General features: G+C 71.8%; 48 protein-coding genes and 1 pseudogene (2 of these 49 cut by a window edge). 28 read left to right on the top strand and 21 right to left on the bottom strand.

All coding sequences use genetic code 11. From position 1 onward, the window contains the following. Positions 1–548, bottom strand: the 5' portion of a protein-coding gene (locus tag ACA514_RS07015; protein ID WP_375040185.1) for a TetR/AcrR family transcriptional regulator. It extends 214 nt beyond the left edge of the window; 548 of the gene's 762 nt are visible here — the first part of the coding sequence; its start codon is at positions 546–548; its stop codon lies off the left edge, out of view. A gap of 173 nt (positions 549–721) precedes the next feature. On the opposite strand from ACA514_RS07015, the gene ACA514_RS07010 reads away from it, so the two are divergent. The 3 genes from ACA514_RS07010 to ACA514_RS07000 all read left to right on the top strand — a co-directional run bounded on the left by ACA514_RS07010 (position 722) and on the right by ACA514_RS07000 (position 6246). Further along, positions 722–3307 (top strand): SpoIIE family protein phosphatase, encoded by a 2586-nt coding sequence (locus ACA514_RS07010; protein WP_375040184.1) that lies wholly within the window; start codon positions 722–724, stop codon positions 3305–3307. A 130-nt stretch (positions 3308–3437) separates the two neighbouring features. Further along, on the top strand, positions 3438–4322 hold the full coding sequence (locus tag ACA514_RS07005) for a hypothetical protein (protein WP_375040183.1): 885 nt from the start codon (positions 3438–3440) through the stop codon (positions 4320–4322). Between the two features lie 892 nt (positions 4323–5214). After that, positions 5215–6246: a hypothetical protein gene (locus ACA514_RS07000; RefSeq protein ID WP_375040182.1), complete on the top strand. Its 1032-nt coding sequence runs from the start codon at positions 5215–5217 to the stop codon at positions 6244–6246. On the opposite strand, the gene ACA514_RS06995 is transcribed toward ACA514_RS07000, so the two are convergent. The 6 genes from ACA514_RS06995 to ACA514_RS06970 all read right to left on the bottom strand — a co-directional run bounded on the left by ACA514_RS06995 (position 6247) and on the right by ACA514_RS06970 (position 13896). Then, on the bottom strand, positions 6247–7125 hold the full coding sequence (locus tag ACA514_RS06995; RefSeq protein WP_375040181.1) for a hypothetical protein: 879 nt from the start codon (positions 7123–7125) through the stop codon (positions 6247–6249). It lies immediately after the preceding gene. A gap of 730 nt (positions 7126–7855) precedes the next feature. After that, positions 7856–9775 (bottom strand): sporulation protein, encoded by a 1920-nt coding sequence (locus ACA514_RS06990; protein ID WP_375040180.1) that lies wholly within the window; start codon positions 9773–9775, stop codon positions 7856–7858. A 140-nt stretch (positions 9776–9915) separates the two neighbouring features. Beyond that, positions 9916–11310 carry a M16 family metallopeptidase gene (locus tag ACA514_RS06985; protein WP_375040179.1) on the bottom strand — a complete coding sequence of 465 codons (1395 nt, stop codon included), beginning with the start codon at positions 11308–11310 and terminating at the stop codon, positions 9916–9918. Beyond that, positions 11307–12566, bottom strand: a complete 1260-nt coding sequence (locus ACA514_RS06980) for a M16 family metallopeptidase (RefSeq protein WP_375040178.1) — start codon at positions 12564–12566, stop codon at positions 11307–11309. The genes ACA514_RS06985 and ACA514_RS06980 overlap by 4 nt, the downstream gene beginning before the upstream one ends. Before the next feature lie 231 nt (positions 12567–12797). Next, a complete protein-coding gene (locus tag ACA514_RS06975; RefSeq protein WP_375040177.1) occupies positions 12798–13175 on the bottom strand; it encodes an STAS domain-containing protein in 378 nt (125 codons plus the stop codon). A 103-nt stretch (positions 13176–13278) separates the two neighbouring features. Continuing rightward, positions 13279–13896 (bottom strand): ATP-binding protein, encoded by a 618-nt coding sequence (locus ACA514_RS06970; protein ID WP_375040176.1) that lies wholly within the window; start codon positions 13894–13896, stop codon positions 13279–13281. 269 nt (positions 13897–14165) lie between these two features. Here ACA514_RS06970 and ACA514_RS06965 point away from each other — a divergent pair, with 269 nt between their 5' ends. Beyond that, positions 14166–14987, top strand: coding sequence for a helix-turn-helix domain-containing protein (locus ACA514_RS06965; protein WP_375040287.1), 822 nt, complete (start codon positions 14166–14168; stop codon positions 14985–14987). Beyond that, complete coding sequence (locus ACA514_RS06960) at positions 14984–15238, top strand: DUF397 domain-containing protein (RefSeq protein ID WP_375040175.1); 255 nt, start codon at positions 14984–14986, stop codon at positions 15236–15238. Before ACA514_RS06965 ends, ACA514_RS06960 begins: the two co-directional genes overlap by 4 nt. A 161-nt stretch (positions 15239–15399) precedes the next feature. Here ACA514_RS06960 and ACA514_RS06955 read toward each other — a convergent pair whose 3' ends face one another. After that, positions 15400–17259, bottom strand: coding sequence for a serine/threonine protein kinase (locus ACA514_RS06955; protein ID WP_375040174.1), 1860 nt, complete (start codon positions 17257–17259; stop codon positions 15400–15402). A gap of 170 nt (positions 17260–17429) precedes the next feature. Continuing rightward, positions 17430–17615 carry a hypothetical protein gene (locus ACA514_RS06950; protein ID WP_375040173.1) on the bottom strand — a complete coding sequence of 62 codons (186 nt, stop codon included), beginning with the start codon at positions 17613–17615 and terminating at the stop codon, positions 17430–17432. Positions 17616–17838: 223 nt separating this feature from the next. Between ACA514_RS06950 and ACA514_RS06945 the strand changes: the two genes are divergently transcribed. The 4 genes from ACA514_RS06945 (at position 17839) to ACA514_RS06930 (ending at position 21172) form a co-directional block, all read left to right on the top strand. Next, positions 17839–18585 carry a CPBP family intramembrane glutamic endopeptidase gene (locus ACA514_RS06945; RefSeq protein WP_375040172.1) on the top strand — a complete coding sequence of 249 codons (747 nt, stop codon included), beginning with the start codon at positions 17839–17841 and terminating at the stop codon, positions 18583–18585. A 38-nt stretch (positions 18586–18623) separates the two neighbouring features. Next, on the top strand, positions 18624–18962 hold the full coding sequence (locus tag ACA514_RS06940) for a PadR family transcriptional regulator (protein WP_375040171.1): 339 nt from the start codon (positions 18624–18626) through the stop codon (positions 18960–18962). Further along, positions 18959–19696 (top strand): hypothetical protein, encoded by a 738-nt coding sequence (locus ACA514_RS06935; protein WP_375040170.1) that lies wholly within the window; start codon positions 18959–18961, stop codon positions 19694–19696. The genes ACA514_RS06940 and ACA514_RS06935 overlap by 4 nt, the downstream gene beginning before the upstream one ends. A gap of 87 nt (positions 19697–19783) precedes the next feature. Beyond that, a complete protein-coding gene (locus ACA514_RS06930) occupies positions 19784–21172 on the top strand; it encodes a S8 family serine peptidase (protein ID WP_375040169.1) in 1389 nt (462 codons plus the stop codon). A gap of 37 nt (positions 21173–21209) precedes the next feature. Here the strand turns inward: ACA514_RS06930 and eccCa are convergent, their stop codons facing one another. Beyond that, complete coding sequence (eccCa, locus tag ACA514_RS06925) at positions 21210–25196, bottom strand: type VII secretion protein EccCa (RefSeq protein WP_375040168.1); 3987 nt, start codon at positions 25194–25196, stop codon at positions 21210–21212. A 158-nt stretch (positions 25197–25354) separates the two neighbouring features. Here eccCa and eccD point away from each other — a divergent pair, with 158 nt between their 5' ends. The 8 genes from eccD (at position 25355) to ACA514_RS06885 (ending at position 32239) form a co-directional block, all read left to right on the top strand. Further along, on the top strand, positions 25355–26746 hold the full coding sequence (eccD, locus tag ACA514_RS06920; protein ID WP_375040167.1) for a type VII secretion integral membrane protein EccD: 1392 nt from the start codon (positions 25355–25357) through the stop codon (positions 26744–26746). Continuing rightward, positions 26746–28107, top strand: coding sequence for a type VII secretion protein EccB (gene eccB, locus ACA514_RS06915; protein WP_375040166.1), 1362 nt, complete (start codon positions 26746–26748; stop codon positions 28105–28107). Before eccD ends, eccB begins: the two co-directional genes overlap by 1 nt. 234 nt (positions 28108–28341) lie before the next feature. Then, complete coding sequence (locus ACA514_RS06910; RefSeq protein WP_375040165.1) at positions 28342–28656, top strand: WXG100 family type VII secretion target; 315 nt, start codon at positions 28342–28344, stop codon at positions 28654–28656. A 43-nt stretch (positions 28657–28699) separates the two neighbouring features. After that, positions 28700–28996 (top strand): WXG100 family type VII secretion target, encoded by a 297-nt coding sequence (locus tag ACA514_RS06905; protein WP_375040164.1) that lies wholly within the window; start codon positions 28700–28702, stop codon positions 28994–28996. A gap of 796 nt (positions 28997–29792) precedes the next feature. Beyond that, the gene (locus ACA514_RS06900; RefSeq protein ID WP_375040163.1) at positions 29793–30770 is read left to right on the top strand and encodes a YbaB/EbfC family nucleoid-associated protein; all 978 of its coding nucleotides are present in this window, start codon (positions 29793–29795) and stop codon (positions 30768–30770) included. A gap of 29 nt (positions 30771–30799) precedes the next feature. Beyond that, entirely contained in the window at positions 30800–31117 is a 318-nt protein-coding gene (locus ACA514_RS06895; RefSeq protein WP_375040162.1) for a hypothetical protein, read from the top strand. Beyond that, entirely contained in the window at positions 31118–31792 is a 675-nt protein-coding gene (locus ACA514_RS06890) for a hypothetical protein (protein WP_375040161.1), read from the top strand. It begins immediately after the preceding gene. A gap of 21 nt (positions 31793–31813) precedes the next feature. Beyond that, the gene (locus ACA514_RS06885; RefSeq protein WP_375040160.1) at positions 31814–32239 is read left to right on the top strand and encodes a PH domain-containing protein; all 426 of its coding nucleotides are present in this window, start codon (positions 31814–31816) and stop codon (positions 32237–32239) included. Between the two features lie 228 nt (positions 32240–32467). Here the strand turns inward: ACA514_RS06885 and ACA514_RS06880 are convergent, their stop codons facing one another. The 4 genes from ACA514_RS06880 to ACA514_RS06865 form a co-directional block, all read right to left on the bottom strand. Then, positions 32468–33415 carry a DUF6177 family protein gene (locus ACA514_RS06880; RefSeq protein WP_375040159.1) on the bottom strand — a complete coding sequence of 316 codons (948 nt, stop codon included), beginning with the start codon at positions 33413–33415 and terminating at the stop codon, positions 32468–32470. After that, positions 33412–33714, bottom strand: a complete 303-nt coding sequence (locus ACA514_RS06875) for a hypothetical protein (protein ID WP_375040158.1) — start codon at positions 33712–33714, stop codon at positions 33412–33414. The genes ACA514_RS06880 and ACA514_RS06875 overlap by 4 nt, the downstream gene beginning before the upstream one ends. After that, positions 33711–34559 carry a MinD/ParA family protein gene (locus tag ACA514_RS06870; RefSeq protein ID WP_375040157.1) on the bottom strand — a complete coding sequence of 283 codons (849 nt, stop codon included), beginning with the start codon at positions 34557–34559 and terminating at the stop codon, positions 33711–33713. The genes ACA514_RS06875 and ACA514_RS06870 overlap by 4 nt, the downstream gene beginning before the upstream one ends. A gap of 1453 nt (positions 34560–36012) precedes the next feature. Then, positions 36013–39486 (bottom strand): AAA family ATPase, encoded by a 3474-nt coding sequence (locus ACA514_RS06865; protein ID WP_375040156.1) that lies wholly within the window; start codon positions 39484–39486, stop codon positions 36013–36015. Positions 39487–39825: 339 nt separating this feature from the next. Between ACA514_RS06865 and ACA514_RS06860 the strand changes: the two genes are divergently transcribed. After that, positions 39826–43197 carry a pyruvate carboxylase gene (locus tag ACA514_RS06860; RefSeq protein ID WP_375040155.1) on the top strand — a complete coding sequence of 1124 codons (3372 nt, stop codon included), beginning with the start codon at positions 39826–39828 and terminating at the stop codon, positions 43195–43197. 22 nt (positions 43198–43219) lie between these two features. Here ACA514_RS06860 and ACA514_RS06855 read toward each other — a convergent pair whose 3' ends face one another. Further along, on the bottom strand, positions 43220–43849 hold the full coding sequence (locus ACA514_RS06855) for a TetR/AcrR family transcriptional regulator (protein ID WP_375040154.1): 630 nt from the start codon (positions 43847–43849) through the stop codon (positions 43220–43222). 286 nt (positions 43850–44135) lie between these two features. Here ACA514_RS06855 and ACA514_RS06850 point away from each other — a divergent pair. Then, positions 44136–45038 (top strand): annotated as a pseudogene (locus tag ACA514_RS06850) (RNA polymerase sigma factor); the annotation flags it as partial. A 3-nt stretch (positions 45039–45041) separates the two neighbouring features. Here ACA514_RS06850 and ACA514_RS06845 read toward each other — a convergent pair. Beyond that, complete coding sequence (locus tag ACA514_RS06845) at positions 45042–45584, bottom strand: MarR family winged helix-turn-helix transcriptional regulator (protein ID WP_375040153.1); 543 nt, start codon at positions 45582–45584, stop codon at positions 45042–45044. Between the two features lie 48 nt (positions 45585–45632). On the opposite strand from ACA514_RS06845, the gene ACA514_RS06840 reads away from it, so the two are divergent. Beyond that, the gene (locus tag ACA514_RS06840) at positions 45633–46358 is read left to right on the top strand and encodes an SDR family NAD(P)-dependent oxidoreductase (RefSeq protein WP_375040152.1); all 726 of its coding nucleotides are present in this window, start codon (positions 45633–45635) and stop codon (positions 46356–46358) included. 38 nt (positions 46359–46396) lie between these two features. After that, positions 46397–48916, top strand: a complete 2520-nt coding sequence (locus ACA514_RS06835; protein ID WP_375040151.1) for a DUF6493 family protein — start codon at positions 46397–46399, stop codon at positions 48914–48916. A gap of 7 nt (positions 48917–48923) precedes the next feature. Here ACA514_RS06835 and ACA514_RS06830 read toward each other — a convergent pair whose 3' ends face one another. After that, positions 48924–49865 (bottom strand): threonine/serine dehydratase, encoded by a 942-nt coding sequence (locus ACA514_RS06830; protein ID WP_375040150.1) that lies wholly within the window; start codon positions 49863–49865, stop codon positions 48924–48926. Positions 49866–50052: 187 nt separating this feature from the next. Here ACA514_RS06830 and ACA514_RS06825 point away from each other — a divergent pair, with 187 nt between their 5' ends. Both ACA514_RS06825 and ACA514_RS06820 read left to right on the top strand, forming a co-directional pair. Next, positions 50053–50634, top strand: coding sequence for a TetR/AcrR family transcriptional regulator (locus tag ACA514_RS06825; RefSeq protein ID WP_375040149.1), 582 nt, complete (start codon positions 50053–50055; stop codon positions 50632–50634). Positions 50635–50774: 140 nt separating this feature from the next. After that, positions 50775–51944, top strand: coding sequence for an FAD-dependent monooxygenase (locus ACA514_RS06820; protein ID WP_375040148.1), 1170 nt, complete (start codon positions 50775–50777; stop codon positions 51942–51944). Here the strand turns inward: ACA514_RS06820 and ACA514_RS06815 are convergent. Together ACA514_RS06815 and ACA514_RS06810 are read right to left on the bottom strand one after the other, a co-directional pair. Beyond that, complete coding sequence (locus ACA514_RS06815) at positions 51938–53194, bottom strand: RNA polymerase sigma factor (protein ID WP_375040286.1); 1257 nt, start codon at positions 53192–53194, stop codon at positions 51938–51940. The two genes, ACA514_RS06820 and ACA514_RS06815, sit on opposite strands and share 7 nt — an antisense overlap. 177 nt (positions 53195–53371) lie before the next feature. Continuing rightward, positions 53372–53725 (bottom strand): YciI family protein, encoded by a 354-nt coding sequence (locus ACA514_RS06810; RefSeq protein WP_375040147.1) that lies wholly within the window; start codon positions 53723–53725, stop codon positions 53372–53374. A 273-nt stretch (positions 53726–53998) separates the two neighbouring features. Between ACA514_RS06810 and ACA514_RS06805 the strand changes: the two genes are divergently transcribed. Together ACA514_RS06805 and ACA514_RS06800 are read left to right on the top strand one after the other, a co-directional pair. Beyond that, positions 53999–54832 (top strand): SAM-dependent methyltransferase, encoded by an 834-nt coding sequence (locus tag ACA514_RS06805; RefSeq protein ID WP_375040146.1) that lies wholly within the window; start codon positions 53999–54001, stop codon positions 54830–54832. Continuing rightward, the gene (locus ACA514_RS06800) at positions 54829–55740 is read left to right on the top strand and encodes a helix-turn-helix domain-containing protein (RefSeq protein ID WP_375040145.1); all 912 of its coding nucleotides are present in this window, start codon (positions 54829–54831) and stop codon (positions 55738–55740) included. The genes ACA514_RS06805 and ACA514_RS06800 overlap by 4 nt, the downstream gene beginning before the upstream one ends. A 26-nt stretch (positions 55741–55766) precedes the next feature. On the opposite strand, the gene ACA514_RS06795 is transcribed toward ACA514_RS06800, so the two are convergent. Next, on the bottom strand, positions 55767–56015 hold the full coding sequence (locus ACA514_RS06795; protein WP_375040144.1) for a GntR family transcriptional regulator: 249 nt from the start codon (positions 56013–56015) through the stop codon (positions 55767–55769). A gap of 298 nt (positions 56016–56313) precedes the next feature. Between ACA514_RS06795 and ACA514_RS06790 the strand changes: the two genes are divergently transcribed. Together ACA514_RS06790 and ACA514_RS06785 are read left to right on the top strand one after the other, a co-directional pair. Further along, the gene (locus ACA514_RS06790; protein WP_375040143.1) at positions 56314–56511 is read left to right on the top strand and encodes a hypothetical protein; all 198 of its coding nucleotides are present in this window, start codon (positions 56314–56316) and stop codon (positions 56509–56511) included. Next, positions 56508–56645: a hypothetical protein gene (locus ACA514_RS06785; protein WP_375040142.1), complete on the top strand. Its 138-nt coding sequence runs from the start codon at positions 56508–56510 to the stop codon at positions 56643–56645. The genes ACA514_RS06790 and ACA514_RS06785 overlap by 4 nt, the downstream gene beginning before the upstream one ends. Here ACA514_RS06785 and ACA514_RS06780 read toward each other — a convergent pair. Further along, positions 56642–57439 (bottom strand): hypothetical protein, encoded by a 798-nt coding sequence (locus ACA514_RS06780; RefSeq protein WP_375040141.1) that lies wholly within the window; start codon positions 57437–57439, stop codon positions 56642–56644. The two genes, ACA514_RS06785 and ACA514_RS06780, sit on opposite strands and share 4 nt — an antisense overlap. 50 nt (positions 57440–57489) lie before the next feature. On the opposite strand from ACA514_RS06780, the gene ACA514_RS06775 reads away from it, so the two are divergent. Then, positions 57490–57671, top strand: the beginning of a protein-coding gene (locus ACA514_RS06775) for an alpha/beta fold hydrolase (protein ID WP_375040140.1). It continues 1084 nt past the right edge of the window; only the first 182 of its 1266 coding nucleotides appear in the window; it begins with the start codon at positions 57490–57492; its stop codon lies off the right edge, out of view.

Here is a 57671-nt window from a genome sequence, read left to right as displayed (position 1 = left end):
TAGCCGATCAGCGCGGCATGGCCGAGGACCGGTCCGGCCGCGGGGCCGCCGGGAGGCCCGGACGGCGGCCCGCCGGGGGAGCCGGGCGCGAGCGCCGGATCGACGCCGCGGCCGGTTGTGGCCGCGGCCCGCCGCTGCGCGCGGACGGGCCCGTCCGCGCGCAGCCAGGCGATCAGGTCGGGGTCGGCCAGCACCGGGCCGATCATCGGCAGCAGCTCGCCGTAGAAGGCCACCATGGCGGCGCCCAGCCGGGTCAGGTTGCCTTCGACCGTTCCCTCGCCGGCGGACCCCGCGAGGGCCGCCATCGCGGTGCGCGCCGTGGCGGCGACCTCGCCCAGCGCCGCCGCGAACAGGGCTGTCTTGTTGGCGAAATGGTTGTAGAGGCTGCCCTCGGAGACGCCCGCGCCGCGCGCGATCTCCTTGGTCGTCGCGGCGGTGATCCCGCGCTCCCGGATCACCTCGACCGCCGCCGCGAGGATCCGCTCCCGCATCGGCTCGCCGGCCGTCGACCGCCCCGCGGCCCTGCCCGCCGCCCTGCCCGCCGCCACCGCGCCTCCTTCCGCTCCGTCGCTGGACAGTAGCACTTCCAGCGTACTGAGTGAGTACTCACCCGTGCCGACTTCGCGAGAACACCGGTGAATGTCCCTCACCCGAGGTAACGTCCCCTTCACCGCGGGTTGCCGGATGCAACGCAGCATCTTCGTCCAGGGGAGGGATCCGCGTGACCATCGCCGGAGCACAGCACGCCGGAGAACAGCAGCCGCCGCCGGGCGCGGCCCTCGCCGCCCCGGCCGACCACCGCGCCGGGGCCAGACCGCCCCGGTTCCTCGACCAGCCCTTGCTGGGCGTCATCAGCATGGCCGCCTTCACCCTCAACGAGCACGGCCGCATCAACCACTGGAACCACGCCGCCACCGAGCTGTTCGGCGTCGGCCCGCTCCAGGCCGCCGGCCGTTCCCCCGCCTCGCTCCTGCGCATCCCGCAGGAGCACCGCGGCGCCTTCGTACCGGAGGCGTTCGGGCACGTCTGGTGCGGCGCCTGCATGGTGCCGCGCGTCGACGACGGCGAGCCCGCCGAGGTCGGCTGGTGGGTGTACCCCCTCGGGCCGGACGGCACCGGGCCGGACGGCATCGGGCCGGACGGCGCCCAGGGGGCCGTCCGCGTCCTCGCGCTCGCCGCCGACCTGCGCCGGCTGCGCGAGGACGGCCCCGGCCTGGCGATGGACGACGTCCTCGTCGCCGCGCCCGACGGCTCCGCGCGGCGCGCCGCCGGAGCCCGGATGCTGCGCGTCGAACCCGTCCTCGGCCCGCCCGGGGACGGTCTCGCCGCGGCCGGCTCGGCCGCGTCGGGCGCGTCCGGCGCGAACGGCTCCGGGGGCGGCTCCGGGGACGACGGGCACGGCGACGGGCCGCTCGTCCGCCGCCTCGCCGAACTGCTGCCCGCCGCCGGCACGGCCGCCGCCGAGGCGATCGCGTCCCGCGTCCTCGACCTCGGCCGGCCCGCCGTCTCGCTCAGCATGACCCTGCGGCTGCCCGTCGTCCCGCACATCGGCGACATGCCCCGGGCCCTGCGCATCCGCCCCCGCGCCGCCGCCGCGGCCGGCGCCGACGGCGCGCACGCCGACGGGGAGACCCGCGCACCGGGCGCCGACGAGAACGAGACGCTGACCTTCCTCAGCGAGGCCGGCCAGCAGATCGGCGGCTCCCTCGACCACCTCCAGGCCGCCCGCACCCTCGCCGAGGTCCTCGTCCCGCGGGTCGCCGACCTCGCCGCCGTCGAACTGCTCGAAAGCGTCGTCGCCGACTCCGCCCAGCCCGCCGTCGACCTCGACGAGACCGCCCAGATGCGCCGCGTCGCCGTCGCCCACAACGACGAGCCCGGAAGCTGGGAGCGGGTCCTCCCGGAGAACGGGACGCTGCGGCTGGCCGCCGGCACCCCGTTCGTCCAGGCCATGAGCACCGGCCGCCCGGTGCACATCGCGCGGATGGACGCCGCGCACGCGGCCCGGCTGTCCGACGCGCTCGGCGGCCGCGACCTGCGCCCCCTGTTCACCGGCCGCGACCTGCTGGTCGTCCCGCTGATCGCGCGCGGCCGGGTGCTCGGCACCTTCAAGCTGCTGCGCAAGCCCGACCGCCCCGGCTTCGGCGAGCTCGACCTCGCCATGGTCGACGAGCTCGCCCGCCGCGCCGCGCTGTGCGTCGACAACGGGCGGCTCTACCGGCGCGAGGTCCAGGTCGCGCAGGAACTGCAGCGCAGCATGCTGCCCGCCGACCCGCCCGAGGTGCCCGGCGCCCGCGTCCACTACCGGTACCGGCCCGCCGGGCAGGCCGCCCAGGTCGGCGGCGACTGGTTCGACGCGTTCCCGCTGCCCGGCCGCCGGCTCGGCATCGTCGTCGGCGACGTGATGGGGCACGGCCTCACCTCCGCCGCGATCATGGGCCAGATGCGCACCGCCGTGCGCACCCTCGCCGTCGAGGACATGCGCCCCGACCTGCTGCTCCGCCAGCTCGACGCGCTCGCCCGCCGGCTCGGCGAGGGCTACGTCGCCACCTGCCTGTACGCGGTGTACGACCCCGTCGCCCGGCGCTGCCGGTTCGCCAACGCCGGGCACATCCCGCCCGTCCTCGTGTCCGAGAGCGGCGGCAGCCGCGTGCTGCCCGTCCCCGCCGGGCTGCCGATCGGCGTCGGCGGCGAGCCGTTCGAGACGATCGAGATCCCGGTCGAGGACGGCTCCCGGCTCGTGCTGTGCACCGACGGGCTGCTGGAACGCCGCGACCGCGACATCGACGAGGGCCTGGAGGAGCTGCGCGGCCGGCTCGCCGGCCTCGCCCACCCGCTCGAGGACACCTGCGACGACCTGCTGGACGCGCTCGCCACCACCGCCCCCGCCGACGACATCGCCATCGTCGCCGTCGGCCTCGACGGCATCCCCAAGGACGACGTCGCCGTCTGGGAGCTGGACCCCGAGCCGAGCATGGTCCCGCGGATCCGCGCCCAGGTCGCCTTCAAGCTCACCGAATGGCGCCTCGACGCCGTCGGCGACACCGTCCAGCTGCTGGTCAGCGAGCTGGTCACCAACGCCCTGCTGCACGGCGCCGGGTCCATCGTGCTGCGGCTCATCCGGGGCGCCGAGCTGCTCTGCGAGGTCTACGACGACGGCCAGGACATGCCGCACCTCTGCCACGCCGACGCCACCGCCGAATCCGGGCGCGGGCTCCAGCTCGTCAGCCACCTCGCCGCCCGCTGGGGCACCCACCGCACCGACGGCGGGAAGGTGGTGTGGTTCGAGCACCGGCTGCCGCGGTGAACTCCGAGGTCGTCGGCCCGCCTCCCGCGGGTGGGAGGTAACTGTCCCCTCGGCGACAGATAGTTTCCAACGTCCCCGTCCGCTCACCTGGATAGTGTCGAAGCGCATCAACGGCCCATCGGGGGACGATGTGGGCGAGAACCTGACACTGCCGGTCCCGGAGACCCTCTACGCCACCTACGCCGTCGCGCTGGCCGCGCCGATCGCCGACCCCGGCCGGCTCGCGCACGACGAGATCGCGGCGCGGACGCCGCCGCCGCTGCGCGACCTCGCGCTCGGCATGCTCGACAGCCCCATGGTCACCCTCGACCAGCGGCCCGCCGACGAGTTCCCGCCGCTGCCCGCCGACCTCCTCGCCGCCTACGGCGCCTCGCCCGCCGACCTCACCGCCCTCGACACCGCCTCGCACATCCTCGCCGTCCGCGCCGCCTACCGCCCCGGCCACCCGCCCGCGCACGAATGGGCCGCCCGCGCCATCGCCGGCGCCGTCGCCGCCGCCCGCGCCGCCCCCGCCATCGACGTCTTCACCCCGCAGATCCTCGGCCACGACGAGCTCACCCGGTCGCTGCCCGGGCCCGACGGCACCGTCCGGCTCACCGACTGGATGCTGCTGCCGCACACCTCCGGGCCGCACGGCTTCTGGTTCACCACCCGCGGCCTCGCCCGGTTCGGCCTCCCCGAACTGCGGACCGAGAACGTCCCGCCCGCCCTCGTCGTCCCCTGGGGCCGCCTCCTCAACGGCCTCGCCCGCCGCGTCCTCGACCTCTGGCACGAACGGCTGCCCGCCGGCGAGCAGCCCCTCGTCGTCGACCTCCCCGAGACCGTCTCCGTCGGCCTCCAGGACATCGCCGCGGCCCAGGGCACCGACGAGCCGATGCGCCGCGAGGTCACCGTCCGGCTTCGCCTCGACGCGCCCGACGACCCCGTCCTCACCGTCCTGCCCGCCGACGACGGCCCCGACCGCCTCGAATCCCTCTGCACCGCCCTCTTCGGCGCCCAGGACGGCCGCCGTTGACCTCCGTCCCGCTTGCCGACCCCCGCGTCCAGAGCGCAGGATCGACACCGTGAGATTCGGCCCACGCGACCGTCCCGGCTCCGAGGACCCCGACGCCCCCGCGCCCCCGCCCCACCCGGGCGACGTCCATGTCGCCGGCAGGAGCAGATCCCGCCCCGAAGAGCCCGCCGACTGGGTCCCCGTCCCGCCCGCCGCCGCCGACCCCCCGGGCACGCCGCCGCCGGATCCCGGAACCCCCGATCCATCGCCCCCCGAGTGGACCCCCCACCCGGTGCGCCCGGCCGACCCGGCGTCCCCCGCCCAACGACCCCCGGCGAGTCCGCCAGAGACCACCCCCGCGCCCTGGACCCCCCGCGACCAGGCACAACCGCCGGCTCCGCCCTCCGGCGAGGGAACGGACCCGACGGCCTACTGGACACCGCACTCCCCAGAGGCATCCCTCGCACCGCCCACCCCCGAGACGCAATCCCCGGAGACCACCCCCGCCCCGTGGACACCCCACGACCAGGCGTCTCCGCCACCTCCGCCCCCGGAGGCCTCAGACACGCCCTCCCAGCAGTGGGCGTCCGGTGGGGTCGGCCCGCAGCCGCCGGCGCCGTCCTCACCGGAGGGCGAACCCGCACCGTGGACGCCCCGCGACGAAGCGCCCCCGCCAACTCCCTCTCCGGAGGCAGGGGACGCCGGCGAGCCGGCCGATGCGCCGCCTTCGCAGTGGACGCCCTCCTCGCCGGAGGGCGAGCCCGCACCGTGGACGTCGCGTGACCCGGTGGCGGGCCTGGGCGAGTCCAGGGCGGCGGAGGTGCCGTCCTCGGAAGGGACGCCCGGATGGTCGCCGCACGTCCCGGCGTCTCGGCCACCGGAGGAGCCGCAGTGGGCCCCCCACGGGACGGGCATGCCGGTGCCCGAGGAGGCCTCCGGCGCGCCGCCGGAGGACGAGCCGGAGCGATGGGTCGTCCGGAAGCCGGGCGGCCTGCAGCCGGGCGGTCCCGAGACCGGCGAGTCCGCAGAACCGCGCGGCGTGGGGCGGCACGAACGGCCCGGCGGCGAGGCGGACGAGCCCTTCCTGCCGGGGAAGGGACTGACCGCCGAACCACCGCCCTCCCTGACCAAGCCGGACGTGACACGCCCCGAACCCGCGCGGCCGCGGGGCGGGGGACTCGCCGCCCGTCCGGCCCCCGCCGCGCCGGGGCCCATGGACGACCCCGGACGGCGCCGGGCGCTCGCCGACGCGTTCATGATCGAGTTCATGGGCAGCACGACCTGGCGCGCGATGATCGCCGTCCTGGAGGGGGCGTTCCCCGGGCTGGGCATGGCGGCGACGCTCTCGCGGCGCACCGACGAGTTCCGCGGCATGGTGGACGGCCTGGACCGCACCGCCTCGTCCAAGCTCGGCCTGCCCACCTGGCTCGACGACGCCGGCATGGCCTTCGACCTCAGCGCGCACCTGAACGCCCGGAACCCCGTGCGGGCACGGCCCGGGCGGCCACGGGCGTCCAGGCCGTACGCGGGGGCCTTCGTCATCGACACCCTCGACCCGCTGCGCTACCACCGCGCGGTGGGCGGCCCCCGGGAACCCCGCGACCTGCCGGACGACGCCCTGCCCGCGGCGTCCGGCGAGGACGACGACAGTGGCGTCGTCATCGTCGCGAACCTGACCTCGGCGGGCGTCCGCGTCCTCGATTCCCTGGCCCTCTGGCGGTACGCGGCACGCGTGGTCACCGGCACCCTGCACGAGCCGTCGCGCCCGCGGACACGGGCCCGCGCACGGCGGGCGCTGCGCGCGCTGCGGCGCGCCGTGGTCATCGACCCCGATCTGGGCGTCGGCCTGTGCCTGCAGATCGACACCGGGCACGCGCCCCGCTGCCTGCTGGCGTTCGCCGTCGACCGGACGGACGGCGCCGAGCCCCGCTTCGTCCGGCCCTGATCACTCCTCGGGGCGGACCCAGGACAGGTCCGCCCGCCGGTCGTCCGGCAGCTCGCGGAGGCGCGCCGCGAGCTGCCAGGGCTCGGCGGGCGCGTCGTCCTGGAGGACGCCGCACAGCAGCGCGCTCGACGTGCGGACCACGGTGAACGCGCCGAACCGCGCGATCCCGCCGCCCCGCAGGTGCGCCAGCTCGCCGAGCAGCGCGCTCAACGGGCCCGGGGCCTGCGCGTCGATCAGGCTTCCGACCTGCGACAGCAGGTCCTCGGCCAGCGTGTCGGAACGCCGGCCGGACAGGTAGTAGACCGTTCCCAGATAGGAGCCGTCGGCCGCCTGCGGGGACCGCTGGTCCCGGACGCGCACCCGCATCCCGCACTCGGCGGCGCACCTCTCGTAGGCGTCGGCGAGCAGCGCCTCCGCCTCCCCCTCCTCGCTGAGCAGGACGCCGGGGACGATGCCCTCCTCGCGGTCGACGCGCTCGAGCATGTCCCGGTGCAACTCCCGCACGTCCTGCTCCACCGTGTCGAGCGAGCGGGCCAGCGCGTGCTGGGCCTCCCGGTCGAGGCCGAGTCCGGCCAGTTCCCCGGCGAGGTCGGCGGTCTCCTTCTCCAGCCGGTCGACCCGTCCGGAGAACGCCTCCAACCGGTCGATGACCTCGGTGGACGCGCCGTCGGCGGCCGGCCGCGGGATCGGGATCCCGGACCGCTCGGCCGCGGCGTCGACCCTGGACTTGAGCGCGTCGTGCCGCTCGGCGAGCTCGGCCAGCTGGGCGCGCAGGTCGCGCACGTCCGCCTGCGCTTGCGGGAGCCGCTTGTCGGAGGCCAGGTAGAGCTCGCGTCCGGCGATCGCAAGGCAGAGCAGGACCAGGATCACGGTGGTCATGTGACTCCTCGGGAGGCGGGCTGCCCTTTCGACCCTAACCATCCGGGACGCCGTTGGCCGAGACCGCGCCAGATCTCGTCCGAATCACCCGCCATATCCCCGGCCGCCGCACGGACGATTCCACGTCACCGCCGCCAACACCCCCAACACCCCCCACAAGCGCCCGCCCCTCCAAAACACGCCACACCATCTCCCACCCCGACCACACCCAGGCCATCCCCGCACGCGCCCGCCTCTCCGAGGTACGCCGGACCATCTTCCGTCCTCAGGGCGGCCAGCTCACCACCCGCTCGCGGTCGCCCTCTCCGAGGCGCGCCGCACTCATCTGCCGCCCCGACGGCGACCAGGCCACCAACCGACGCGTCGCAGCCCTCTGGGACGCGTGGCCCGTCATCTCGCCTGAGGCGATCAGGACAAGGACACCGGCCACACGCGGCCGGTCCCTTTGGGACGCGCTGCACCACTCCTGCCCGACCACGGCAGGACAGTGCTGGACGCGTGTCGTCCCTCGTGGGTGCCGGTGCGAGGTGCTCGCCACAGCGTCGACGCCGCCGCAGAACGGGCAGCTGTGCGAGGAGGCGATGAGCCTGCGCTGCGTCCACGAGCGTGTTGGTGAGGGACGGTGACATCAGCCCGACCGGCGAGGTCGGCCTTGGGCTGGCGGCCGGAACGGCGCCGGTGGGGCGGTGTTTGGTGGCTGGGGCGTGCCGGGGTTCGGTCCTTGTGGTGGTCAGCCGAAGAGGCCGCCCAAGAGGCCGCCGAGGACCTCGGCGGCGACGTCACCGGCGATGTCTCCAGCGATGTTGCCCGCGACATCTCCGGCCGCGTCGCCGATGGCCTCCAGGGCCATGCCTCCGGCGACGCCCGCCACGACCGCGCCGCCGACCAGCCCGGCTGTGCCGAGGCCGGGGCCGTAGTGGTGGCGATGGTGACCATGGTGGACGTGCATCGGCGGCGGATAGGGCGCGGGGCCGGGGGGAGCAGGCGGGGGCGGCCCAGCGGGTGCGTAGGGCACGGGCCCGGCAGGCGCGGGTGGCGGCGGACCGCCGAAAGCGGGAGGCGGGCCGCCGGGGGCGGGTGGCGGGCCGCCGGGTGCGGGCGGGGGAGTCGAGGGGCCGCCATGTCCGGCGAGAGGGGCGGCGGGTGGCGGATAGGAGGCGTGGCCCCCGTGGGCACTGCCCGGGCCGGGTGAGAAGTGTGCGGCGGGCGCGTGGCCCGCGGCGGGGCCGGAGCCGATAGGTGGTGGGAAGCCGCCGGGTGCATGACCAGGTGCGCCGGGCGGCGGTGGGAAGGCGCCTGGCGCGGATCCGCCGCCCGGTTGGGCGGGCGGGAAACCGGATGGGGTGCCGTGGTTCGCGCCCATCGGCGATACAGGTGGCGGGAATCCGCCCGCCGGTGCGTTGGCGCCACCTGGGCCCGATGGGTAGGACGCGCCGGGGCCTTCGTGGGACGGGAAGCCGGGGGCTGCGGGCGGTGGGTAGCCGCCTGGCGGGTAGGCGGGTGCCGCGCCGGCGGCCGGAGACGCGAAGCCTTGACCGCCGGGCGGGCCGCCGGGGGTACCGGACGGACCGGGTAGTCCGGGCGGGTGGCCGTGCGCGCTGCCGGGTGCGGGTGGGAAGGGCCCTGGGGGGCCGGACGGGTAGGCCGGGCCGGGGCCGCCCGGGAACCCCGCGCCGCCCGGGGGAGGGGACGGAGGCGGGAAAGGGGATCCTGCGGCCGCGTGGCCGGGCTGCTGCATGGGGGCGGGAGCTTCTCCCGGTGCGGGGGCGGGCGGCGGGAACTGGGCGTTGCCCGGCCTGCCGTACTCGCCGCCTGGGGCCGGCTGTCCGGGCGAGGGAGGCGGTGGCGGGAAGGCGCCCTGGTCGCCGTAGGGGGAGCCGCCGGGCGGCGGGCTGGGGTTGGCCGCCCGGGGGAGTGCGGCGGCCTCGTCGAGCCACTTGCCGATCTTGGCGTTCCAGTCCGTCTCGGCGGCTTCGGCGTGCCCGACCGTGAACACGCCGAACGACTCGTCTGACGCGGCGGCGCGGCCCTCGGCGCGCAGGACGAAGGTCACCTCGCGCGGGCTGGCGACGAAGGTCAGGCCGACCTGGTCGAGCCGGCCCTGGAAGGCGGCCGGCGGCGCGAGGTGGATCTCCTGGTGGAACGGCAGGTGCCGGGTGACGCCGCGCAGCTCGGATTCTTCGAACGTGACGTCCCTGATCTGGAAGCCGAGCCGTGCGATGGCCGCGAGCACCCACTGCTGGGATTCCAGCGGCTCCACCGAGATGGGGTCGATGTCGCCGGGGTCGGGCTGCCCGGCCACGTCCACCTCGGTGCACAGCCCGATGGTGAAGCCGGGCAGCTCCCGTCCGAGGACGGTGGTGAACGGCAGTTCGTACGGCAGCGGGATGGAGAACGACAGGTCGCGCTGCCGCGCCGGATCCAGCGTGAAGCGGCGGGTCAGCGCGCCCCGGTAGACCTCGGGGCCGGCCGTCTCGCCGTGGCCGTTGCGCATGCGCGGCATCAGCGCCAGCGTCACGTGCCGCACCTCGAGGGGACGGTCTCCGCCGCGCACATGGACCTTGCCCGCCACGACGCCGCCCGGCTTGCAATGGGGCTCGGCGAGGATCGTGTCGACGGACGGGCCGCCTGCCATCTGCCCGTAGGACACCGGCCGTTCCCTTCTCCCGACGCGCGGGGGAGCGTCCCCCCGCGAATGTCAGACGGAATCCACCATGCCATCGGTTCGCCCGTGCCGCCGTTCCCCGGCGTGAAGCCGCGGTTCGGCGGCACGGCATGGGGCGGGCGAGGTCATTCCTCCTTCGAGGTGACGGTGACCGGGCCGTAGCCGAGCTTCTCCAGCGGTTCGCGGATCTGCGCGGCGTCCCCTACGGCGATGATGGTGAGCGCCTCGGGGTCGATGTGCTTGCTGTAGGCGCGGGCCACACCGTCGGGGGTGGAGGCCCGGACGGCCGCCAGGTAGCTGCTGGGGTAGTCGGCCCCCAGCCCGTTGGCGGACGCGTCCGCGAGTTCGGCGGCGACCGCGCGGGCCGTCTCGTACTCGGCGGGCGCCCGGTCCGCCAGTGCCCGGACGGACGAACCGTGCTCCTCGGCGTCGATCCCCCGGGAGACGACGCCGCGCAGCTCGGTGAGGGCGTCCGCGACCGCGTCGCCGGTGACCTCGGTGTGCACGGCGCCCTGGGCGATGAACACCCCGCAGTGCCGCATGCGCAGCAGTCCGGCGCGGACGCCGTAGGTGTAGCCCTTCTCCTCGCGCAGCACCGCGTTGAGCCGCGAGGTGAGGCCGCCGCCCAGCACATGGGAGGCGACCATCAGGGACGGCCAGTCGTGGTGGGAGCGGTCGGGCACGCCGTGGGCGAGGCTGATGTAGGTCTGCACGGAGCCGGGACGGTCCACCACGACGATCCTGGCGGCCGACTCGGGCAGGATCCGGTCGGCGGTCGGGAGGGGCCCGCCGGTCCCGGCCCAGCCTTCCAGCGCCGCGCTGAGGGCCGCGTCGGCGTCCGTGCCGGTGAGGTCTCCGGCGACGACCGCGGTGGCCTCCGCGGGCACCACCGAGCCGTAGAAGGCGCGGACGTCGGAGCCCTGGAGCGCGCCGACCGAGCCGCGGGTGCCGCCGGTCGGCCGCGCCGCGCGGGCCGCGGCGGGGAACATCACCGCGCGCAGTTCCCGCATGGCGCGCGATCCGGGGTCGGCGTCCTCCTGCGCGATCTCCTCCAGCCGCTCGCGGACGAGCCGCCGGACGTCCGCGTCGTCCAGCGCGGGGCCGCGCAGCACGGCGGAGAACAACTCCAGGGCGGGACCGAGCCGGGTCACCGGCACGTCCAGCGCGATCCGCAGGGCGGTGAGGTCGGCGGAGGCGTAGAGGCTGGCGCCCAGCCGTTCGAACGCGGCGGTCAGCGCGGTGCCGCCGCCGGGCTCGGTGCCCTCCAGCAGCGCGTGCGCGGTGAGCGTGGCGACGCCGTCCAGGCCTTCGGGCTCGCGGCCGGCGCCCGCGTGGAGCACGAGCCTGACCGCGGCGAGGCGCCGCCCGGGCAGGTCGACGCGCAGGGTGCCGGGCCCGGCGGGGACCCGGCCCGCGGTGCCGGCCGGGAACTGCCACGGCGGCACCGGCCCGGGGACCGGACGGGGCTGCAGGGCCAGGCCCGCGGTACCGGGAGGCAGGTCGGGGCTGGGACCGGTCACGACGGCGTACCTCCGTAGGTCAGGGCGGTGCGGCCGCCCGGGGCGAGCCAGCGGCCCGCCATCTCCTTGATCGCGTCCGCGGTGACGGCCGCGGCACGCCCGGGGGCGGTGAAGACCCGGGCGGGGTCGTCGAACTGGGTGGCGTTCTGGGAGAGCGCGTTGGCCAGCCCGGTGACCGTCTCGGTCTGCTCCAGGAAGCCCCGTTCCGCCTGCGCGGTGGCGCGGGCGGCCTCGTCGGCGTCGGGGCCGTCGGCGGCGAACCGGGCCAGTTCCTCGTCCAGCACCGCGGCGATCTTGTCCGGTTCCGGCCCGATGGCGTCGACGATGGCCAGCGACTGGCCGGTGGCCAGCCGGGTCACCCCGGCCCACACCTCCGTGGCGATCTGGTCGCGGCGGACCATCCGGTCGTAGAGCCGCGAGCCGGAGCCGCCGCCGAGGATCTCCACCGCGAGCTCGGCCGCCTCGATGTCGTCGCCGCCGTCGGTGGGCAGCGTGAACATGGCGAAGTACGCGGGGGACGGGACCTCCTCGTCGAGGGTCTCGCCGCGCACCCCGGCGAGCGGCCCGAGGTCGCCGGGCCGCGCGGGCGGCTTGCGCGGGCCGGCCGGGATGCCGCCGAAGTAGCGCTCGACCGCGTCGATCGTCTTCTCCGGGTCGACGTCCCCCACGACGGACAGGACGGCGTTGCCGGGCGCGTACCAGGTCCCGAAGAAGTCGGCGCAGTCCTCGAGGGTGGTCGCGTCCAGGTCCTCCATGGAGCCGATGGGGGTGTGCGCGTACGGATGGCCTTCGGGGAACGTGAGCGCGCACAAGCGCTCGAAGGCCGTGCCGTAAGGCTGGTTGTCGTAGCGCTGGCGGCGCTCGTTCTTCACCACGTCGCGCTGGTTGTCGAGGTTGGCCTGGGTGAGCGCGGCCGGCAGCGTGCCCATCCGGTCGGCCTCCAGCCACAGGGCCAGTTCCAGGTGGCTGACGGGGACCGTCTCGTAGTAGTTGGTGCGCTCGAACGACGTGCTCGCGTTGAACGCGGCGCCGGCGCTCTCCAGCAGCGCGGCGTGCTCGCCTTCGGCGACGTTGGCCGAGCCCTGGAACATCAGGTGCTCGAAGAGGTGGGCGAGCCCGGTGCGGCCGGCCCGCTCGTGCCGCGAGCCGACGCCGTACCAGATGTTCACGGCTGCCAGCGGTACGACATGGTCCTCGCAGACCACCACGCGCAGGCCATTGCCGAGCGTGTGCTCATGCAGCGGCTGTTCTGCCACGGAGCGCTCCCGTCCGTTCGATGATCGGCTGGCGGTCAGCACCGCGCGCGTCGGTGGGCCGGGCCCAGGCGGCGGGCTTGATCTCTGACTCACCGTACCGGTTGCGACCGGGCGCGGCGCCTTCACGGCGAACTGTGGATAACTCCGCGATGGACCGGTCCCAAATCGGGAGGAAATCCGTCATCCCGACCCGGGAGACGCGGGTCTCGAAGCCCGCGGGGCGGCCGGCGGTCAGGACGCGGCGGCCTCGTGGGCGGCGATGGCGTCCTCCAGCGACCGGTGCAACACGAAGATCTTGGTGAGCTGGGTGACGTGGAAGACCCGCCGGACCCGGTCGTTCACCCCCATGAACGACATCGAGCCGTCGCGCGCCCGGAGCCGGTGGTAGATGCCGACCAGCACGCCGAGGCCCGTGGAGTCCAGGAACGTGACCTCGCCCAGGTCGATGACCAGGTGCAGCCCGCCGTTGTCGATGATGCCGAGCAGTTCCTCGCGCAGCCGGGGGCTGGTGAAGACGTCGATCTCGCCACTGATCTTGACGACGGTGAGGCCCTTTTCGACGCGGTGCTCGACGGCGAAGTCCACCGGTGCTCCCTCTCTGCCGCTCATCGTGGGACAGTCCCCTATACCCAGTGGGGCGGGGCGTTATCCCTCGCGGCGGCGTCCCTCTCGGAGTCGTCCTTCGCGGCGTGGTCCCGCACGGTGTGCGTCCTCACGGCGAACGGAACAGCGCCCACACGACCTTTCCCTGGGGCAGCGTGCGCCATCCCCATCGGACGCTGAACGATTCGACCAGATGCAGTCCGCGTCCGGTCTCGGCTATGTAGTCGGGTTCCTTGCGGCGCGGGGCGGACCGGCTGGCGTCCATGATGCCGCAGAGCAGCCAGGGGTTCTTGTGGACGAGCCGCAGCCGTATCGCGGCGGGCGCGGAGCCCAGCGGATCGGCCGGGTCGTCGTACACGCCCTCGCGGTGCACGTCGTCGCCCGGCCGTCCGCAGGCCGCCCTGCCGCTGTGCCGCAGCGCGTTGGTGACGAGTTCGGAGACCACCAACCCGACGTCGTCGGTCAGTTCCGGCAGGTTCCACTCGGTCAGCCGGGACAGCGCGAAGTGCCGGGCCTCGGTGACCGACTCCGGATCGGGCCGGACGGTGAAGGAGACCGTCGGCCCGGAGAGCTCCGTGAGCGCGGTCACGGCCGCGTCCAGACGCGTGGGCAGGTCGGACGACTCCGGTACGGGCGTCGAGCGCACGGCATGGTCCCGCGGGGCCGCCGGCCCCGTGAGGGGGCCGAGCTCCCACCGCGTGTCGTCGTGCGCATGGCGTGACGTCATTCCCCGGACCCCGCAGAGTGATCTCGTTGTGCAGCCGTGGCTCGGAAGTCTCGTGCGTTATCCTGCGCATCGTAGCGTGCGAATGCAAGGCCCAATGCACGTGCATCCGGGTTGTGTGGGTGTGGGGCTACCGCGATGCACTCGGGTGATCGGAGGTAACCGCAGGACACGGAGGCCAGTGGCACACTAGGTTCGCTGTCCGCCGAATAGCCGGGAGGTTGGGCGTGACTCCAGAGACGCCGGGAAGCGGGTCGACGGTTCGTCGGATCCTGCTCGGGTCGCAGCTTCGCCGTCTGCGCGAGCAGAAGGGCGTGACCCGTCAGGACGCCGGCTACGTCATCCGCGCGTCGGAGTCGAAGATCAGCCGCCTGGAGCTCGGGCGCGTCAGCTTCAAAGAACGCGACGTGGACGACCTGCTCACGCTGTACGGCGTCGGCGACAAGGCCGAGCGCGATCTGCTGATACAGCTGGCGCGGGAGGCCAACACCCCCGGGTGGTGGCACCGGTACAACGACGTCCTGCCCGGCTGGTTCCAGACCTATGTGGGCCTGGAGGAGTCGGCGGCGTTGATCCGCACGTACGAGCTGCAGTTCGTTCCGGGACTGCTGCAGTCGGAGGGGTATGCGCGTGCGGTCATACGCCTGGGCAACGCCGGAGCCGCCGAACACGAGATCGACCAGCGCGTGGAACTGCGCCTGCAACGGCAGGAACGGCTCACCGGCCCGGACGCACCGCGTCTGTGGGCGGTCATCGACGAGGGGGCGCTGCGGCGTCCCATCGGTGGGCCGGAGGTGATGCGGGGCCAGTTCGAGCACCTCATCGAGATGTCGAAGCTGCCCAACGTCACCATCCAGATCATGCCGTTCAGGTTCGGCGGCCACGCCGCCGAGGGAGGGGCGTTCACGATCCTGCGCTTTCCCGAGCAGGACCTGCCGGACGTGGTTTACGTCGAGAACCTCACCGGCGCGATGTACCTGGACAAGCGCGACGACGTCGACACCTATCTGCAGGCGATGGAACGCCTGTGCGTCGATAGTGCGACCCCGGAACGCACCGTCGAGCTTCTTGGTGATTTTCTCAGAGAGACATGATGCTCCAGACCGACTACGACAACGGGATGCCCGCCACCAAGCTCCAGGGGGCGCGGTGGCTGAAGTCCCGGCGAAGCAACTCCCAGGGGAACTGTGTAGAGATCGCCGAGCTGCCCGGTGGGCAGGTCGCGATGCGCAACTCCCGCCACCCCGAGGGCCCCGCCCTCATCTACACCCGCCCGGAGATCGAGGCCCTCATCCTCGGTGCCAAGGACGGCGACTTCGACCACCTCATCGCCTCCCGTAACTGACACCCCGGAAACCGCCAACCACGCCGCCCGGGCTACAGGGACCGTGCGGTACGTCGAACCGCGGCGGGTCGGCTACGGTCCACCGAACGTCGACCCGTCCGCCAACGCGAAGAACGACCGATGCAGAGGCCACCCAGGCGCGAGGGTGGCCTTCATTTTTCTCAGCCGCAGTTGCCGTAGGGGGCGGTGGCGCCGTTGCCTCCGAACCGGACGCACACACCGGGCGCCTTCACGTACACCGGACCCGCGTACCACGCGTAGGAGCCGCTGTCGGCCTTCTGGCTGCCACCCTGGGCCTGTAGCCACACCGACACCGAGGAGCTCTTACCGACGTTCCTGGTCTTCATGGTGACGGCGCAGTTCTGCTTTGTGCTGCTGCTGTAGAGGAGGTAGGCGGTGCCACCCGACCCGGCGATCGACCGCTGGACGTTGTAGCCGCTGCCGCACGCCTGCTGTGGCGTGTACTTGTTGGGCGGCTCATTGACGGTCGTGGACCCGCCGCCACCGCCACCGCCGCCGGTGCCCGTGGTGGGCGCCGGGCCGCCCGGCTGCTGCTTGCCGCCCTGCTTCTTGTTCGGATGTGCGGGATCCTGCCCCTGCTGCTTGCCCTTGGCGGGCGGCTGCTTGCTCTTCGTAGGGCTCTTCGGCGATCCCGCGGTACCGCCGGTGCCGGACCCGCCCTCCTGCCCGGTCTGTCCCTGGTCGGACACCGCCAGTGGCCGGTCATGGTGACCGTCGCCCGACCTTGTGGCCGCCCACACCGCGCCGCCGCCCACGACGACGGCCGCCACCGCCGCCGCGGCCGCGATCGGCACGAGACGTCCGCGCTTACCGCTGCCCGGGGCCTCCCCATAGGGCGACACAGGAGGACCAGGTGGGACCGGTGGGAGCGGTGGAACCGACATGGGCGCGTAGCGAGGATCCGTCGGCTGCGGCGTCATCTCGCTGTACAGCGGCGGCTGCGGCGCCGTCGTGCCGCGCCGGCCTGAGGGATCGGTGACGTGCTCGGGCGGCAGGACCGCTCCGGCCATCAGCGAGGGGGAGGCGTTCGGGTCGGTCGACCCCGCGAACGGCGACCCAGCGAACGGTGACCCCGCGAACGGCGACGCCGCGTTGTTCTCCACGGGAAGCCCCGGAAACGCCGGCAGGGGCGGAACGGGTGCGGCGGCCCCGGAGGTGCCGCTGGCCGCTCCCACGAGCCGTTCCTGCGCCTCGCGCGCGGTGGGCCGCTGTGACGGTTCCTTGGCCAGGCAGGCGAGGACCAGATCGCGCATAGGGCCTGACAGGTCGCCGAGGTCCGGTTCACCGGTGATGATCCGGTGCATGACGGTCGCCATCTCGTCGTTGCCGAAGGCGGGCCGTCCCGTGGCGGCGAACACCATGGTCGTGCCCCAGGCGAACATGTCGGACGCCGGTCCGACCTGGCCGCCGGTGAAATGCTCGGGCGCCATATAGGCGGGCGTACCGACGTTCTGGGTCTCACCGGCCGCGCCCAGCGCGCGCGCCACCCCGAAGTCGATGACACGGGGGCCGTCCGGGCCCATCATCACGTTGTGCGGCTTGAAGTCGCGATGCACGATGCCGGCCTGGTGGATCGCGGTGAGCGCCGTCAATGTGCTGATGGCGAGGCGTTCGAGCGCACCGCCGGTACGGGGGCCCTCGTGCCGTACCACGCTGTGCAGGGACAGCCCGGGGACGTACTCGCTGACGATGTACGGCTGGTCGCCCGCGACGTCGGCGTCCAAGACCTGCGCGGTGCAGAACCTGGCCACCCGCTTGGCGACCTCCAGTTCGCGGACGAACCGCGCCCGTGCGGACTCGTCACCGGTGAGCCCGCCGTGCAGGAGCTTGATCGCGACATGGTCGGAAGCGCGTGCGGTGCCGTCCGCGCCGGCCGGCCGGCCCAGGAAGACCGCGCCCTGCCCGCCCTCGCCCAGGCGGCCCAGGATCTGGTATCCACCCAGCTCGGTCGGGTCGCCCGACCGCAGCGGATGGGCGTCCGGCATCGTCCTGTCCGTCACACCACTCGCTCCCCGTCGCTTCCGGCTCGTTCCGCAAGACTATGGCCACAAGATGGTATGCGGTTCGCAGATCGGTTGATCTAGCCCGTCGCCGAGATGCGCCGAAGCCCTCGCGCGGGTGCGCGAGGGCTTCGGTCGCGGCGGCCGGATGTGGCCGGTGCGCGCTGGGGTCAGGCCGGGTCCGGCGTCCGCCGCTCGGGCGGCGGCTGCTCGTCCCGGCCGGGGGAGCCGCCCGGTGGGCCCTCCGGGGCATGGTGTCGTTCCAGGCGCGCGGCGACCGCGAGCGCGCGCAGGGACGTCGTCTTCACGTGTTTGTGGCCGGTACTGGTGCGGGGCCGCAGGATGCTGCTGGGCATGACTTGCCTCCAGGGGGTCGTCGTGGACGTGCCGTACGTGGTACCCCGCCGACCGGGGTTCGCACGTTAGTTGCAACCGCAAGATCCTTCCGGCTATTCCGAGTGATCGTTCCGTTTAGCGACGGATGTCCGCCTGGGGTCGTTCGGAGCTACCTAGGTTGCATTGCTAACTAGCTTGCTCTACCGTCTAGATCGTCATGCTGGACGAGACGGAGGTGGCCCGGTGCAGATCTCGCCCGACTTCTCGCCGCTGGGGCTCGGCCTGGCGGTGCCGCTGATCGGTTACGTGCTGGCTGAAGGGCTGTGGGGAAAGCGGTCCTACGACCGCATGCGGCAACGCCGCGACCGGGACCCGAACGCACTGATCGGCATGTTCCGCCGGTGGATTTCAGGCTCGTGGTGGGCCGCCGCACTGGCGGTGCTGATACTGCTCGTCTCGCCTGGCGTCCATTTCTCGGACATCGGGGTGCGTGCTCCGGAAGAGCCGGCCTTCGCCATCACCGCTCTGGTCGCGATCGGCGTGACCATGCCCCTGCTCGCGTGGCTCTCCTACCGGAGCGCGCGTGCCGGCAGGAATCTGGCGAAGAACAGCCAGATCAAGGAGATGCTCCCCAGGACGTCCACCGAGCGCTGGTACGCGCTGGCCATGGCCGTCACTGCGGGCGTCTCGGAGGAACTCGTGTACCGGGGCTTCCTCATCGCCCTGGGCGTGGACGTCCTCGGGCTGAACGTGACGATGGCGGCCGCACTGGCGTTGGCCCTCTTCACCGTCGGACACGTGTACCAGGGATGGGCCGGAATGATCCTCGTCGCCGGGGTCGGTTACGCGCTGACCAACCTCTACCTGTCGAGCGGCAGCCTTCTCGTGCCCGTGTGCCTGCACATCTTCATCGACGTGCTCAGCATGGTGGTCCTCCCCTGGATCACCACGAAGGCGCGGAATTCCAATGTCGTCCCTGTCGGGAGCTAGTTTGTGCCCCTGTCCGTACGGCTGTGAGGAGGGTCGCCATGGTCGCCGACCGACGCGCTAGCTGGCTCAAGGGCGTCCTCGATCTGCTGGTGCTCGCCAGCCTGACCGGCGGCGAGAGCTACGGATACGAGATCGCCAAGACGCTCGACAAGGCGGGCCTGGGCCAGATCAAGGGCGGCACCCTCTATCCGGTGCTCAACCGCCTGGAGGAGGCCGGCCTCGTCGCCGCCGAGTACCGGGTCGCCGAACGCGGCCCCGGGCGCCGCTACTACCAGCTCACGGACGAGGGCCGTTCGACGCTCGCCGAGCAGGGGGCGCTCTGGCTGACGTTCGACGGATCCGTACGGGACGTGCTCGCGCAAGGAGGAATCCGATGACCACTCCCTATTTCGAAGACCTGGCGGAGCGGTTGCGCGGCAGCGGCGTCCCCGCGGACGAGGTGGCGGGGACGGTCGACGACCTTGCCGCCTACATAGCGGAGTCGGGGTCCGCCCCAGAAGAGGAGTTCGGTCCCGTAGAGGAGTTCGCCGCGCGGCTGGTCCCGTCGGAGGACGGGGCCTGGGACGGCGGTTCCCCACCGGACGCGTCCGCGCAGACGTGGCGTTGGACCGCCGACGCCTTCCAGGACCGCAGGATGCTGAACCGGTTCGGTGACGAGGGCTGGGAGGTCGAACGGGTCGACTCGGTCGGCCGCTTCGTCTGCCGCCGTGACGGCGAGCGGCCGCAGCGCTGGGAGTACCGGCGCGAGACCGTCCTGCCGGGCCGCCGCAAGGCCGTCGAGGGGCGCCTGGCACCGGACGGCTGGGAGCCGTGCGGCACCTGGGTGCAGTTCGAGTACTTCAAGCGCGCCAAGGCGGCGAGCCTGGGACCGGACGCGGAGCTGCAGGCCCCGCCCGACATGCCGGCCAAGCGGTTCTTCTGGAGCAAGCGCTTCTACACGTTCGTGGTCTGCTACGGGCTGTTCATCATCGCGGTCTGCGGCGGCTGGCTGGCCTTCGCGCCCGAGGACTCGCGCACCGGCTTCCTGGTGGGGTTCCTCCTGGGCGCGGTGATCGCGGCAGCTCTGATGATCGTGCGACTGTGGCGCGATCACAGAAGGCCGGCTTCTTGACAGCTCTCCCACACGCGTGATGCCAACCCGGTAAGGATTCCTCTACAGTCGTTCGCCGAGCCACCCATGCCCCCGGGGGAGAAGGCGATGCGCGCGATCGGACTCGTTGCGGCCGGTGTCTTCTTAGCGACCTCTTTTCCCGCCGTACCGGCGTCCGCCGCTGTCGTACCGGCGTCCGCGCGTCACATCGCCGCGCCTACGCCGAAGCCCTCCACCTCGGGGAAACCCTCGTCGAAGCCGACGCAGAAGCCGTCCGCCAAGCCCTCGTCCAAGCCGACCCCTAAGCCGTCCAGTTCCGCGCCGCCACCGGTCACTTCTGCACCGGTCACCTGTGACCTGGCACGCGGCTACCGCGGGACGATCACGGAACCGTGGGCGCAGAAGCGGCTCGCCTTCCAGCGCGTGTGGAGCCTCACCCAAGGGCAGGGCGTGAAGGTCGCCGTCATTGACAGCGGTGTGGACGCCGGCCATCCGATGCTGGACGGTCGCGTCGCCGACTACACCGACCTCACCGGAACGGGCAAAAGGGACTGTGCCGGCCACGGCACAGGCGTCGCCGCCCTGATCGCCGGGCGCGACCTCAACGCCCAGGGAGTTCCACTCACCGGTGTCGCGCCCGCAGCCCGGCTCGTCATCGTCAAGCAGCAGAACGCCGACCGCGACGAGCACGGCGGCGAACGCCTTCCCGGTGCGATCCGCAAGGCCGTCGACGCCGGCGCACAGGTCATCAACGTTTCCATAGCGGCCGCCCCGTCCAGCGGGCTGCAACAGGCCGTCCACTACGCGCAGGCCCACGATGCGGTCATCGTCGCCGCCGCGGGCAACGCCACCAAGGACGACGGGAACGACGGCCCCGCATACCCGGCGAGCTATCCGGGGGTCATATCCGTGGCGTCACTGGGAGAGGACGGCCACCGCGTCGAGTCGTCCGGCCTGCAGTCCCGGGTGGACATCGGCGCGCCCGGCAAGGACCTGACCATCCCGTGGCCCGGCGGCGGCTACAACCCACAGGCGGAGGGGACCAGTTTCGCCGCCGCCTATGTGTCGGGTGTCGCCGCACTGGTACGAGCCGGCCATCCCGCATTGCACCAGGACCAGGTGGTCCGGCGCATCCTGTCCACCGCGGATGGGAACGTCGGCGACGGCACGGGGCGCGGCATGGTGAATCCCACTCAGGCCGTCACCGCGATAGTGCCGGGCGAGGACGCCGCCGGAACCGCCGGTGTACAGCCCTCGCTACACCCGGCGAAGCTGGCGGCGCCATCGCACACGGACGGCCGTACCAAGGACATGGCGATCGGCGTCGCGGCAGGTGCGGTGGGCCTCGCCGCCATGGCCGCCTTGTGCGGGATCGTCGTCCCCATGGGGAGGCGTCGCGGCTGGCGACCCGGCAAGGTCGTCCTGGGCGGCGAGGAAGAGGCCGAGGAGCCGATCGTCACCGGCACGGAGGGCGGCACCATCGGCGCTCACCATTGAATCGGCGCTCACCATTGAGCGGCGCCGCCACATCCCGTCATGCGTTGTCGAGCGCGGCCGTCTGCACCAGGCGCGCACCGTTCCGCCTGTCGGTGAGGGTTCCGCGCCCTACCGGCAGTGGCGTTGGACGTACCTCCCCGAACAGCGGCCCCTCCTCCTTGCTGCCGGACATGATGAGCGCCGGCGCGGCCAGATCCTTCAACTGCTGGATGACCGGGTCGTACAGGGCGCGGCCCATCCCGCCCATGGTCCGGGACAGGACGAGATGCAGACCGATGTCCCGCGCCTGGGGGAGAAGGTCCAGCAGCGGCAACAGCGGGTTGTTCGCCGTGGCGACGAGGTCGTAGTCGTCCACGACGACGAACACGTCGGAGCCCTTCCACCAGGACCGCTTACGCAACTGCTCCGGACTGAGGTCCGCCGGCGGGAGACGCTCGTTGAGGGCGTCCACCAGGTCGGTCACCAGTTCCGCGGCGGCGGACGTCGAGGCGGCGTAGCCGACACGGTGGACGGTGTCGGCCGTGTCCAGGAGCGCCCGCCGGTAGTCGATGAAGATCAGCTTCGCCTCGTCCGGGCCGTGCCCCGCCACGATGCCCTCCGTGATCGTCCGGAGCAGGTTCGACTTGCCGCACTCGGTGTCCCCGACGACCACGAAGTGCGGGTCGGCGGCGAAGTCCAGCAGGACGGGCGCCAGGGCGTCCTCGTCGATCCCGATGGGAACCCGCCATTTTGGCGTCTCAGCGGCCCCGAGAGCCTCTCGCAGGGCCGACGAGGGCAGCAGGTCGGGCAGCAGCCTCACCGGCGGCGCCTGCGGCCCCTGCCAGGCTCCGGCGACCGCCTCGACCATCTTGGCCACCCCGTCCCCGAGGTCGTCGGCGGTGCCCCGCCCGTCCAGCCGCGGCAGCGCGGCCAGGAAGTGCAGGCGGTCACGGGTGAGGCCGCGGCCCGGACGCCCCTCGGGGACGTTCTCCGCCAGCCGCCGGTCGATCTCCGACTCGTAGGAGTCGCCCAGCCGCAGCTCCAGTCGCGTGCCGAACACGTCCCGGATCCCCATCCGGAACTCCGACCACTTGCCCGCCGTCGCCACCACGTGGACGCCGAAGCCGAGCCCTCGCGCGGCCATGTCGGTGATGACCTCTTCGAGGTGCTCGTACTCCTGCCGTAGCGTCATCCACCCGTCCACTACCAGGAACACGTCTCCGAACCCGTCCCCCGGCATCTGACCGGCCGCGCGTAGCCGCCGGTACGTCGCGATGGTGTCGACACCGCGTTCGGCGAATTCGCGCTCGCGCCGTTCGAGGAGCGTGGAGACCTCGGCGACCGTCCTGCGGACGCGGTCGGCGTTCAGCCGGTTGCTCACACCGCCCACATGCGGCAGCCCCGAAAGGCCGCCGAGCGTGCCGCCACCGAAGTCCAGGCAGTAGAACTGCACTTCCTCCGGCGTGTGCAGGAGGGAGAGCGACGTGATGAGCGAGCGCAGGATCGTCGATTTGCCCGTCTGCGGCGCGCCCGCGATGCCCACATGGCCGGCCGCCGCCGACAGGTCGACCCAGAACGGGACGCGTTGCTGGTCGAACGGCTTGTCGACGATCCCCACCACGGCGGCGAGACGGCCGCGGCCATCCCACCCCTCGGTGGTGAGGCCGTGCTCGCGTGTAGGCGCCAACGGAGGGAGCAACTGGTCGACCGTGGGAGGGACGTCCAGTGGCGGCAGCCAGATGCGGTGGGCCGCAGGGCCGCGCCCTTCCATCTGCTTGATGACCGCCTTGAAGAGGGTCTCTCCCGATTCCTGCCAGCCCGCAGGCTCATCGGGCGCGGGCTGCTGAGCTTGTGGCGGGACATAGGCCGTGCTGTACGGAAGGATCTGCCGCGGTGTCCCGATACCGGACGCGGCGGCCTGTGTCTGCGCCTCCTCCTCGACCGGCCCCGACACGTACGCCGCCTTGAACCGGACCATGTCGCTGACGTCGACCTTGAGGTAGCCGTTGCCGGGCTGGGACGGCAGTTCGTACGCGTCCGGAACGCCCAGTACCACCCGCGACTCCATGGCGGAGAAGGTGCGAAGCCCGATCCGGTACGACAGGTGGGAATCGAGCCCGCGCAGCTTGCCCTCCTCCAAGCGCTGCGAAGCGAGAAGCAGGTGCACACCCAGCGAACGCCCCAGACGGCCGATCATCACGAACAGCTCCGCGAACTCCGGCTTCGCCGCCAGCAGCTCGGAGAACTCGTCCAGCACCACGAACAGCGTCGGCAACGGAGCCAGCTGAGCGCCCTGCTCGCGCGCGCGCTCATAGTCCCGTAGCGAGGCGTAGTTCCCCGCCGATCGCAGCAGCTCCTGCCGCCGGATCATCTCTCCCTGCAGCGCGTCGTACATGCGGTCGACGAGCGGCAGCTCCTCTTCCAGGTTCGTGATGACGGCCGACACGTGCTGCAGGCGCTCCAACCCCAGGAACGTCGCGCCCCCCTTGAAGTCGACCAGAACGAAGTTGAGCGTCTCCGACGAGTGGGTGACGGCCAAGGCGAGGACGAGCGTCCGCAGCAGCTCGGACTTGCCCGAACCGGTCGCACCGATCAGCAACCCGTGCGGACCCATGCCGCCCTGTGCGGACTCCTTGATGTCGAGCTCCACCGGACGGCCGTCGGAGTCCACGCCTATCGGAACGCGCAGCCGGTTGCGCGACGCTCTCGGCTGCCAGGTGGATCGCAGGTCGATGTCGTAGGGGCCGCGCAGACCGAGCAGCGACGTCAGCGTGAGATTGCCGGCCAGCGCGTTCTGTTCCGGTTCGTCCGCGGCGCCCGCCCGCAGCGGCGCCAGACGCAGCGCGAGCCCTTCCGCCTGTACCGGCGTGAACCCGTCGGCCTTCCCCAGCGGACTGGACACGTCCTTGCCGGTGTGGTCGCGTTCCAGCATCCGCATGCCGTCGTCGGTGACGTGCAGGCGCAGCATGGTCGCGTCCGACGTCGGCGTTACCGAGCCGCTCAGGTCGATGACGCACACCCCCTTGATGCCGTCCGCACCTATCTGCGAGTCGGCCGGGACGATGCCGTCGTCCACGACCACCACGTGGAACGGAAGATCCTGGGTGTCGATGCCGGGGGAGAAGCGGGGACGGTCCTTGAGGTCGTCCTCGAGCAGGGGCTCCAGGTCCGCCAGCGAGTGTCCCGTAAGGCGCACCGGCCCTGCGGCATCGTGCTCCGTGGGGTGGAGGCAATGCGGTAGCCACTTGGCCCACTGCCACTGCCTCATGCGGTCAGGCGACGCGCAGACGATGAGGCGCACATCGTCCGGCGTATGGAAGGTGACCAGCTGCGCCACCAGCGCGCGTGCCATGGCCCGCACCGCAATCGGGTCCCCGCTCGCCACTATCCGGGCGAACGCCGGCAACGACACCGCCACGGGCAGGTCGGGGACCGTCGCATGGGCGCGCATGAAGCGCCGCAGCGCGCCGGCGCACATCGGCTCCAGATCCTCGATCGGCTTCGTCTCCGGGGCGACGAGGTCCAGCGCGAGCCTCTGCCGTCCCCGCCCTATCCGCACCTGGCCGAAGTCGTCGTCCGAGGGACGCCGCTCCCACAGCCGGTGGCTCAGCGCCAGTGACCACAGTGTGCGGGGGTTAGGGCCGCTCCACTCCAGGGCCTCGCGCTGCTGCGCCGCCGCCTTCCGCACGCGCGCGCGCATCTGGTCCAGGTAGCGGTAGTAGTCGCGGCGCGCGCCGTTCAGCCGCTGCTTGCGCTCGCCCGCGCCCTGTCCCATATGTCCGAAGCCCATGCCGACCATCGACAGGACGAACAGACCGGACGCCACCCACATGATCGGGTTGCCGCCCCCGGCGCCCCCCGCACCGCCCATGAACATCAGCCCCATGGCGCCGCCGCTGGCCGCCATGGGCAGGTACATCAGGGCGTTCGCGAACCCCTGGCTGATGGTCTCGGGGATCTCCGGGGGCGGCTCCAGCATGAGCTCGCCCTCGGGCAGCCGCGGCGGTCGCCGTCTTTCCGGGCGCCGCACCACAACGATTCCCACGGCCGCGTCCCTTCGCATCGCCATGACCCGGAGTCAATTTTGGGTCATCCTAGTGATCCCGGGGCGGTCCGTGCGTTGATCGAAAACCATTTTCCAGGTGGCGGAGAACGGCCCCGGCTGATAGTGAATGTGCGGTCATCGCAACGATCGGAGGGCGCGTGAATACCTCGACGGGCGCCGACCTATGCCGCGTGGTCGTCGTCGCCCCGCACCGCAGGCTGGACCTCTCGCTGCCCGGAGACATTCCCCTTTCTCACATGCTTCCGACGTTGTTGCAGGTCGCGGGCCACAATTTGGCCGACGCGGGGCTCGTGCACTCGGGCTGGGTGCTGCAACGGCTGGACGAGGCGCCGCTCGACGAGTCCCGGTCGCTGTCCGCCCTCGGCGTCCGCGACGGGGAGATCCTCTACTTCCGGCCCGAGCTGGCCCAGTTCCCCGAGGTCGCCTTCGACGACGTGGCCGACGTCGTCGCGACCGGCGTGAACGAGCACGCCGACCGCTGGCGCCCCGAGACCACCCGGCGCTTCGGCCTCCTCGCCGGCGCCGCCGCCCTCGGCCTGGGGGCGGTGGGCATGGCCCTCTCGGGGCCGCCGTGGGGCCTGCTGGCGGCCGCCTCCGCGGGCGTGGCCGCCGTCCTCGTGCTCGCGGGAATCGCCCTGTCCCGCGCGCTAGGCGACTCGGGCGCCGGAGCCGTCCTGGGCTACAGCGCGCTCCCCTACGCGTTCCTGGGCGGCCTCCTGGCACCGGCCAGGCCCGTGCCCCTCCTGCACCTCGGAACGCCCCATCTCGCAGCCGCCTTCGCGGCGGTCACCCTCGCCGCCGTCGTTTCCGCCTTCGCCGTCCATGACGGCCTGCCGACCTTCCTCGGCATCGCCTTCGTGGCCCTGCTCGGCCTGGTCTCCGCCGCGCTCGTCCAAGGCGTCGGGCTGTCGCCATCCGGAATGGCCGCATTCGACGCGTCGCTGTGCCTCGCCGTGACGGCCCTGATCCCGTCCCTGGCGTTCCGCCTTGCACGGCTCCCGCTGCCCCCCGTCCCGGAGAACGCCGAGGAGTTGCGCAGCGCCCAGACCTTCGACGGCCCGACGCTCCTACGCCGCACACGCGAAGCCGACCGCTTCGCCACGGGCCTGGTGGCCGCCGTAGGGCTGGCCGGCCTCGCCGCACAGCTCGCCCTGCTGACCACGCACGGATGGCTGCCCGTGACGATGAGCCTGTGCCTGTCCGCGGTGCTCCTCCTGCGCGCGCGTGTGTTCCACGGCCGCTCCCAACGCCTCTGGATGCTCCTCTCCGGCCTTACCGGTCTGGCCATCCTCGCCCTGCATCAAGCCGTCACGGCCACGCCCGCCATGACACTGCTGACCGTGGTCCTGCCCGCCGTACTGGCGGTCACCGTCATGACGGCGATGGCCCTCAGGCTCCCCGCCCGCAAGCCCTCGCCGTTCTGGGGCCGCGCCGGCGACATCGTCGACATCCTGCTCATCGTCAGCCTGCTGCCGCTCTCGATGGGCCTGCTGAACCTGTACTCCTGGCTGCGCGGGCTGGCCGGCTGATGCAGACCCGCAAGGACCTCTACCAGGCGCACCGCCTGATGACCCAGCGCGTGGCCCTCGCGCTCCTCCAGGGCCGCCCGAGCGCTGCGGAGTCCCCGCTGCGCCGCACCGGCGTCGGGACGCTCTGCGGCGTCATGGTGGCCGTCCTGGTCGCGGTCGGCTTCGGTGTCACCGGCCTCATCTTCAAGGGCGGCGCCCGCAACCTGGAACGTCCCGGCGTCCTCATCATCGAGAAGGAGACCGGCGCCACCTACGTCTACAGCCGGCGGGACCGCAAGCTGGTCCCGTTCCTCAACTACGCCTCCGCCCGCCTGGCCATGCCGACGGCCGAGATCCAGCGGAAGTCGGTTTCCTCCAAGTCCTTGGCGAAGTACCCCCGCGACCCCGTCACGGGCATCCAGGGAGCCCCGGAGTCCCTCCCCGCACCGGGCAAGCCGAGCCACACCTCATGGTCGCTATGCGCCCGCACCACTTCCCCCCTCGGCGGTTCCACGGTCTCCCTGGTGGGGGGACGCGACATAGGAGGCCGTCCGCTCACCGACGCTCAGGGAGTGGTCGTCCGGGGCGGCTCCCAGAACTGGCTCATCTGGCGCAACAGCCGGATGCGCATCACCCCGAAGGCCGCCCTCGGCCTCAGCGCCGAGCAGCCCGTCGCAGTGGACGAACGCTGGCTGAACGGCCTGCCCCAAGGACCCGACTACGCGGCCCCCTCCATCCCTGAGCAAGGCCACGACTTCCCCGGTCCCCGTAACACCCCGGCCCCCGCAGGCCAGGTCTTCCGGGTGGCCGCCATCGCCGGTACGCCGGAGCGGTGGTACGTCCAGCTCCCCGACGGCCTCGCCAGTGTCTCCGCCGCACAGGCCCGTCTCCTGCTCGACTCCCTGGCAGCGGGCCCGCCCCGCGAAATCACACCGGCCGAAGCCGCGTCCAAGCCGTCGCAGACGAACCTCTACAACCGCTCCCTGCCGGACTCGCCGCCCCACATCGTCCCGTACGAGTCCTACCAGCCCCTGTGCACCGTCTACCGGAAGGCGGCCGAACTCTCCACCGACGCCCGCTTCACCATCGGCGGCAGCCTCCCCACCCCGTCAGGCCGGACCTCCTCCGGCCTCGACCAGGTCGTCCTCCCCGGCGGCGGAACGTTCACCGGCACGCTCTCAGGCCCCGGCCAGCCGCTCCAGACGTTCTCCCTCCTCACCGACCAGGGCCTGCGCTACCCGATCCCCACGGCCGACGACATCGCGAAACTCGGCTACGACACAAAGGACGCCATCCCCATTCCGGCGAATCTGTTGCAACTGTTCAAAGAGGGTCCAACCCTTACATCTTCCGCCGCCCAGCGGCCGGTTCCGGCCAAATAACAACGGAACCGAACGGCGACTTGACTGCTTCGCCTGTTCAGCCCCAGATGTCCCGTCGAGCATAGTTATCCACAGGTGACATACCTGATGGACAGGGGGAATCGGCGGTCTCTACGCTTCATCTTGCTCGCTGTCACGGGGTGTGTCGTCGTATCGGTGGTCCGGGGCCATCTGCCGATACGTCCGAGCGCCACGTCGTGATGCCCACGCAAGCCGACGTGAAGGAGAACCACGATGAGCAACCGGTCATCGGTCAACCGGCAGCACATGCAGCAGGCCGCCGGCAACGTCCAGGACGCGCACGGCCAGATCGGCCAGATCAAGACCCAGCTCAACACCCACCACACCGAACTCCAGGGCGCCTGGAAGGGCGAGTCCTCCGCCGCCTTCACCCAGGTCTACAACCTCTTCGAGACCGAGTTCGCCAAGGTCCTCAAGGACCTGAACCTCATCCACGAAAAGCTCGTCGACACCAAGGCCAAGTACGAGACCGCCGAACAGAACAAGACCGCCCGCGTCAACACCCTCAAAGGCCTGGTCAACGGCTGACCCCGCACCACACCCCCCCACCACGGCACCAGGAGGACCGGCGATGAGCACCGACTACACCTACGTCAACTTCGGCGGCATGCAGAACGCCCAGGCCAACTTCACCAGCGCCCTCAAGAGCTACCAGGCCACCCTGGACACCCTGGACAGCCAGGTCCGCGCCCACCTGGCCGAATGGGACGGCGACGCCCGCAGCGCCTACGAGAACAAGTCCCGCGAATGGAAACTCGCCGCCCAGCGCATGGCCACCGCCGTCTCCAGCATGAGCAAGGTCATCGGCGAATCCCACGACATCCACCTCGGCGCCGAACGCCAGAACACCGCCATGTGGGGCAGCTGACCCCACCGAAGGACGACCGCCCCACGTGCCTCGACCGGCCTTGACCTAGGCACCGCCGCGCCCCCATCACATCATCTCCGGGGAACCGCCAAGCCCTCGCCGCGGTGGTCATCGGCATGGATCCGGCCGCGGACAACGTCCACGGCTCAGGGCGACCGCCCCTGTATGTGCCCCGCAGAACCAGTACCAACGCAGAAAGGCAGAGCGCACTTGACCGGGCAGGCGTTCCACCGAGGAATCCAACCCGGAACGCTGAGACACGCGAGCCCGCCGCAATACGACCACGCCACGCGGGGAACCTCAAGCAAATCCGCCCGGACGGCCTTGCCAGGGCAGCGGACGCCTGCGCCACGGTCAGAGGACAGCAGGCAAGGCCGAAGGCCACCTCGGCATGTACATACAACGCCTGAACATGATCCGGAAGGGCGACGCCCGGGAACTCGGCATCGCGGACATGCACCCGCCCAACGAGACCCTCCGAACCCCTCCAAGACCAGCGGAAGGCTCTCTACCAGGATGCACAAGGGTCATGCACTGAGGAAACGAGGGAGCGCCTTGACTGATCCAGGGAATCGGCCAAAAGCCGGCACCTGGGCTTCCGGCCAATTAGTGTAAGCAGAAGTTGTCCCTCGCATGCGTGACAGATCACCATCGGTCTTCAGCGGTGCCTGGGGCTCAGTACATCCGGCACGTCACAGGTATCGAGGTACATCCAGAGCCAAGCTCGGAGACTGATCTGGAGCAAGGTCTGAACGCGAGACTCGGAATGGACGCCTAATAGTTAGGGAAGAGAATCATGGTCGAACGAGAGAATAAGCTAAAAGGCCTAATAAACGTATGGACTGAAGACCCTCGGGTGCTGTCGGGTCGTGCAGACTTCCGTTCACCGACGAAGGAAACGGAACTCTCGACAAAAGGGCAGGCGGAGAATGTCGTCTATTATGAGCGAGAGCCCTCGGTTGAAAGCGAGAGTGAATCCTCGGAGGCAGTTGTAGAGCCCGGCTTCGGCCTTCCGCAGACGGCGGTTGATCGGTCCATTCGCGACATCGGTGACGTGACCACCCATGAAACTGCCGAACCCGACTTCGATGTACCCGTCGAGAAGGAGCTTTTGATAGGCGCCGAGCGTCTTCTAAAGTTGAGTGACATGAGGATTGAGGGGCGGACTGACGATGGTGCTGTCACCGTGATCCTCGACGGGAGAGGAAGATTCGTCGGTATAAAGATCGCCGAGCGGCTCTCCATGTACCCAAGTCGTATAGCGCCGAAACTGATGGTTGCTATATCTCGTGGAAGGGTTGAAGCGGCGAGAAGGTCGGCAGGCGGCGCACCCGAAAAAGTCGGGAGGCACGCTTGGACGGGTTTTGCGTCTCCTGCCTTGACCGAGGGTATGGCGGATATCCTGGCTGCCGGCACCAAGGACATTGACATGCCGGCGAAGTATCGTGCCGTCGTGGACGAGGCACTTGAAGATCTCACTCGAGTGTGCGATAAAGAGCGTTCCCATGCCCGCAAATTGTTCGAGGAAAAAATGGAACGCAAAGCCGGCACGGTTCAGATGTCAGGCGAGGGGGACGTCGTCGCACTTGAACTCAACGAGCACGCTGTGCGCGATTTGGGCGTCGAATACTTGGGCGCGCTGATCGTGGCAGCGCTTAATAGAGTGCAAGATACTGCTAAGGCCGCGCTGGTGCAAGACTACATGAAAGTGAGCGTAGGAGGTGTTGAGCTCGGCGAGAATCTGACCCGGGTGCGAAACGTTCTGGGGTTGTGAAATCGGTCTTGATTTGGAGTGGGAAAAAGATGGCGGATCACTACAAGGTTCAGCGCAATGCCCTGCGGAACCATGCGGTGCATGTAGAGGCGGAGGTTTCGAAGTGGCGAGCTGCGGGGGAGGCAATGAAAGGTGCTGAGGTAGAGTCGATCGCCTTCACCAGGGCCGGTGGGCAGATTGCCGCTGCATACAGCAAGATCGTTCACGATTTCGCCTGGACGGCCTGGAAGGTCGGCGGCACGTTCGAAGGCTGCGCGCTGGTGCTGCAGGGCACGGTCAAGAATTACGGGAAAGCGGACGCGATCATTTCTGATGATATCGCCAACAGAAGGGAGTGGCAGTTCTAGATGACAGAATCTCTACCCGCAGACTTTCCCGCAGTCGGTCGTGAAGCGGTCGGAAAAATCCAGAAGATTCACACACCGACCTACATCAAAGTACTGGAACTGATCGGTTTTACCTGGGGCGATGTAAACGCGATCGATAAGGCGGTCGCCGTCTGGGATGCTCAGCTGCAAGCACTTCAGGGCTCGATGACGAGACTGAGTGAGGACCTGAGTAGGATGACCGGCCCGGAGGCGGGCGAAGTCTGGGATGGTGCGGCAAAGGACGAGTATGCAGCCTGGCGAAAGGATTTGGAGGAGAAGACCCTAGACAAGTTCGCAGAAAATATCCAGGAGTTGAAATCGCAACTGAACTCAATAAGGGGAAATATTTATTCCATCAGAGCTCACGTGGTGGCGACCGTCATCGGTATTGCGGCAGCGTTGGTTAGTGCCATGAGCGGCGGGGAGGTCGGTATCGTCGCGGGCGTGGGCGTACTGCTGGGAGTAGGAGGGGTATTGGCCGACCTCTATTTCCGAGTCAAGGGCGATCTCGGTGATAAAGGGAGGGAGTTGGACCAGTTCTGGAAGAAGAGCAATCTGGACCGCGGTGGCCAACGTGTCTCCAGCCCCTTCAACATCCAGGTCGTCGGCGACTGGGACAACTGGGAGCACAAGCATCCGAGGATGAAGAAATAGACGTTACGGACGGTGGTGCACATGGATGAGGTCACGTTGGTGAGAGCTGGCGGATGGCGCAATTCCATGGCTCTTTGTGTTGTTCTGAACATCGCCGTATGGGGTCTTCTTTTTGGTGTAATTTGGACGAACGGCGTTGACGTGTTGATCGTGGCCGTCGTGCTCGTCAGTTTTCTCATGCTCGGCATGGTCTACAGGTCCGGTGTGAGCATATCCGCAGATCGCATATGTGTGAGATATGCTTTTCGCGATAGAGTGGTCAAATGGGAAGACGTTGTGTCGATAGAGATTCGCACTGACGGCCTGCTCAGTCGGATCGTGCTGGTGTGCGACCCAGAGGTCATTAAATTGCCGTCACTGTTTGCGAGCTATTCGAAGGATAGTGTCGGGCTGAAGGTGGACTTGAGGAGGGTCGTCCAGGCTAGGGCTGATATAGCGCATCGATGATCCGAGTCTCAAATCCCGCCGTAAGGATTCTTGTCTTCGTCGATTCGCGCTGATCCTGGATTTCCTGTGCGCAATTGTTGGCGCCCCGATGATGCGTTGCTTTATCTTGCAGTCTGCAGGCACTCGGTCGCCTGCTGTGAGTGCCGTGGTCAAGCTTCGGCGAAATTCTTCCATGGTGACCACCCTTACCCGCTACAGGAAGCTTGTGCGGAACTCCGGCATGAAGATTTAGGTGCGGCGGAGGTGGGTTAGGAGGTCTTGGTGGCGTTGCCAGTATTCGGGGGAGTAGCCGTCGCCCAGGTGGAACCAGGTGAGGGGGGCGTCCGGGGGGCCCAGGCGTTTGCGGGAGAAGCCCGGTGGGCCGGTGTAGGCGCCGGCAGAGGCCAGGCCGATGGGGGCCGAGGTGCCCGTCCAGCGTGGTTCGGTGGTCAGGTCGGGGCGGCCAGGGGTGAGCTGGGCGAGGAGAGCGGTTATCGGATGGTCCGCCGATAGGAGGTCGATGAAGGACGGGAGTTGGCTGATCGGGGGGTCTTCGTCCTCGGTGTAGCCGATGGTGAGGGTCGTCATCTCGGCTGTGCCGGAGGCCGGGGGGACGAGGGGCGAGAAGTCCGAGGTGGCCATTACCGGGCGACTGCTCGCGCCAATGGTGATGAGCCGGGATGGCGCGCTGGCCGTTGCGTAAGTCGTGAGGTGTTCGAGGTTCCAAGGGTTCTGCACCGGCTCGATCGGGCCCCAGCCTTTCGGGGGCTCGCCGGTGAGGAGGCGCATGAGTTTTTCCGTGTGCACGCCCAGCGGAGCCGTTAGGTCGTGGCGAGCCTGGAAGGTCAGGACGAGTTGGCTGCCGACGGGAGTGGTCGGGGGCGTTCTGTACGTGGGGGCGTAGTCGCGGGCGTCCCGGACGGGGGTGAAGGCGGTGCCGTTCCATTGCATCGGGCGGCCGGTGAGGCCTTCGTAGTAGCCGTTGTCGTCGTGGACGAGCCAATGGGTTCGCGACGCGCGCAGGGGGATGGTCAGCCGACTCGTGGCGGGCGTGACGAGTTGGAGAGTGCGGTTCGTGTGTTCGCACTCGGAGAGGGCCTGGGAGAGGGCCGGAGTGAGGGGGACGACGGGACGATCGTTCAGCACGACCATGGCCTGGGTGGTGAGGACGTCGGCCCCGCCGGTGGTTCGCGTCATGGGGCCGTCCAAATCGTGCCGTTGAGGGTTTCGGCGCAGCGGTGGGCCAGGTGGTCGGCTTCGGGCGAGTCTGTGGCGGCGTGGATCTCCGTCCACCAGACGGGAGTGGCCGATTCGATTCCCAGCAGGCGTTCTGTTTCGCCGGGGACGGACACCAGGACCGGATCCTGGACGCGCAGGAGGAGGCGGTCTTCGGAGTCGAAGACGTAGTTTCCCGCCACCTGGAAGGGCGGGGTTGCCAGCGCTTGGAGGTCGAGATCTGGTTTCCGGGCGGTGAGGACTATCAGTTCGCGGCTCATGGGGCGCTCAGGGAACGGGTGAAGACGTCGGCCGCGATTCTGGTCGCGGCGGCGTGGGTGGGCATGCTGACGCGTTCGGGGGCGATGGCGATGCCGGCCGCCAGGTGGCGATCGAACGGGAGGAGGGTGACGGGGAGCGTGCCGCTGCTGAGGAGGTGAGCGGCGCGGTCGAGGTCGGCGTCCGGGTTCGGGGTATGCGAGACCAGGGCGACGACCGTGCGCTGGAGGAGCGGGGCGAAACCGTTCAGCGCCATCCAGTTGAGGGCGGCGCGGGCGCTGAGGGCGCCGTCGGGGGTGCCGGGGGTGACGAAGACCTGGGCGTGGGCGCCGTGCAGGATCCCGCGTTGCAGGTCGGAGACGAGGCCTCCGCCGCAGTCGATGACGGTGGTGGCGAAATAGCGTCCGAGGCGGCCGGTGCCGTACTGGAAGGCGGTGTGGTCGAGATCGTCTGCGACGGCGCCCTTCGGGGCGGCGGGCAGGACGAAGAGGCCTTCGGGAGTGCGGCCGAGGTGGGCGGCGGTCTCCTCCCAGCTGAGCGGGCGAGCGGCCGCGAGGTTGCGGAGCGAGCTGGGGGCGCTGACCCCGAGGCGCAGCGCGAGGGAGCCGAGCCCGGGATCCGCGTCGATCGCGAGGACGCGATCCGGGCGGTACTGCCGGAGGATCCCCGCGATGAGCGCGGTGATCGTCGACTTGCCTGCGCCGCCGCGGATGCTCGTCACCGCGATCCGGCGGCTGGACGGGACGGGGACGCCGATTTGCGCCGCGAGCTGCTCCAGTTCGCGGACCCGGCCAGCGGCCGACGCCCCCACCGCGCGGCGTACGCCACGTCCCAGGCGGCGGGCCATCGGATCGCCGTGCGGGTTGCGCCGGACGAGGTCTTGAGGAGCCGGGACGCTTCCCTGCGGTGGGGTGGAGCGGCTGGTCAGGCCACTGCTCGCGGGCGGCCGGGCCGGTGCTGGGGCGTTGTGCGCCGGTGTCGCGGACGGCGGCGGGGCGGGGCTGTTACTCGGCGGCGGCTCGGACGGTGGACTGATCGTCCAGCCTGCGGACGCGGGAGGTGCCGAGGGGCTTGGCTGCGCGGGGACGACACCGGCCGGTCTCTCCGGCCGCGCGGTGGGTTCGATGTTCCCGGGTGGTGGCGGGTTGGGGGCAGGCCGACTCGGTTGAGGGGTGGGTCGTGTGTTGGGCGTTGGCGGTCTGGATGGCTTGGTGGGGGCGCCGGGCGGTGGCTCGGGGGATGGTGGGATTGCCCACCCTGGCGTTGGGAGTGATGCGGGGGGTTCGGGGTCGGCGATGTCTCCGCGGTTTTCCGAAGTTGTGGGTGCGGCGTGGGCGATGGGTTCGATGTTTCCGGGTGGTGGCGGGTTGGGGGCGGGCCGCCCCGCTTGGGGGGTGGGTGGTGTGTTGGGTGTTGGCGGTGTGGATGGCTTGGTGGGGGCGCTGGGCGGTGGCTCGCGGGGTGTGGGGATTGCCCACCCTGGAGTCGGGGGTGGTGCCGGAACGTCGGGGGCGAGGGCGTCTTCGCGGTTTTCGGGCGTTGTGGGTGTGGCGGCGGGGCTTGGCTCCTCTGGGGGTTCTGGAGTTGCCGATGTGGCATTGGTGGTCAGTTCTTCAGGAGGTTCGAGAGTGGCGCGGGTGGTCGGTTCTTCGCTGGGTGCTGAGGGGGCCTGGGGGATCGCGTCTTCGGGGGGCTTGGTGCTTGGGGTGGTCGTTGGTTGGGCGGGCCCAGCGGCCTCGGCGTTCGTGGGGGTGGCGGGGGTGGTTGTTCGGCTGGGGAGAGAGACGACGGGATTGGGTGCCGCGTCTGTCTGCTCGGTCTCGGGTGGAGGGGCGGCGTCTGGCAGAGGTGCCTGGTCGGTCGAATCAGGGGCGGGTTCGGGTGGTGCCCCGAGTTTGGTTGCGCGGGGTGTGGGGTTAGGCGCGGGTGAGGGGGTGTCGCGTCCGGACGTGGGGAGTGCGGTGCGGGCGAAGGGGGCCGTCGGAGCGCGGGTGCCGATGGGCGGCGTGGGGTGGCGGCCTGGCCCGGGGCCTACAGGCGAGGCGTCGGCGGTGGGGGTTTCAGGCGCCGAGGCAGAGACAACGGGGGCCGGGGGTGATGGGGGCGGTACCGGGCGCGGGTCCGGGGGGACCAGGCCGGTTTTCAGTGCGCCGAGGTCGCGCAGCACCGCGTGCTGCCAGTCTCGATCGGACACCGAGCCCCTTCCAGCTCCGCATTGATTGGGCGAGACGAGTCTAGACAGGCACAGGCGGAAGATTCCGACCAATTGTGTGTTGGGGCGTCAGACGAGGTGTGGACGGTCAGAGGTACAGTCCCGTGGCGGTGTCCGACGGCGTGCGGGCGGTGGTGCGGAGGTCGTCGGCGCGCAGGGTGGTGATCTCGGTCTCGGACGGGGAGCCCGCCGAGGTGAGGCGCTCGGACTGGGCGGCGACGGCGGCGTCCAGGAGGTTGCGCATGAGGCGGCCGTTGCCGAAGGACGGGCCGCGCGGGGTGGCGCGGAGGACGGCGCGCAGCCGCGAGGCGACGTCCGGGGCGAGGGCGAGGCCCTCGGCGGCGGCGAGGTGCCCGAAGATGGCGACGAGTTCGTCGTCGGTGTAGTCGGGGAACGCGATGCGCTTGGGGAAGCGGGATTGCAGGCCGGAGTTGGCGGCGAGGAAGGCGTCCATTTCGCGCTCGTAGCCGGCGGCGATGACGACGAGGTCGCCGCGGTATTCCTCCATGAGCTGGACGAGGGTGGCGACGGCCTCCTGCCCGTAGGCGTCGCCGGCGAGGGAGTACGCCTCGTCGACGAACAGCACGCCGCCGAGGGCCTGCTCGACGGCGGCGCGGACGCGCGGCGCGGTCTGGCCGAGGTAGGGCCCGATGAGGTCGGCGCGGGACACCTCGACGAGGTGGCCGGACGACAGCAGCCCGAGGTGGCCGTAGACGGACGCGACGAGGCGGGCGACGGTGGTCTTGGCGGTGCCCGGGTTGCCGGTGAAGATCATGTGCCGGGTCGGGACGCTGACCTGCTTGCCGGCGGCGCGGCGCAGTTCGGCGCCGCGGGCCTCGGCGGCGAGGCGGCGCACCTCCTCCTTGACCGCGGAGAGCCCGATGAGCGCGTCGAGTTCGGTGAGCGGGTCGGTGGCGGGCAGGACGCGGCCGGCGCCGCTGAGGCTGTCGGGGATGTCGTCCGGCAGCAGTGCGGCGAGGTCGTCGGGGGTGGCGCGGCGCAGGGCGGTGACGCGGCGGGCATGGAGGGCGGTGGCGCGCTCGCACAGGTTGCGCATGACGCGGGCGTTGCCGAACGAGCGGCCGCGCGGGGCGCGGCGGAGCAGTTCGGCGATCTTGTCGAGGGCGGCCGGGGCGGGCGACAGGCCGGCGGCGGACGTCTGGCCGGTGAAGATCTCGATGAGCTCGGCGTCGGTGAAGGCCGGGAACCGGACGGTGGTGGGGAAGCGGGACGCGAGGCCCGGGTCGGAGGCGATGAAGCGCTGCATCTCGCGCTCGTAGCCGGCGACGACCACGACGAGGTCGTCGCGGTGGTCCTCCATGACCTTGATGAGCTCGGCGATGGCCTCCTGCCCGTAGTCGTCGGACATGGTGGTCTGGGTGAGCGCGTAGGCCTCGTCGATGAACAGGACGCCGCCGACGGCGCTCTGCGCGACGCCGCGCGTCTTCACCGCGGTCTCGCCGACGTAGCGTCCGACGAGGGTGGAGCGGGACGCCTCGACGAGGTGGCCGGACGACAGGACGCCGAGGTCCTTGAAGATGCGGGCGAGCAGCCGGGCGACGACGGTCTTGCCGGTGCCGGGGTCGCCGGTGAAGACCATGTGCCGGGCCGGTGCGGCGGGCGAGGGCAGCCCGGCCTCGCGGCGCATCTTGGCGGCCTTGGTGCCCGCGACGAGCAGTTCGATCTCCGCCTTGACGGTGCGGAGGCCGGTGAGGGCGGCGAGTTCGGCCATGGGGTCGGACGGGGTGCCGGCGGTGTCGAAGGTGGCGGGGACGTCGGCGCGCTTGACGACGGGTTCCTCGCCGGGCGGGGTGTTCGCGCGGACGTTCTCGACGACGATGTCGGCGAGGCGCTGGGCGAGGCGGGCGTTGCGCAGGTTCCGGACGGGCGGCGTCCGGACGAGCAGCTGCCCGGCGGCGGTCAGGGCGCGCTTGTGGGCGCGGGCGCCGCGCTGCTGGAGGGCCCGGTTGAACAGCTCGGCGTACCCGTCGGCGTCGAACGGGTGGGTCCGGACGACCTGGATCCGCAGCGCGAGCCCGGGGTTGAGCTCGCGGATCCGCTCGTCGCCGCCGGGTTCGCAGAGGACGACGATGTGCAGGTCGTCGTGGACGTCGAGGGCGCGGTGCAGGTCCTCCAGGACGGCTTCGCCGCTGCGGCCGTCGCGGGCCATGTCGTCCAGGCCGTCGATGACGACGAGGCGGTTCCCGGCGGCGTCGCGGACCTCGCCGTAGAGCTGCGCGGTGGCGGAGGAGACCTCCTTGCCGGCGAAGTAGTCGTCGGCGAGCCACAGCGGCGGCTCGACGATCTGGTGCTCCTGGAGCAGCCGGGCGATCTCCTGGGCGGCGTCGCGCTTGCCGGTGCCGTCGGGGCCGACGAGCATCAGCCGGACGGGCCCGCCGGTCTCGGCGATCTTCTGCAGCGCGGCGACGACGCCGGGCTGGCCGACGAGGCCGGAGCCGGCGTCGGCGCGGCGGGTGCGGCGGGTCCGGGACGGGGTGCCGCCGACGCTCGCGGCGAGCGGGTTGACCACGCGGCGGCGCGGGGTGAACAGCCGGCGGACGTCGGCGCCGAACTCGCCGACGGGGATCCATTCGGGGTCGGGGATGCGCGGCTCGTTGGGCAGGCCCTGGACGCAGCCGGTGAAGCGCATCGCCATGTCGAGCCAGCCGCGGCAGGCGTCGATGGCGCCGGCGCCGAGGGCGCGTCCGAGCCATCCCCATTCGTTGAGGTACCAGGGGTTCGGTTCGAATTTGTCGCGGGCGCGTTCGAAGCGGTCGAGCAGTTCGCCGTAGCGGTCCTCGGTGAGGACGGCGGACAGTTCGGCGGGGACCTGCTTCAGCCCGCCCTGGAGCAGCAGGTGGACGAGCAGGTCGTCGGCGGTCTCGTCGTGCGGGGCGACCTCGCGCAGGTGCTCGTGGACGGGCAGCAGCCCCGAGCACACCCATTCGAGGTAGCCGATGGGGCCGGCGAGTTCGGGCAGGGCGGCGACGATGTCGTCGCTCGCGTGGGCGAGCCACAGGGCGCGCTGCTCGGGGAGGGGCGTCTGGATCCGCAGGTCGGGCGGCGGGTCGTCGTACAGCTTGACGAGGGCCTGGCGGCGCTGCTCGATGGGCTCCAGCCCGGCGAAGACGTCGAGGGACTCGCGGGCGAGCGTGAGGGCGAGGTCCTGGTCGCCGCAGTCCTCCAGCCATTCGAGGGGCTGGAACGAGCCGCGGCTGACGCCCCAGCCGCCGGCGTCGCGCAGGGGATCGCGGGGTTCGTTGTAGTAGCGGTTGAAGAACTGGTACTGGAGCCGTGAGTGCGTGCCCGCGTTGACGGCCCCGGCGCCGAGCAGGAAGTCGAGGGTGAGCAGCATTTCCGCGACGACCAGCGGGGCGGGCGCGGTGAGCAGCGCGTGGCCGTCGGCGGTGTGGTCCTTGCAGCGGGGGTCGGTGGCGAGCGCGTCGATGCGGGCGCGGATCTCGTCGTAGAGGCCGTCCGGAACGCGCCAGGGCCCGTGCGCGTACACGTCGAGGACGGGCTCGTCGGAGACGAGAAGTTCCAGATGTTCCGGCAGCCGCACCGCGTTCCCCCTACAAGCACACGAACCCGACCGAAAGCCTAGAGTGTCGGACGGGGCGCGCGTAGGCGAGTCCGCAGGACGCCGGGCCGGGGCGGGGGCCTGTGGACGGCCGGACCGGACGGACGGAACGATCGGGCATTTTTCCCGCTAAACGCGATCTATCACTTTGTTCACAAGGGAATGGGGTGTCCCCGGTCAGGTTCCGCCGGTCAACTGGGTAGGTATCCGAAGATTCGGTTCGCCCGCCGGACCGGCCCATGCTTCTGCGACGCTCAGCGCCGAGCCCGGGAGGCCGTCGGGTGCGGGCGGACGCGCCCGAGCCGTCTCCTGGGAGTACACGTGATCACCAAGCTGCTCGTCGCGAACCGCGGCGAGATCGCCGTACGCGCGTTCCGCGCCGCGTACGAACTCGGCATCGCCAGCGTCGCCGTCTACGCCCACGAGGACCGGCTGTCGCTGCACCGGCAGAAGGCCGGCGAGGCGTACGAGATCGGCGAGCACGGCCACCCCGTCCGCGCCTACCTCGACGTGGACGGCATCGTGGAGACGGCGCTGCGGGTCGGCGCCGACGCCGTCTACCCCGGCTACGGGTTCCTGTCGGAGAGCCCGGAGCTGGCGGAGGCGTGCGAGCGCAACGGCATCACCTTCGTCGGGCCGCCGTCGCGGGTGCTGAGCCTGGCCGGCAACAAGATCGAGGCGGTCGCGGCGGCGCGCCGGGCGGGCCTGCCGGTGCTGCGGTCGGTGACGCCGGAGGCCGGGCGCGAGCTGGAGGCGGCCGACGAGGTCGGCTTCCCGCTGTTCGTGAAGGCGGCGGCGGGCGGCGGCGGGCGCGGGCTGCGCCGCGTCGACCACCGCGAGGAGCTGGAGGCCGCCGTGGACACGGCGCGCCGCGAGGCGCAGAGCGCGTTCGGCGACCCGACGGTCTTCCTGGAGCAGGCGGTGGACCGGCCCCGCCACATCGAGGTGCAGATCCTCGCGGACGGCGCGGGCCACACCGTCCACCTGCGCGAACGCGACTGCTCGGTGCAGCGGCGCCACCAGAAGGTGGTGGAGATCGCGCCGGCGCCGCACCTGGACGCGGCCATCGCGGAGCGGCTGTGCGAGGACGCGGTGAAGTTCGCCCGCGAGATCGACTACGTGAACGCCGGCACCGTCGAATTCCTCGTGAACGACCGGGGCGAGCACGTCTTCATCGAGATGAACCCGCGCATCCAGGTCGAGCACACCGTGACCGAGGAGGTCACCGGCGTCGACCTGGTGCAGAGCCAGCTGCGCATCGCGGGCGGCGAGACCCTCTACGACCTCGGCATCTCCCAGCAGGACGTGACGGTCTCGGGGTTCGCGGTGCAGTGCCGGATCACGACCGAGGACCCGGCGAACGGGTTCCGGCCCGACACCGGGAAGATTTCGGCGTACCGGTCGCCGGGCGGCGCCGGGGTGCGGCTCGACACGGGCACGGCGCACGGCGGCGCGATCGTGTCCCCGCACTTCGACTCGCTGCTGGTCAAGCTGACGTGCCGGGGCCGGACGTTCGAGGAGGCGGTGCGGCGGGCGCGGCGGGCCGTCGCGGAGTTCCGCATCCGGGGCGTCGCGACGAACATCCCGTTCCTCCAGGCGCTGCTGGACGAATCGGACTTCCGGAGGGGCGGTGTCAGCACGTCCTACATCGCCGACCATCCGGAGCTGTTGACGGCCCGGTCGTCGGGTGACCGGGCGACGCGGCTCGTCCGCTACCTGGCGGACGTCACCGTCAACAAGCCGCACGGCGACGCGCCCACGACCCTGGATCCGGCGACCAAGCTTCCGCCGTTGCAGCTCGACGGGCCGTTCCCGGAAGGCTCGCGCGACCGCCTGCTGGCTCTCGGCGCGCGCGCGTTCGCTGAGCAGTTGCGCGCGCAGAACGCATTGGCCGTCACCGACACCACCTTCAGGGACGCGCACCAGTCGCTGCTGGCCACGCGAGTACGGACGTACGACCTCGTCGCTGCGGCGCCCTATCTCGGGCGCATGACTCCGCAGCTCCTCTCTATAGAGGCATGGGGCGGCGCCACGTATGACGTCGCGCTCCGCTTCCTGGGGGAGTCCCCTTGGGACAGGCTCGCGGCGATCCGGGAAGCAGCACCGAACCTGTGCATCCAGATGCTGTTGCGTGGCCGCAACACCGTCGGTTACACGCCGTACCCCGATTCGGTGGCGCGGGCGTTCGTCAAGGAGGCCGCCAGTACGGGCGTCGACATCTTCCGCGTTTTCGACGCGCTGAACGACGTCGAGCGCATGCGGCCCGCGATCGACGCGGCGCTCCAGACACACGCGCTGGTGGAAGGCACCCTCTGCTACACGGGCGACCTGTCGTCCCCGGACGAACGCCTCTACACGCTCGACTACTACCTGCGCCTCGCCGAGGAACTGGTGGAGTCGGGCGTCCACATCCTGTGCATCAAGGACATGGCCGGTCTTCTGCGCGCTCCCGCCGCGCGCACACTGGTGAGCGCACTGCGCGAGCGTTTCGACCTGCCCGTCCACCTGCACACCCACGACACAGCAGGCGGCCAGATCGGCACGTACATCGCGGCCATCGAAGCGGGCGTCGATGCGGTGGACGGCGCCGCCGCACCGCTGTCCGGTACGACGAGCCAGCCGCCCCTACAGGCGATCGTGGCCGCGACCGATTTCACCGGACGCGCCACGGGAATCGACCTCGACGCCCTCACCGTGATGGAGCCCTACTGGGAGTCGGTGCGCAAGCTGTACGCGCCGTTCGAGATGGGCCTTCCTTCGCCGACCGGACGCGTGTACCAGCACGAGATCCCCGGCGGGCAGTTGTCGAACCTGCGGCAGCAGGCCGTCGCGCTCGGCCTCGGCGACCGGTTCGAGGAGATCGAGCGCTGCTATGCCGCCGCCGACCGCATCCTCGGCCGCCTGGTGAAGGTGACCCCGTCCAGCAAGGTGGTGGGCGACCTCGCCCTGCACCTGGTCGCCGCGGGCGCCGATCCGGACGACTTCGCCGAGAACCCCGAGCGCTACGACATCCCCGACAGCGTCATCGGGTTCCTCAACGGCGAACTCGGGGACCCGCCCGGCGGCTGGCCCGAGCCGTTCCGCACGAAGGCGCTCGCCGGACGCCAGTACACGCCGGCCCGTGCCGAACTCGACGGCGCCGAAGAGAAGGCGCTCGCCGGGGCGGAGGTGCGCGACACCCTCGACCGCCTGCTGTTCCCCGGCCCCGCGAAGGACTACCGGGAGGCCCGCGCCGCGTACGGCGACCTGTCCGTGCTGCCCACCGGCCCGTTCCTCTACGGGCTGCGCACCGGCCACGAGGTCTCCTTCGACCTCGAACCCGGCGTGCGCGTGCTGGCCGGGCTCGAAGCGGTCGGCGACATCGACGAGGCGGGCGTCCGGCAGGTCATCTGCACGGTGAACGGCCAGCTCCGGACGCTGTCGGTCCGCGACAAGTCCGTCGTGTCGGACGCGCCGCCCGTCGAGCGTGCCGACCCGTCCGAACCCGGCCATGTCGGCGCGCCGTTCGACGGCTCGGTCACGCTCCGCGTCGCGAAGGGCGACCAGGTGGCGGCCGGCGACGTGGTCGCCACGATCGAGGCGATGAAGATGGAGGCCGCGATCACCGCCCCGGTGGCCGGCGCCGTCTCGCGCCTCGCCGTCCCGCAGGCCACGCCCGTCCAGGCCGGCGACCTCCTCCTCGTCATCGGATGACCCGCCCGGCGGCCCGCCGGTGTCAGGACTCCGGGCGGACGGCGTAGCCGCCCAGGGACGGTTCGAGGAGGTCGAAGGCGTTCCCGGCGGACTCGGTGAGGGCCGCGGCGATCTCGTCGTGGTCCTCACCGGTCAGGGTGCGCCGCAGGGTCTCCTCGAACAGGACCCGGTGGACGCCGATGAGCTGCGCCGACGCCACGCGGGTGAGCACGTCGTCCGCGCTCGTCCCGGCCTCCTCGGCGAGGACGGCGGTGAGCGCGTGCTCGCGCTCCTCGTGGAACTCGCGCAGCCGCGCCACCAGCGCCGGGCTCTCGGTGATCATGCGCGCGAAGCCGGGGCCGGAGAAGCCGATGACGGCGTCGTGCCGGGCCACCGCGTCCAGGAACGCGCGGCGCAGCGCGGCCAGCGCGGACTCGCCCGGCGCGCGGCCGGCGACCGTCCGGGCGGGCTGCGCGACGAACTCCTCGTGCAGGTCGAGGGCCAGGTCCTCCTTGCGCGGGAAGTAGTTGGTGACCGTCATCTTCGCCACCTGCGCGGCGGCGGCGACGTCGGCGATGGTCACGCGGTCGAACCCATGCCGCAGGAACAGGCGGGTCGCCTGGTGCGAGATGGCCTGCCGCGTCTGCTGTTTCTTCAGCTCCCGCAGTCCCATCCCGCCATCCTCTCATAGCTCGACCTAAATTTATAGTTGACACAGTTCTAGGTTCGACCTAAGTTTATGCCGCCGGGCTGCCGGGTACCGAGATCGCGTGACCCGTTCCCTCCCGGCCGGACGAGCAAAGGACACCGCCCTGAACGCCAGCACCCCCCGCGCCGCGTCCCCCGAGTCCGCCCGTGCCGCGTCCACCCATGGCGCAGCGGCCCGGGGCACCTCCGCGCGCGGCGCGTCCGCTCGCCGCGCGTCCGCGACCCGCGCGTCCACGACCCGCGACCTCATCGACCCGATGAAGGACTACCTCTCCCGCATCGGCCGGACCCCGCTGCTCACCGCCGAGCAGGAGGTCGAGCTGGCCAAGCGCATCGAGGCCGGGCTGTTCGCGCGCGAACGCCTGGAGACCCTCGGCGGGGCCCTGTCCCCGCAGGACCGCGAGGACCTGGCCTGGATCGCCGCCGACGGGCGCCGCGCCAAGGAGCACATGGTCGAGGCCAACCTGCGCCTGGTCGTGTCGCTGGCCAAGCGGTACATGGGCCACGGCCTGCCGCTCAACGACCTCGTCCAGGAGGGCAACCTCGGGCTGATCCGCGCCGTGGAGAAGTTCGAGTACCGGCGCGGCCTGAAGTTCTCCACCTACGCCGTCTGGTGGATCAAGCAGGCGATCAGCCGCGCCCTCGCCGACCAGTCCCGGACGATCCGCATCCCCGTGCACGTCGTCGAGGTGCTCAACCGGATGACCCGGACCCGCCGCCGCCTGATGCAGGACTTCGGCCGCGAGCCCACCGCGCAGGAGCTGGCCGTCGAGCTGGACGTCACGCCCGAGAAGGTCGAGTGGCTGCGCCGCCAGGCCCGCGAGCCGCTGTCCCTGCAGACCCCGCTCGGCGAGGACGGCGACGGCGAGCTCGGCGACGTCATCGAGGACCCGGACGGCGGCGACCCCGCCGACGTCGTCGCGTCCTCGATGCTGCGCGGCAAGCTCGACGCCGTGCTGGAGACGCTCACCGAACGCGAGGCCGGCGTCATCTCGATGCGCTTCGGCCTCGCCGGCGGCGAACCGAAGACGCTCGAAGAGGTCGGCAAGGTCTACGGCGTGACCCGCGAGCGCATCCGGCAGATCGAGTCCAAGGGCATGCACAAGCTGCGCCACCCGTCCCGCCGGGAGACCCTCGCCGACCTGCTCGGCTGACGCTCACTCGCCCACCTGGCCGGGCTTGCCGTCGGCGCCGAGCCGCTCGGCGAGCCCGTCCAGGAGGCGGCGCAGCAACTCGGTGAGCCGCGCGCGCTCGTCCTCGTCCAGGTGGTCCAGGAGCGAGTCCTCGTAGGCGAGCAGCTCGTGCACGCTGTCCTCGATCAGCCGGTTCCCGGCGGCGCTCAGCCGCACCGACGACGTCCGGCCCCGCGGCCCCCGCGCCGTCTCCACCAGCCCGGCCCGCTCCGCCCGCGCCACCCGCTGCGTGATCGCCCCCGCCGTCAGCAGCGACGCCTCCCGCAGCTCGCCGGGCGTCATCGCGTACGGCGCCCCGTGCCGGCGCAGCGTGGACAGCAGGTCGAGGGTGGCGGTGTCGATGCCGAGCCGCGCGAGCGTGCGGCGCCGCTCGTCGCCGAGCAGCTTCGCCGCCCGCCACACCCGCGTGATGATCCCGATCGAGCCGACCGGCATGTCCGGGCGCTCCCGCGTCCACGCCTCCGCGATCGCGTCGACCGGGTCCGGCTGTTTGCGTCCGTCGTCCACGGCGCCTAGCTTAGAGCAGAAGTTTAGACCTAAACACCGGAGGTTCCGATGACGCGCAACGCAGTGGTGACCGGCGGCGGGACGGGCATCGGCCGGGCCGTCGCGGCGGCCCTCGCGGCGGACGGCCTGGACGTGGTGATCACCGGCCGGCGGGAGAAGACGCTCGCCGAGGCCGCCGCCGGCCTCGGCCCCCGCGTCCGGCCCGTGGTCTTCGACGTGACCGACCCGGGCCAGATCGAAGCCGCCCTCCCCGAACTGCCCGAGACCGTGGACGTCCTGGTCAACAACGCCGGCGGCAACACCGACACCGGACGCCCCGCCCCGTCCGGCCTCGCCGGCGTCCGCGACGCCTGGCTCGCCAACCTCGAGACCAACCTGGTCGGCGCCGTCCTCGTCACGACGGCGCTGGAACCGCGGCTCGCCCGCGGCGGACGCGTGATCAGCCTCGGCTCGATCGCCGGCGGCCGCGGCGGCGGCTCCTACGGGGCGGCGAAGGCCGGCATGCGGGTCTGGAACGCCGAACTGGCCGTCCAGCTGGGCGAACGCGGCATCACCGCCAACCTGATCGCCCCTGGCCTCATCGAGGACACCGAGTTCTTCGGCGACCAGCTGACCGGCGAGCGGCGCGCCATGCTGATCGGCCAGACCGCCACCAAGCGCGCCGGCACGCCCGCGGACGTCGCCGCCCTCGCCGCGTTCCTCGCCTCACCCGGCGCCGGCCACATCACCGGACAGGTGCTCCACCTCAACGGCGGCGCCTACATCGGAGCCTGACTCCGGAATGTCGGCGGCGAAGCCTACCCTCCAGGGGCATGACGACGACCGCGTGGGACGGGATCGCCGCGCTCATCGACGCGCAGAAGGCGGACGCGGTGGCCGATGCGGTCCTCACCCTCGACGCCGACGGCCGCCGCGAGGTCGCCGAGGCGCTGCCCGGCCACGTCCGCGAGGTGCGGTCGCGGCGCGAGACCTGGGAGGGCATCGACGACTACGTGCCGGCGCTCCGCGCCGCCGGGGCGGGCACGCTCGGCGGCGCGTCGGCCGTCGCGTCCTGGCTGACCCGCCGAGAGCTCACCCCCCGGCAGGGCGGCGGCCATCACGACACCGCGCGGCTGATGCGGCTGTGGGAAGGCCGCGACGACGCCTGGCTCGCCGACCTCGCCCGGCGCCTCACGTTCCGGCTGCGCGGCCCAGGGCATGCCGGCCTCGACCTCGTCCTCACCCTGCTGGCCGAGACCGGCATCGAGCCGCCCGACCACGATCCCCTCATCACCGGGTGGGTGTCCTCCCTGATGCCGCGCAAGGACGACCCGTTGCGGCCGCATCTGCTGCCCCGCATCTTCGAAGCGGAGGGCGCCGGGCGGATCCTGCGGAACCGGGGCTCCTGGCTCGCGGTGCTGGGGCAGTCGGCCGAGCGCGGCGAGGTCGACCGGGAGATGCTGCTCGACGGCTGCGTCCGCCGGTTCCTGCGCGGTGGCACGGATCTCGACCTGCGGTTCTTCGTCCGGCTGCACGAGCGGCTCGCACCGTCCGACGCCGAGATCCGCGCCCGCGCCCGCGACTACGCCCGGCTGCTGCCCGCCGCGCCCGGCCCGGTGGCGGAACTCGCGCTCGGGCTGTTGGCGGAACGCGACGACCTGCCGCCCGACCTGGTGATCGAGGCGCTGGACGGCGTGCTGTTCCGGGCCGAGGCGAGGCTCGTCCGGCCGGGCCTGTCGTGGCTGGAGCGGACCGTCCGCCGGCGTCCCGAACTCGCGGACGGCTGCGCGTCCGCGCTCGCCCGGGCGTTCGGGCACGAGTCGTACGCCGTCCAGCAGCGGGCCGTGCGCGTCGCGCTCAAGCTCCCGGCCGCGACGGACGGCGCCGTCCTGCGCGACGCCGCGCCGCTTCTGCCGCCCGGCCTCGCCGCGCAGGTCGTCGCCCGTTTCGGCAGCGAGGTCTCCGAAGCGGATCCGGTGGACGACGACCCTGCCCCGCCCGTCCTCGCCGCGCCCGTCCGGGAGCGGGCGCGGGAGCCGGCGCCGCTGCCGCCGCCCATCACGACTCCGGCCGAGCTGGCCGAGGCCCTCCAGGGCCCGATCGACTGGGCGGTGAGCGAACGGCTGCTCGCCGCCTGCGTCCGCCTCGCGTGGCAGGACCGCGATGCTCTGCGGGCCGCGCTGGCCCCCGTGCTGCACAAGGACTTCCATCCGTACATCAAGCGCCTGGACTTCTGGCTCGCCCCCGAGGAGTGGCTGGTCGGCATCGGGCGCCTGCTGATCGGCTCGCCGGCCGGGCACAACGGCCGCCGGATCACCGCGCGGGCGGAGGGACCGCCCCTTGAGCGGCTCTTCCTGCTGCGGTTCGCGGAGGTCCACCGCGCGTTGGAGGACGGGACGCCGCCACCGGTGCTGCTGGCCGCTCCGACCCGTCCGACGGGCCACGTCGACCCGCTCGCACTCGTGGAGCGCCTGGAGGAATGCGAGGCGGCGGGCGTGGAGCCCGGTCCCGCCGACCTCCAGCAGGCGCTGCTCAGGCTGCCTCCCGAGCCCGACGCCGAAGCGGCCCGGCGGGCGGGCCGGCTGGCGTCGCGGGCGGGCCGCACCGCCGCCCGCTGGCTCGCGGAGGGCGGGGCGCCGCGCGGCGAGGTCGGCGTGCGTCCGGTCGTGGACGACCGTCCCGAGGTCGTCATCGGCGCCGAGCCGACCGGCCTGCCGCTGGTGGACGCCGTCTTCACCGCGCCCTCGAAGTACGTCGACGCCAGCTGGAACTGGCACTGGAGCAGCTGGCCGTGGCTGCTGCCGTCCCATCCCGACGTGGTCGCCGCGCACCTCGTCCCCGGGCTGCGGCAGCGGCGCGAATGGTCCCACCTCTACATACCGGTCTCCGCGCTCGTCGACCGGACGTCGGGGACCGGGCCGCTCGCCGAGGCCGTCGCGTTCTTCCTCGCCTGCCAGCTCGCCCTTCCGGACGACCCCGAGGCCGGCGAGGCGCTGCCGACCCTGGCGGCACGGGGCGACCTGCCCGCCGCCGCGCTCGGCCGGCACATCGGGCGGCTGGCGCTCGCCGGGGAGATCAAGCTGGTCCGGGTGGTCGAGGCCCTGGAAGGCGCGGCGGAGGCGGGCGCGTACGCGGAGGTGTGGGACGTGATCGCCGCGGCCCTGCCCGTCCTGCACCCGGAGCCGGGGCGGCGGCCGCCGTTCGCCCACGACCGGCTCATCGCGCTCGGCGCCAGGACGGCGCGGTGGGCGAAGGCGTCCGGGCCCATCCCCGAGATCGAGGAACTGGCCGGGCGGAAGGGGTCGTCCAACCTGCTTCGCGCGGCCCGGACGCTCGCGGCGCAACTGCGTTAGGCGCGGTTCAGAGGTCGGCGGGGTCGGTGTTGGCGCCGCACAGCACGACGACGACGCGCTCGCCGGGGGCGGGGCGGTAGGCGCCGGTGCGGAGGGCGGCGACGGCGGGGGCGGCGCCGTGCTCCACGACCTGCCGGTACTCCTCCCACAGGAAGCGGCGCGCGTCGATGATCGCGTCGTCGGAGACCAGCGCCGGCACCACACCGGTGCGGGTCGCGACGGCGTGGGCGATGTCGCCGAGGCGGGTGGCGCCGAGGGAGTCGGCGGCGACGCCGGAGACGGGGACGTCCACCGGGCGGCCCGCGCTCAGCGCCCGTTCGAGGGTCGGGATGCTCTCCGGTTCGACGCCGACCACGCGGGCGCGGCCTTCGAGGGCGGCGGCGACGCCCGCCATCAGCCCGCCGCCGCCGACGGCGAGCAGGACGGTGTCGACCTCGCCGCCGGTCTGGTCGAGGATCTCCAGGCCGAGGGTGCCCTGACCGGCGCAGACGTCCGGCTGGTCGTAGGCGTGGCAGAGCAGGGCGCCGGTGTCGGCGGCGCGCTTGGTGGCGGCCTCCTGGGCCTCGGCGTAGCGGGTGCCGACCTGGACGACGGCGGCGCCGAGACCGCGCAGCCGCGCGACCTTCACCGCCGGGGCCGTCTCGGGGACGAAGACCTCGGCGGGCACGCCGACCTGGGCGGCGGCGTAGGCGAAGGCGAGGCCCGCGTTGCCGCCGGACGCCGCGACGACGCCCGCCGCCGGGATCCGCCCACCGGCGCGGGCGGCGAGGATGTGGTTGAAGGCGCCGCGCGCCTTGAACGACCCGGTGTGCTGGACGTGCTCCAGCTTCAGCCACATCCGCGCGGCGCCGGAGGCGAGCGGGGCCGGGTCGATCGCGAGCAGCGGCGTCTCGCGGACGCGTCCGGCGACGCGCCCGGCGGCGGCCTGGACGTCCTGAAGCTCGATCACGGGGGGCTCCTCTCGGCGGACGTGGCGCCCGCCCCTCTATCAGTACCATCCTCGCCAGACGCTCCTGGCGTGCGGCGCGATGCGCGGGGAACGCGGCGCGCCCGGATCACTAGCCGCGCTAACTAGCCGGGCGTCAAGTAAGTTGCCGCGATACGGTGGGCGGAGGACGGCCGAGGAGGGCAACACCGTGGGCAAGCCGCAGACGCGCCGCAAGGACACTAGGCAGCGCATCCTGGACGTCGCGCTGGAGCTCTTCCTCGAACACGGCTACGACCAGACCTCGCTGCGCGAGATCGCCGAGCGGCTCGACGTGACCAAGGCCGCGCTCTACTACCACTTCCGCACCAAGGAGGACATCCTCGACGCCCTCGTCGGCGGCATCGGCGAGCGGCTGGACGAGCTGATCGCCTGGGCCCGCGTCCAGCCCGCGACCCTGGAGACCAGGCGGGAGCTGCTGCGCCGCCTGAACGAGGCGCTGGAGGAAGGGGCGCCGGTCTTCCAGTTCCTCCAGGAGAACCAGGCGGCGCTGCGCGGCCGGGCCGGGCCCAAGACCTTCCGCGACCGCATGCAGAAGCTCGGCACGCTGCTCACCGATCCGGAGAGTCCCGTCCTGGACCGCGTCCGCTCCCTCAGCGCGCTGTTCACCGTCTACTTCGGCACCTTCGCGATCTCGTCCATGGACGGGACGCCGGAGGAGAAGCGGGCCGCCCTGCTGCAGGTCGCCTGGGAGCAGATCGACGCCGCCCACGCCGCAGGCTCCCGCCCCTGACCGGTCCGCGCGCCCGCTGACCGCCGCGCACGGCGGCGGGCGCGGCGGCGTCAGCGGACGGTGCGGGCGCGGTCAGCGGGCGAGGCCAATCTCCTGAGTGACGCGGGAAACACCTCCCGCCGACCGACGAGGAGTCACTCATGGAGAACACCAAGGTCCTCATCTCCGGCGCGAGCATCGGCGGCCCCGCCCTCGCCTACTGGCTGGGGCGCTACGGGTTCGACGTCACGATCGTCGAGGTCACGCGGGGGCTGCGGGCCGGCGGGCAGGCGATCGACGTGCGCGGGCCGGCGCTGGAGGTGGCCGAGCGGATGGGCGTCCTGGACCGGATCCGGGAGCAGCGCGTCGAGATGCGCGGGATGTCGATGGTGGACGGCGACGGCAACGAGCTGTACCGCAGCGAGGAGCACACCATCGCCTCCGGCGACCTGGACAGCCCGGACATCGAGATCCTCCGCGACGACCTGTCGCGCATCCTCGCCGACGCGGCCGGAGACGGCGTCGAGTACCTGTTCGGCGACTCGATCGCGGCGCTGGAGCAGGACGACGACGGCGTCCACGTGACGTTCCGCAGCGGCACCACCCGGACGTTCGACCTGGTCGTCGGCGCGGACGGCGCGCACTCCAACACGCGGCGGCTGGTCTTCGGCCCGGAGGAGCGGTTCATCTCCCACCTCGGCACCTACCTCGGCGTGTGGACGGCGCCGAACTTCCTCGGCCTGGACCGCTGGCAGGTCTTCCACCAGATGCCGGGCAGCGCGTGGGGCGGCGGCGTGATGAGCGTCCGCGGCAACGAGGAGGTCCGCGTCTACCTGGGCTTCGAGTCCGAGCAGCCGATCGAGTACGACTACCGCGACGAGGCCGCGCAGAAGAAGATCCTCGCGGACGCGCTGGAGGGCGGCGGCTGGGAGCTGCCGCGGCTGCTCGGCACGATGTGGGACGCCCCGGACTTCCACTTCGACTCGATGGCGCAGATCCACATGGACTCCTGGTCGCAGGGCCGGGTCGTCCTGCTCGGCGACGCCGGGTACTGCGGGTCGCCGCTGTCGGGGCAGGGCACCAGCATGGCGATGGTCGGCGCGTACGTCCTGGCCGGCGAGCTGAGGGCGGCGGACGGCGACCACCGCGCGGCGTTCGCGGGCTACGAGCGGGAGCTGCGCGGGTACGTCGCGGCGAACCAGCAGCTGGCGCTGACGAACAAGGCGCGGGTGGACGCCCAGCGCGACGCGCAGATGGGCGTGGAGACCGAGGTCGTCGACTTCCAGGACTTCGGCGAGATCGTCAACGCGTTCACGGTGAAGGACTACTGAGCGCCGTCCAGGGCGGCGGCCCGGTCGAGCAGGACGCGGCGTTCGGGCGCGTTGCGGGTGAGCTCCGCGGCGCGCTCGAACTCCTTTCTGGCCTCCTCGGCGCGGCCGAGCCGGGCGAGCAGGTCGCCGCGGACGCCGGGCAGCAGCGGGTAGCCGCGCAGCGCCGGGTCGCCGGCGATGGCGTCGACGAGCCGGAGGCCCGCCTCGGGGCCGTCCGCCATCCCGACGGCGACGGCCCGGTTCAGCTCCACGATGGGGGACGGCGCGACCGACGCGAGGATCCCGTACAGCGACGCGATCTGCGCCCAGTCGGTCTCCTTGGCGGACGCGGCCTGCGCGTGGCAGGCGGCGATCGCGGCTTGCAGGACGTACGGGCCGGGCGGCGCGCCGATCTCGCGGGCGCGCAGCAGCGCGGCGAAACCGCGGTGGATGAGCAGCCGGTCCCAGAGGGCACGGTCCTGCTCGTGCAGCGGGACGGGTTCGCCGGACGGACCGGTCCGGGCCCGGGTGCGGGACGCCTGGATCTCCATCAGGGCCACGAGCCCGTGTACCTCGGGCTCCCCGGGCGCCAGGCCCGCGAGGATCCGGCCGAGGCGCAGCGCCTCCAGGCACAGGTCCGCGCGGACCCAGTCGTCGCCGCCGCTGGCCGCGTACCCCTCGTTGAAGACCAGGTAGAGGACCTCCAGGACGGACGCGAGCCGCGCGGCCCGGTCGGGGCCCTCCGGCACCTCGAACGGGACGCCCGCCTCCGACAGCGTCCGCTTGGCCCGCACGATCCGCTGCGCCACCGTCGGCTCGGAGGTCAGGAACGCGCGGGCGATCTCCTCGGTGGTGAGCCCGCCGAGCATCCGCAGCGTCAGCGCCACCCGGGCCTGCGTGGACAGCACCGGATGGCAGGCGGTGAAGATGAGCCGGAGGACGTCGTCCTCGATGTGCTCGTCGTCGACGGAGAGGTCGAACTCGGGCGGCGCGTCGCGCGCCTCCGGCTCCAGGCCGTGGCCGAGCTCCTCCAGCTTGCTCTCCAGGCGCTGCTGCCGGCGGATCCGGTCGATGGCGCGGCGCTTGCCGACCGCCATGAGCCAGGCGCCCGGGTTGTCCGGGACGCCCGACTCCGGCCACTGCTCGAGCGCGGCGACCAGCGCGTCCTGCGCCAGCTCCTCGGCGAGGCCGACGTCGCGCACCAGCCGGGCCAGCCCGGCGATGATGCGGGCGGACTCCAGCCGCCAGACCGCGTCGATGCTCGCGTGCACGCCGGCCGGGCGTTCCGTGCGCGGGGGCACGCCGTGCGGCGCGGCGGATGGTGTCACGGTGCCGATGACAGCACCCGCGCGGACCGCCGCGCAACCCGCACCCGCCCGGCGCCGCGCGACCGCGGCGACCGCGGCGACCGCGGCGCCGCGCGGGTCGGCGGCGCCGCGGGCGGCGGGTCACGCGCCGGGGCCGTCCTCCGGTCCGAACACCTGCTGGATCACGCCCTCGCCGTCGCCGACGATCTGGAAGAACCGCTTGGACAGCTCGATCGCCTCCTCCCGGGTGCGCACCTCGACCAGCGCGAAGCCGACGACGGTCTCCTTGGCCTCGGCGAACGGGCCGTCGGTCACGGTGACCTTGCCGCCGGAGGCGGAGATGTGCGTGCCGCCCGGCTCCAGGCCGCCGGTCGCCAGCAGCACGCCCGCCTTCGCCATCTCGGCGATGAACGCGCCCATCTCGGCCTGCGTCTTCTCGTCCGGCGGCGGGCCCTGCTGCTCGGCGCTGTCGGTGGTCATCATCATGAACCGCATCGTCGTCTCCTCTGTCCTGCCGAGGGCCGGTCCTCCCGGGCCCTTCACCAACGCGTCGACCGGACGCCGGCCGGATCGACATCCACCGCGACTTTTTTCCGAGATTTTCGCGGGCTCGTATCGTGCCAGGTCACCGCAGTTCGATGCCGGATGAACCCGGAGAAGAAGGCTGAGAATCCCACGAAACGGTCCGTCACGGTGCATTGGGAAACGGCCCCGCGGGCGGGTAACTTCTCTGCGAAGGCACGTCGCCGTGCGCCGGAGGAGGCGTCCGTGGGAGACCCGAAGCGTGGACCGGACGCGCCGCAGGCGTCCGGAACGCCCGAGATCGACACGTCCGTCCCGCAATCCGCCCGCATCTGGAACTACTGGCTGGGCGGCAAGGACAACTACCCGGTGGACCGCGCCGCCGGCGACCAGTTCGTCGCCGTCTACCCGCAGATCGTGGACGTCGCCAAGCACTCGCGGGGCTTCCTCGCCCGCGCCGTCCGGTACCTGGCGGGCGAGGCGGGCATCCGGCAGTTCCTCGACGTCGGCACCGGCCTGCCGACCGTCGACAACACCCACGAGGTGGCGCAGCGGGTCGCGCCGCGGTCGCACATCGTCTACGTCGACAACGACCCGCTCGTCCTCGCGCACGCCCGCTCGCTGCTGACCAGCGCCCCCGAGGGGGCCACCGACTACATCGACGCCGACCTGCGCGACCCCGGCCGCATCATCGCCGAGGCGTCCCGGACGCTCGACTTCGACCGGCCCGTCGCGCTGATGCTGCTGAACATCCTCGGCCACGTCGCCGACCACAAGGAGGCCTGCGCGATCGTCGGCCGGCTGATGGACGCCATGCCCGCCGGCAGCCACCTCGCGGTCGCCGACGGCACCGACGTCATCACCGGCGAGGCGTTCCGCGGCGCGATCGAGATGTGGAACCAGGCCAGCCCCGCCTCCTACCACCTGCGGACCCCGGACATGATCGCCGGCTACTTCGAGGGCCTGGAGCTGCTGGAGCCGGGCGTCGTGTCGGTGTCGCGGTGGCGGTCCGGGCCCGGCCGGTTCGGCGAGCCGCCGGAGGTCGACGAGTTCTGCGCCGTCGGGCGCAAGACGTCATGAGCGCCCCGTATCCGGGCGAGGCGCCCGCGAGCGGCTCCGGCGCCGCACTCGGCGCGGCCGCGTCCGGCCCGACCGTCCTGCGGATGGTCGTCGGCGCGCAGCTGCGCCGGCTGCGCGAGGCCGCCGAGATCTCCACCGAGGCCGCCGGCTACGAGATCCGCGGCTCCCACTCCAAGATCAGCCGGATGGAGCTGGGCCGCGTCGGGTTCAAGGAGCGCGACGTCGCCGACCTGCTCACCCTCTACGGGGTGGACGACCCGGCCCGCCGCGAGGCGCTGCTGGAGCTCGCCGAGCAGGCGAACCGGCCGGGCTGGTGGCAGCGGTACGCCGACCTCGTGCCCGGCTGGTTCGAGCCCTACCTCGGGCTGGAGCAGGGCGCCGTGCTCGTCCGGACCTTCGAGGTGCAGAACATCCCCGACCTGCTGCAGACCGAGGACTACGCCCGCGCGCTGCTCGCCGCCCGCCATCCCGAGGCCGGCCGCGAGGAGATCGAGCGCCGCGTCGAGCTGCGGATGCGCCGCCGCGAGGTACTTCACCGGCCCGAGCCGGTGAGGCTGTGGGCGGTGCTGGACGAGGCCGCGCTGCACCGCGCCGTCGGCGGCCCCGAGGTCCTGCGCGCGCAGCTGCGGCACCTGATCGAGGTGGCGCGGCTGCCGAACGTCACCGTCCAGGTGCTGCCGTTCGCCATCGGCGGCCACGCCGGCGAGACCTGCCCGGTGTCCCTCCTCCGGTTCGCCGAACCCGAACTGCCGGACGTCGTCTACCTGGAGCAGCTCGCCGGCGCGACGTACCCGGACCGCCCGTCCGACGTCACCCGCTACCGCGACCTGCTGAACCGCCTAGGCGTCCAGGCCGAACCCCCCGCCCGCACCCCCGACCTCATCACGAACGTCCTCCCCACCCTCTAACACGCCCACCCGCGGACAGAGGCCGGTCAGACGCCGTCGCCGTCCGGCATCCGCAGGACGTAGACGCCGCGCCCCGGTATGCCGCGCAGGGTGCCGTTCTCTCGCAGGGCCTTGATCACTTCGGCGATCGTGCGTTCGCTGACGTCGCATTCGCGAGCGAGTTCGCGAGTACTCGGGATCTTCGACCCGATCGCGTAGGTGCCATCGGCGATCCGTCCCGTGATCAGGGACGTGATCTGCTCGCGCAGCGGACGCGGGTCGTAGAGGTCCACCATGTATACGACGCTAGCGATGCATGCATGGTGATTCGTGAAATACATATGCCGCTTTGGCTGCGGTGGCTGCATAGGTTGCGTAGAGTGGCAGTCGGCATACACAAAGCGACCCCGGGCGGCGCGGCCACGTCGCCCGGGGTCTCGATCGATCTGCCTTCAAAGGAGGCGACCGACCTTGACTCCTGATGCTAGAGCGCGCTTGGAAGCGCTGGGGACCGTTTTGCGGGCGCACAGGATTCGGGCGCGCATGGGGCCTGACGGGCTCCATGTCTCGAACCCGGATGCGCACGGGTGCCGCGTGGGACGTCAGGACGCCTGGCAGTGCGGTGCTGACTGCCCGGCCGACCTGCTGACTCTGCGGTCGCGCGAGGACGACGGCGGGCGGTTGTGGTTCTACACGTCGTGGCAGCACCCGATCGCTGAGGCGCACCAGATCTGCGACGCCGTGACGGCGCTGAAGTCGCTGCTGAACGGGCGTCCGGGAGTGTCGCTGTGACGGCGGGTGCGGTCGCCGCGCTCACCGGGTGGGGGACCGTCGCCCTGGCCCTCGGGTTCGTCGTGGCGTGCGTGCTCGCGCTCGTCCCGGCTCGTCGACCGCGCTATCGGGGACGCCACCGTGCGATGTTCTAAGTGGGCGGGGGCTGGATGAGGAGGTTCGGGCCGATGAGGGTGGCGACCTCCTCGTAGGCGTCGCCGTGGTCGGTGAGCGTCCAGTCGGGCCAGAGGGCGGGGAGGCGGCGCGGGTCGAGGGGGAGGTCGGTCGCCCACCAGTCGGCGCGGCGGGCGGGGGCGTCCACGTAGAGGCCGTTCCAGGGGACGCCTTCCAGGACGGCCGTGTCCGTTGCCTGCTCCTGCGGGACGAGGAGGGGTTCCGGGCCGGCGAGGAGGGCGGCGTCCGGGGTGAGGGTCCAGGTGGAGGCCAGGGAGAGGCGGCCCTCGTCGTTTCGGACGGCTATGAGCGTCTCGGGCATTTCGGTGAGGTCGTCGTCGTTCGGCGGGTCGGCCCACTGCTCGGCCAGGGGTGGTGGCGGGTCGTCCAGGTAGCGGACGGTGTCGTAGGGCAGGTCGAGGTGGTCCATGACCTCATGCAGACCGCGTGCGGCCCAGCGGACGTCCCAGCCGGGCCACGCAGCGCGGACGGCGCGCAGCCACGCGCGGATCTCGGGGACGGACGGCGCGCACACGTCGTCGGCGATCTGCACGAGCAGGAGCCGATGCCGGAGATCGAGCAGGAGGACGGCCCGCCACCACACGGAGTTCATCCAGAAGTTCGGGGTGCCGCCCTTCTGGGCGCGGACGAACTCGATGGTGCGGTCGGGGCCGGACAGCAGGTCCTTCTGGAGGGTCCTCGCACCGCGGTCGCGGGACCAGACGCGATGTCCGCCCCGGTCGACGATGACGTAGTGGGCGTGGCCTCCGCTCATCGGCACACCATATGTCGGGGCAGGTCGGGGTGTCGGGGATAGTGGGAGGCATGCCGACTTCGTTCACCCGGCCGGGGTACGCCTGCACCGATCACTTCCTGGACGTTCCGCTCGACCACGCCGACCCGGCGGGGCCGACGATCCGGATCTATGGGCGAGAGGTCGTCGCGCCGTGCAGGCGGGACGACGACCTGCCGTGGCTGCTCTTCCTGCAGGGCGGGCCGGGGAACAA

This window comes from Actinomadura sp. NTSP31 (assembly GCF_041951385.1).
Classification (GTDB): Bacteria; Actinomycetota; Actinomycetes; order Streptosporangiales; family Streptosporangiaceae; genus Spirillospora; species Spirillospora napierensis.
This window is presented reverse-complemented; position numbering and strand designations above follow the sequence as displayed.

Excerpts from the sequence above, each read along its gene's own strand:
- ACA514_RS07000 (WP_375040182.1), top strand. The coding sequence starts at position 5,215 with ATGCCGGTGCCCGAGGAGGCCTCCGGCGCGCCGCCGGAGGACGAGCCG.
- ACA514_RS06995 (WP_375040181.1), bottom strand. The coding sequence starts at position 7,125 with ATGACCACCGTGATCCTGGTCCTGCTCTGCCTTGCGATCGCCGGACGC.
- ACA514_RS06975 (WP_375040177.1), bottom strand. The coding sequence starts at position 13,175 with ATGAGCGGCAGAGAGGGAGCACCGGTGGACTTCGCCGTCGAGCACCGC.
- ACA514_RS06970 (WP_375040176.1), bottom strand. The coding sequence starts at position 13,896 with ATGACGTCACGCCATGCGCACGACGACACGCGGTGGGAGCTCGGCCCC.
- ACA514_RS06960 (WP_375040175.1), top strand. The coding sequence starts at position 14,984 with ATGATGCTCCAGACCGACTACGACAACGGGATGCCCGCCACCAAGCTC.
- ACA514_RS06950 (WP_375040173.1), bottom strand. The coding sequence starts at position 17,615 with ATGCCCAGCAGCATCCTGCGGCCCCGCACCAGTACCGGCCACAAACAC.
- ACA514_RS06940 (WP_375040171.1), top strand. The coding sequence starts at position 18,624 with ATGGTCGCCGACCGACGCGCTAGCTGGCTCAAGGGCGTCCTCGATCTG.
- ACA514_RS06935 (WP_375040170.1), top strand. The coding sequence starts at position 18,959 with ATGACCACTCCCTATTTCGAAGACCTGGCGGAGCGGTTGCGCGGCAGC.
- ACA514_RS06930 (WP_375040169.1), top strand. The coding sequence starts at position 19,784 with ATGCGCGCGATCGGACTCGTTGCGGCCGGTGTCTTCTTAGCGACCTCT.
- eccB (WP_375040166.1), top strand. The coding sequence starts at position 26,746 with ATGCAGACCCGCAAGGACCTCTACCAGGCGCACCGCCTGATGACCCAG.
- ACA514_RS06910 (WP_375040165.1), top strand. The coding sequence starts at position 28,342 with ATGAGCAACCGGTCATCGGTCAACCGGCAGCACATGCAGCAGGCCGCC.
- ACA514_RS06905 (WP_375040164.1), top strand. The coding sequence starts at position 28,700 with ATGAGCACCGACTACACCTACGTCAACTTCGGCGGCATGCAGAACGCC.
- ACA514_RS06900 (WP_375040163.1), top strand. The coding sequence starts at position 29,793 with ATGGTCGAACGAGAGAATAAGCTAAAAGGCCTAATAAACGTATGGACT.
- ACA514_RS06895 (WP_375040162.1), top strand. The coding sequence starts at position 30,800 with ATGGCGGATCACTACAAGGTTCAGCGCAATGCCCTGCGGAACCATGCG.
- ACA514_RS06890 (WP_375040161.1), top strand. The coding sequence starts at position 31,118 with ATGACAGAATCTCTACCCGCAGACTTTCCCGCAGTCGGTCGTGAAGCG.
- ACA514_RS06885 (WP_375040160.1), top strand. The coding sequence starts at position 31,814 with ATGGATGAGGTCACGTTGGTGAGAGCTGGCGGATGGCGCAATTCCATG.
- ACA514_RS06880 (WP_375040159.1), bottom strand. The coding sequence starts at position 33,415 with ATGACGCGAACCACCGGCGGGGCCGACGTCCTCACCACCCAGGCCATG.
- ACA514_RS06875 (WP_375040158.1), bottom strand. The coding sequence starts at position 33,714 with ATGAGCCGCGAACTGATAGTCCTCACCGCCCGGAAACCAGATCTCGAC.
- ACA514_RS06870 (WP_375040157.1), bottom strand. The coding sequence starts at position 34,559 with ATGGCCCGCCGCCTGGGACGTGGCGTACGCCGCGCGGTGGGGGCGTCG.
- ACA514_RS06855 (WP_375040154.1), bottom strand. The coding sequence starts at position 43,849 with ATGGGACTGCGGGAGCTGAAGAAACAGCAGACGCGGCAGGCCATCTCG.
- ACA514_RS06840 (WP_375040152.1), top strand. The coding sequence starts at position 45,633 with ATGACGCGCAACGCAGTGGTGACCGGCGGCGGGACGGGCATCGGCCGG.
- ACA514_RS06835 (WP_375040151.1), top strand. The coding sequence starts at position 46,397 with ATGACGACGACCGCGTGGGACGGGATCGCCGCGCTCATCGACGCGCAG.
- ACA514_RS06820 (WP_375040148.1), top strand. The coding sequence starts at position 50,775 with ATGGAGAACACCAAGGTCCTCATCTCCGGCGCGAGCATCGGCGGCCCC.
- ACA514_RS06810 (WP_375040147.1), bottom strand. The coding sequence starts at position 53,725 with ATGCGGTTCATGATGATGACCACCGACAGCGCCGAGCAGCAGGGCCCG.
- ACA514_RS06800 (WP_375040145.1), top strand. The coding sequence starts at position 54,829 with ATGAGCGCCCCGTATCCGGGCGAGGCGCCCGCGAGCGGCTCCGGCGCC.
- ACA514_RS06795 (WP_375040144.1), bottom strand. The coding sequence starts at position 56,015 with ATGGTGGACCTCTACGACCCGCGTCCGCTGCGCGAGCAGATCACGTCC.
- ACA514_RS06780 (WP_375040141.1), bottom strand. The coding sequence starts at position 57,439 with ATGAGCGGAGGCCACGCCCACTACGTCATCGTCGACCGGGGCGGACAT.